Source organism: Streptomyces sp. NPDC094143, from assembly GCF_040303825.1.
In the GTDB taxonomy this organism is placed as follows: domain Bacteria; phylum Actinomycetota; class Actinomycetes; order Streptomycetales; family Streptomycetaceae; genus Streptomyces.
The window spans coordinates 112,460-170,130 of sequence record NZ_JBEOTZ010000015.1; the positions used below are offsets into that span (position 1 = coordinate 112,460).

46 protein-coding genes and 2 tRNA genes (2 of these 48 running past the window's edge) are annotated in these 57,671 nt (G+C 72.3%); 34 read left to right on the forward strand and 14 right to left on the reverse strand.

The window, feature by feature from the left end:
* From ABTZ58_RS20535 to moeZ, 11 genes are all read left to right on the forward strand, one after another.
* Positions 1 to 65, forward strand: the 3' end of a protein-coding gene (locus ABTZ58_RS20535) for a DUF3152 domain-containing protein (RefSeq protein WP_351358372.1). The gene continues 1,297 nt to the left of window position 1, outside the view; 65 of the gene's 1,362 nt are visible here — the last part of the coding sequence; its start codon lies off the left edge, out of view; it ends in the stop codon at positions 63 to 65.
* 68 nt (positions 66 to 133) lie between these two features.
* Positions 134 to 226, forward strand: coding sequence for an Ms4533A family Cys-rich leader peptide (locus ABTZ58_RS20540; RefSeq protein WP_351358375.1), 93 nt, complete (start codon positions 134 to 136; stop codon positions 224 to 226).
* Positions 227 to 388: 162 nt separating this feature from the next.
* Complete coding sequence (locus ABTZ58_RS20545) at positions 389 to 2,107, forward strand: ABC transporter substrate-binding protein (protein WP_351358378.1); 1,719 nt, start codon at positions 389 to 391, stop codon at positions 2,105 to 2,107.
* A 4-nt stretch (positions 2,108 to 2,111) separates the two neighbouring features.
* A complete protein-coding gene (locus ABTZ58_RS20550; RefSeq protein ID WP_351358381.1) occupies positions 2,112 to 3,104 on the forward strand; it encodes an ABC transporter permease in 993 nt (330 codons plus the stop codon).
* A complete protein-coding gene (locus tag ABTZ58_RS20555) occupies positions 3,101 to 4,099 on the forward strand; it encodes an ABC transporter permease (protein WP_351358384.1) in 999 nt (332 codons plus the stop codon). Before ABTZ58_RS20550 ends, ABTZ58_RS20555 begins: the two co-directional genes overlap by 4 nt.
* A complete protein-coding gene (locus tag ABTZ58_RS20560) occupies positions 4,096 to 5,688 on the forward strand; it encodes a dipeptide ABC transporter ATP-binding protein (protein WP_351358387.1) in 1,593 nt (530 codons plus the stop codon). The genes ABTZ58_RS20555 and ABTZ58_RS20560 overlap by 4 nt, the downstream gene beginning before the upstream one ends.
* A gap of 189 nt (positions 5,689 to 5,877) precedes the next feature.
* Positions 5,878 to 7,749 carry a DUF3492 domain-containing protein gene (locus ABTZ58_RS20565; RefSeq protein WP_351358390.1) on the forward strand — a complete coding sequence of 624 codons (1,872 nt, stop codon included), beginning with the start codon at positions 5,878 to 5,880 and terminating at the stop codon, positions 7,747 to 7,749.
* 329 nt (positions 7,750 to 8,078) lie between these two features.
* Positions 8,079 to 9,410 (forward strand): hypothetical protein, encoded by a 1,332-nt coding sequence (locus ABTZ58_RS20570; protein WP_351358393.1) that lies wholly within the window; start codon positions 8,079 to 8,081, stop codon positions 9,408 to 9,410.
* 114 nt (positions 9,411 to 9,524) lie between these two features.
* Positions 9,525 to 10,484 (forward strand): NAD-dependent epimerase/dehydratase family protein, encoded by a 960-nt coding sequence (locus tag ABTZ58_RS20575; RefSeq protein ID WP_309096954.1) that lies wholly within the window; start codon positions 9,525 to 9,527, stop codon positions 10,482 to 10,484.
* On the forward strand, positions 10,472 to 11,221 hold the full coding sequence (locus ABTZ58_RS20580; protein ID WP_351358397.1) for a spherulation-specific family 4 protein: 750 nt from the start codon (positions 10,472 to 10,474) through the stop codon (positions 11,219 to 11,221). Before ABTZ58_RS20575 ends, ABTZ58_RS20580 begins: the two co-directional genes overlap by 13 nt.
* Positions 11,222 to 11,284: 63 nt before the next feature.
* Positions 11,285 to 12,463 (forward strand): adenylyltransferase/sulfurtransferase MoeZ, encoded by a 1,179-nt coding sequence (gene moeZ / locus ABTZ58_RS20585; RefSeq protein ID WP_094057713.1) that lies wholly within the window; start codon positions 11,285 to 11,287, stop codon positions 12,461 to 12,463.
* A 71-nt stretch (positions 12,464 to 12,534) separates the two neighbouring features.
* Here the strand turns inward: moeZ and ABTZ58_RS20590 are convergent, their stop codons facing one another.
* From ABTZ58_RS20590 to ABTZ58_RS20600, 3 genes are all read right to left on the reverse strand, one after another.
* Positions 12,535 to 14,004, reverse strand: coding sequence for an alpha/beta hydrolase (locus ABTZ58_RS20590; RefSeq protein WP_351358401.1), 1,470 nt, complete (start codon positions 14,002 to 14,004; stop codon positions 12,535 to 12,537).
* A 136-nt stretch (positions 14,005 to 14,140) separates the two neighbouring features.
* Entirely contained in the window at positions 14,141 to 15,688 is a 1,548-nt protein-coding gene (locus ABTZ58_RS20595) for an alpha/beta hydrolase (protein WP_351358404.1), read from the reverse strand.
* A gap of 118 nt (positions 15,689 to 15,806) precedes the next feature.
* Positions 15,807 to 18,671, reverse strand: a complete 2,865-nt coding sequence (locus ABTZ58_RS20600) for a lysylphosphatidylglycerol synthase domain-containing protein (protein ID WP_351358407.1) — start codon at positions 18,669 to 18,671, stop codon at positions 15,807 to 15,809.
* A 186-nt stretch (positions 18,672 to 18,857) separates the two neighbouring features.
* On the opposite strand from ABTZ58_RS20600, the gene ABTZ58_RS20605 reads away from it, so the two are divergent.
* The 5 genes from ABTZ58_RS20605 to nudC all read left to right on the forward strand — a co-directional run bounded on the left by ABTZ58_RS20605 (position 18,858) and on the right by nudC (position 29,382).
* Positions 18,858 to 19,280, forward strand: a complete 423-nt coding sequence (locus ABTZ58_RS20605) for an MGMT family protein (RefSeq protein WP_351358410.1) — start codon at positions 18,858 to 18,860, stop codon at positions 19,278 to 19,280.
* A gap of 268 nt (positions 19,281 to 19,548) precedes the next feature.
* Positions 19,549 to 23,115, forward strand: coding sequence for an ATP-dependent helicase (locus ABTZ58_RS20610; RefSeq protein ID WP_351358413.1), 3,567 nt, complete (start codon positions 19,549 to 19,551; stop codon positions 23,113 to 23,115).
* A 150-nt stretch (positions 23,116 to 23,265) separates the two neighbouring features.
* Positions 23,266 to 26,868: an ATP-dependent helicase gene (locus ABTZ58_RS20615; protein WP_351358416.1), complete on the forward strand. Its 3,603-nt coding sequence runs from the start codon at positions 23,266 to 23,268 to the stop codon at positions 26,866 to 26,868.
* A 10-nt stretch (positions 26,869 to 26,878) separates the two neighbouring features.
* Positions 26,879 to 28,282 (forward strand): dipeptidase, encoded by a 1,404-nt coding sequence (locus ABTZ58_RS20620; RefSeq protein ID WP_351358419.1) that lies wholly within the window; start codon positions 26,879 to 26,881, stop codon positions 28,280 to 28,282.
* A gap of 155 nt (positions 28,283 to 28,437) precedes the next feature.
* On the forward strand, positions 28,438 to 29,382 hold the full coding sequence (nudC, locus tag ABTZ58_RS20625) for an NAD(+) diphosphatase (RefSeq protein WP_351358422.1): 945 nt from the start codon (positions 28,438 to 28,440) through the stop codon (positions 29,380 to 29,382).
* A gap of 120 nt (positions 29,383 to 29,502) precedes the next feature.
* Here nudC and ABTZ58_RS20630 read toward each other — a convergent pair whose 3' ends face one another.
* Entirely contained in the window at positions 29,503 to 29,745 is a 243-nt protein-coding gene (locus ABTZ58_RS20630) for a mycoredoxin (RefSeq protein WP_009293545.1), read from the reverse strand.
* Between the two features lie 183 nt (positions 29,746 to 29,928).
* On the opposite strand from ABTZ58_RS20630, the gene ABTZ58_RS20635 reads away from it, so the two are divergent.
* From ABTZ58_RS20635 to ABTZ58_RS20650, 4 genes are all read left to right on the forward strand, one after another.
* Positions 29,929 to 32,124: an ATP-dependent DNA helicase UvrD2 gene (locus ABTZ58_RS20635; RefSeq protein ID WP_351358426.1), complete on the forward strand. Its 2,196-nt coding sequence runs from the start codon at positions 29,929 to 29,931 to the stop codon at positions 32,122 to 32,124.
* Between the two features lie 164 nt (positions 32,125 to 32,288).
* Complete coding sequence (locus tag ABTZ58_RS20640) at positions 32,289 to 32,615, forward strand: hypothetical protein (protein WP_309095395.1); 327 nt, start codon at positions 32,289 to 32,291, stop codon at positions 32,613 to 32,615.
* Between the two features lie 169 nt (positions 32,616 to 32,784).
* Positions 32,785 to 33,153, forward strand: a complete 369-nt coding sequence (locus ABTZ58_RS20645) for a WhiB family transcriptional regulator (protein WP_351358429.1) — start codon at positions 32,785 to 32,787, stop codon at positions 33,151 to 33,153.
* Positions 33,150 to 33,473, forward strand: coding sequence for a putative WhiB-interacting protein (locus ABTZ58_RS20650; protein WP_351358432.1), 324 nt, complete (start codon positions 33,150 to 33,152; stop codon positions 33,471 to 33,473). The genes ABTZ58_RS20645 and ABTZ58_RS20650 overlap by 4 nt, the downstream gene beginning before the upstream one ends.
* Before the next feature lie 417 nt (positions 33,474 to 33,890).
* Here ABTZ58_RS20650 and ABTZ58_RS20655 read toward each other — a convergent pair whose 3' ends face one another.
* Positions 33,891 to 35,261: an ABC1 kinase family protein gene (locus ABTZ58_RS20655; RefSeq protein ID WP_351358435.1), complete on the reverse strand. Its 1,371-nt coding sequence runs from the start codon at positions 35,259 to 35,261 to the stop codon at positions 33,891 to 33,893.
* Positions 35,254 to 36,468, reverse strand: coding sequence for a TOMM precursor leader peptide-binding protein (locus ABTZ58_RS20660; RefSeq protein ID WP_351358438.1), 1,215 nt, complete (start codon positions 36,466 to 36,468; stop codon positions 35,254 to 35,256). Before ABTZ58_RS20660 ends, ABTZ58_RS20655 begins: the two co-directional genes overlap by 8 nt.
* Before the next feature lie 311 nt (positions 36,469 to 36,779).
* Here ABTZ58_RS20660 and ABTZ58_RS20665 point away from each other — a divergent pair, with 311 nt between their 5' ends.
* The 4 genes from ABTZ58_RS20665 to ABTZ58_RS20680 all read left to right on the forward strand — a co-directional run bounded on the left by ABTZ58_RS20665 (position 36,780) and on the right by ABTZ58_RS20680 (position 40,747).
* Positions 36,780 to 37,388, forward strand: a complete 609-nt coding sequence (locus ABTZ58_RS20665) for a M48 metallopeptidase family protein (protein ID WP_351358444.1) — start codon at positions 36,780 to 36,782, stop codon at positions 37,386 to 37,388.
* Between the two features lie 142 nt (positions 37,389 to 37,530).
* On the forward strand, positions 37,531 to 39,282 hold the full coding sequence (locus ABTZ58_RS20670) for a TerD family protein (RefSeq protein WP_351358447.1): 1,752 nt from the start codon (positions 37,531 to 37,533) through the stop codon (positions 39,280 to 39,282).
* Positions 39,283 to 39,293: 11 nt separating this feature from the next.
* Positions 39,294 to 39,974 carry an AIM24 family protein gene (locus tag ABTZ58_RS20675; RefSeq protein ID WP_351358450.1) on the forward strand — a complete coding sequence of 227 codons (681 nt, stop codon included), beginning with the start codon at positions 39,294 to 39,296 and terminating at the stop codon, positions 39,972 to 39,974.
* 17 nt (positions 39,975 to 39,991) lie between these two features.
* Positions 39,992 to 40,747, forward strand: coding sequence for an AIM24 family protein (locus tag ABTZ58_RS20680; RefSeq protein WP_351358453.1), 756 nt, complete (start codon positions 39,992 to 39,994; stop codon positions 40,745 to 40,747).
* Positions 40,748 to 40,952: 205 nt separating this feature from the next.
* Here ABTZ58_RS20680 and ABTZ58_RS20685 read toward each other — a convergent pair whose 3' ends face one another.
* Both ABTZ58_RS20685 and ABTZ58_RS20690 read right to left on the reverse strand, forming a co-directional pair.
* Positions 40,953 to 41,480, reverse strand: a complete 528-nt coding sequence (locus ABTZ58_RS20685) for an NUDIX hydrolase (protein ID WP_351358456.1) — start codon at positions 41,478 to 41,480, stop codon at positions 40,953 to 40,955.
* A complete protein-coding gene (locus ABTZ58_RS20690) occupies positions 41,477 to 42,928 on the reverse strand; it encodes a zinc-dependent metalloprotease (protein ID WP_351358459.1) in 1,452 nt (483 codons plus the stop codon). The genes ABTZ58_RS20685 and ABTZ58_RS20690 overlap by 4 nt, the downstream gene beginning before the upstream one ends.
* A 192-nt stretch (positions 42,929 to 43,120) precedes the next feature.
* Between ABTZ58_RS20690 and ABTZ58_RS20695 the strand changes: the two genes are divergently transcribed.
* From ABTZ58_RS20695 to ABTZ58_RS20710, 4 genes are all read left to right on the forward strand, one after another.
* Positions 43,121 to 44,242: an SDR family oxidoreductase gene (locus ABTZ58_RS20695; RefSeq protein ID WP_351358462.1), complete on the forward strand. Its 1,122-nt coding sequence runs from the start codon at positions 43,121 to 43,123 to the stop codon at positions 44,240 to 44,242.
* Positions 44,243 to 44,375: 133 nt separating this feature from the next.
* Positions 44,376 to 44,837, forward strand: a complete 462-nt coding sequence (locus ABTZ58_RS20700; RefSeq protein WP_094057152.1) for a molybdenum cofactor biosynthesis protein MoaE — start codon at positions 44,376 to 44,378, stop codon at positions 44,835 to 44,837.
* A 116-nt stretch (positions 44,838 to 44,953) separates the two neighbouring features.
* A complete protein-coding gene (locus ABTZ58_RS20705; RefSeq protein ID WP_309095383.1) occupies positions 44,954 to 45,118 on the forward strand; it encodes a hypothetical protein in 165 nt (54 codons plus the stop codon).
* Positions 45,119 to 45,219: 101 nt separating this feature from the next.
* Positions 45,220 to 46,311 carry a YlbL family protein gene (locus ABTZ58_RS20710; protein ID WP_351358466.1) on the forward strand — a complete coding sequence of 364 codons (1,092 nt, stop codon included), beginning with the start codon at positions 45,220 to 45,222 and terminating at the stop codon, positions 46,309 to 46,311.
* A gap of 53 nt (positions 46,312 to 46,364) precedes the next feature.
* On the opposite strand, the gene ABTZ58_RS20715 is transcribed toward ABTZ58_RS20710, so the two are convergent.
* Positions 46,365 to 46,907, reverse strand: a complete 543-nt coding sequence (locus ABTZ58_RS20715; RefSeq protein WP_351358469.1) for a PPA1309 family protein — start codon at positions 46,905 to 46,907, stop codon at positions 46,365 to 46,367.
* 162 nt (positions 46,908 to 47,069) lie between these two features.
* Between ABTZ58_RS20715 and ABTZ58_RS20720 the strand changes: the two genes are divergently transcribed.
* The 4 genes from ABTZ58_RS20720 (at position 47,070) to ABTZ58_RS20735 (ending at position 52,748) form a co-directional block, all read left to right on the forward strand.
* Entirely contained in the window at positions 47,070 to 49,997 is a 2,928-nt protein-coding gene (locus ABTZ58_RS20720; RefSeq protein WP_351358539.1) for a UPF0182 family membrane protein, read from the forward strand.
* A gap of 56 nt (positions 49,998 to 50,053) precedes the next feature.
* Positions 50,054 to 50,127, forward strand: a tRNA-Met gene (locus tag ABTZ58_RS20725).
* Between the two features lie 234 nt (positions 50,128 to 50,361).
* Positions 50,362 to 52,185, forward strand: a complete 1,824-nt coding sequence (locus tag ABTZ58_RS20730) for a tetratricopeptide repeat protein (RefSeq protein ID WP_351358472.1) — start codon at positions 50,362 to 50,364, stop codon at positions 52,183 to 52,185.
* A gap of 489 nt (positions 52,186 to 52,674) precedes the next feature.
* Positions 52,675 to 52,748, forward strand: a tRNA-Met gene (locus ABTZ58_RS20735).
* 124 nt (positions 52,749 to 52,872) lie between these two features.
* Here ABTZ58_RS20735 and ABTZ58_RS20740 read toward each other — a convergent pair.
* Positions 52,873 to 53,289, reverse strand: a complete 417-nt coding sequence (locus ABTZ58_RS20740; protein WP_309095379.1) for a Fur family transcriptional regulator — start codon at positions 53,287 to 53,289, stop codon at positions 52,873 to 52,875.
* 73 nt (positions 53,290 to 53,362) lie between these two features.
* Between ABTZ58_RS20740 and ABTZ58_RS20745 the strand changes: the two genes are divergently transcribed.
* Positions 53,363 to 54,889 (forward strand): catalase, encoded by a 1,527-nt coding sequence (locus tag ABTZ58_RS20745; protein WP_351358476.1) that lies wholly within the window; start codon positions 53,363 to 53,365, stop codon positions 54,887 to 54,889.
* A gap of 81 nt (positions 54,890 to 54,970) precedes the next feature.
* Here ABTZ58_RS20745 and ABTZ58_RS20750 read toward each other — a convergent pair whose 3' ends face one another.
* Both ABTZ58_RS20750 and hisN read right to left on the reverse strand, forming a co-directional pair.
* On the reverse strand, positions 54,971 to 55,363 hold the full coding sequence (locus ABTZ58_RS20750; RefSeq protein ID WP_309095377.1) for a CBS domain-containing protein: 393 nt from the start codon (positions 55,361 to 55,363) through the stop codon (positions 54,971 to 54,973).
* Positions 55,364 to 55,473: 110 nt separating this feature from the next.
* The gene (hisN, locus tag ABTZ58_RS20755; protein WP_309095376.1) at positions 55,474 to 56,274 is read right to left on the reverse strand and encodes a histidinol-phosphatase; all 801 of its coding nucleotides are present in this window, start codon (positions 56,272 to 56,274) and stop codon (positions 55,474 to 55,476) included.
* Positions 56,275 to 56,530: 256 nt separating this feature from the next.
* On the opposite strand from hisN, the gene ABTZ58_RS20760 reads away from it, so the two are divergent.
* Complete coding sequence (locus ABTZ58_RS20760) at positions 56,531 to 57,136, forward strand: TetR/AcrR family transcriptional regulator (protein WP_351358543.1); 606 nt, start codon at positions 56,531 to 56,533, stop codon at positions 57,134 to 57,136.
* 7 nt (positions 57,137 to 57,143) lie between these two features.
* On the opposite strand, the gene ABTZ58_RS20765 is transcribed toward ABTZ58_RS20760, so the two are convergent.
* Together ABTZ58_RS20765 and rsgA are read right to left on the reverse strand one after the other, a co-directional pair.
* Positions 57,144 to 57,467 (reverse strand): DMT family transporter, encoded by a 324-nt coding sequence (locus tag ABTZ58_RS20765; protein ID WP_309095374.1) that lies wholly within the window; start codon positions 57,465 to 57,467, stop codon positions 57,144 to 57,146.
* Positions 57,468 to 57,587: 120 nt separating this feature from the next.
* A protein-coding gene (gene rsgA / locus ABTZ58_RS20770) for a ribosome small subunit-dependent GTPase A (RefSeq protein WP_351358481.1) crosses the window boundary here: on the reverse strand, positions 57,588 to 57,671 show its end. Its footprint extends 927 nt past the window's final position; the window shows 84 of its 1,011 coding nt (coding positions 928-1,011); its start codon lies off the right edge, out of view; its stop codon occupies positions 57,588 to 57,590.

Consider the following 57,671-nt stretch of genomic DNA (forward strand, 5'->3'; position numbering starts at 1 on the left):
CCAAGTTCCTCGACCACGACGGCATCCACTGCCGCGCCAACCCCTGGCCGTATCCGCGAAGTTGAGAGCCGGGGCGGGCCGTGTGGCACGCCTCGCGTTGACATGTGCAGAGAGTTCGTACATATTTCTGGGCATGTCGTCCCGTCCCGCCTCCGTTCGCGCCGCCATCGAGCTGGCGCTCATCGGCGTGACCCCGCTCTGCGTGGCCGACATCCACTGTTGCTGACGCCCGCCCGAGGCGCGCGTCGCGAATCCTTTCCCTCCTGGCCGTGACCCTGTCGCGGTTTCCTCGACGACCCGGCGCCGGGCAGAAGTCTGCTGTTCTCCGTCTCACCCTTCGTCATTTCGTCTCGCGATCCGAGACGCCTTCCGAGAGGTCGTCCTTCCGATGCGCCAACCGTCCGTCATAGCGCGCCGCGTGGCCGCGGCATCCGTGAGCCTGGTCCTGGCAGCGGGCGTCGCCGCCTGCGGCCCTGAGGACAACGATGCCAAGGGCGCCGGCGGCGACTCCACGCCCCACAAGGGCGGCACCCTGACGGTCCTGAACGCCAACCCCCAGCAGGACTTCGACCCGGCCCGCCTCTACACCTCCGGCGGCGGCAACGTCCCGTCCCTGGTCTTCCGTACGCTCACCACCCGCAACCGCGAGGACGGTGCCGCCGGCACGAAGGTCGTCCCCGACCTCGCCACCGACACCGGGCGTCCCAACAAGGACGCGACCGTGTGGACGTACACCCTGAAAAAGGGCCTGAAGTACGAGGACGGCACGCCCATCACCTCGGCCGACATCAAGTACGGCATCGAGCGCTCCTTCGCCCCCGAGCTGTCCGGCGGCGCCCCCTACCTGCGGGACTGGCTGGTCGGGGCCGCCGACTACCAGGGGCCGTACAAGGACGAGAAGGGCCTGGACGCGATCGAGACGCCGGACGAGCGGACCATCGTCTTCCACCTGAACAAGCCCGAGGGCGAGTTCCCCTACCTGGCCACGCAGACGCAGTTCACGCCCGTTCCGAAGGCCAAGGACACCGGCACCAAGTACGAGCAGCACCCGATCTCGTCCGGGCCGTACAAGGTCGTGAAGAACGAGAACGACGGTGAGCGGCTGATCCTGGAGCGCAACCCGCACTGGTCCGCCGCGACCGACGCCGAGCGCAAGGCCTACCCGGACAAGGTCGACGTACGGTCCGGGCTCGACTCGTCGGTGATCAACCAGCGGCTCTCCGCGTCCCAGGGGGCGGACGCCGCCGCGGTCACCACGGACACCAACCTCGGTCCGGCCGAGCTCGCCAAGGTGAGCGGCGACCGGGACCTCGCCTCCCGCGTCGGCACCGGGCACTTCGGCTACACCAACTACATCGCGTTCAACCCGACGATCAAGCCGTTCGACGACATCAAGGTGCGGCAGGCGATCTCGTACGCCATCGACCGCTCCTCCGTGGTCAACGCCGCGGGCGGGTCCGCGCTGGCCGAGCCCGCCACCACCTTCCTGCCGAACCAGAAGTCCTTCGGGTACACGCCCTACGACCTCTTCCCGGCGGGCAAGGCCGGTGACCCGGCCAAGGCGAAGCAGCTGCTGAAGGAGGCCGGGCACCCGAACGGGCTGACCGTCACGCTCACGCACTCCAACGCCCGGGACTTCGAGACCAGCCCGGAGATCGCGACCGCCATCCAGGACGCGCTCAAGAAGGCCGGCATCACGGTCAAGCTGCAGGGCCTGGAGGAGAACGACTACTCCGACAAGATCCACAACGTGAAGACCGAGCCGGGCTTCTTCCTCGCTCACTGGGGCGCCGACTGGCCCTCCGGCGGTCCCTTCCTCGCCCCGATCTTCGACGGCCGGCAGATCGTCAAGGACGGCGCGAACTTCAACACCGGCCTGCTGAACGACAAGTCGGTCAATGCCGAGATTGACGCGATCAACAAGTTGACGGATCTTGACCAGGCCGCCGAGAGGTGGGGTGCACTGGACAAGAAGATCGGCGAGAAGGCCCTGACCGTCCCGCTGTTCCACCCCGTCTACAAGCGTCTGTACGGCAAGGACGTCAAGAACATCGTGATCAGCGACTGGACCGGTGTGCTGGACGTCTCGCAGGTCGCGGTGAAGTGACGCCGTGAGCGAGGCACTCGTCACCGTCGAGGCGGCCGGGACGGACACCTCCGTACCGGCCGCCTCGGGGGCCCGTCAGTTCTGGCGGCGGCTGCGGACGCAGCGCGCCGCCCTCGTCGCGGCGGTCGTCGTCGCGCTGCTCGTCCTGGTCGCACTCGCCGCACCCCTGCTCACCGCCATCGAGGGCCAGGACCCGACCACCTACCACCCCTCCCTGGTGGACTCCGCGCGCGGAGGCGTGCCCATCGGGCCGTTCGGCGGAGCGAGCGCCGACCACTGGCTCGGCGTCGAACCGCAGACCGGCCGGGACCTGTTCGCGCGGCTGGTGTACGGCGCGCGGGTGTCGCTCGGCGTCGCGCTCGCCGCCACGGTCGTGCAGCTCGCGCTCGGTGTCGTCGTCGGGGTCGCGGCCGGGCTCGGCAACCGCTGGGTGGACCTCGTGCTCACCCGGGTCGCCGACATCTTCGTGGCGATGCCGCTGATGGTCGTCGCGCTCGCCCTGCTCGCCATCGTGCCCACCGCCTTCCCGCGCCCGGTGCTGGTGGCGCTGGTCGTGGGCCTGGTCTCCGGCTGGGGGACGCTCGCCAAGATGGTGCGCGCGCAGACACTGACCCTCAAGCAACTCGACTACGTCGCAGCCGCCCGGCTCAGCGGCTGGGGCACCGTCCGGATCGCCCGGCGCGAACTGCTGCCCGGCCTCGCGGCCCCCGTCATCACCTTCGCGGCGATCCTCGTCCCGACGAACATCACCGTCGAGGCGGCCCTGTCCTTCCTGGGTGTGGGCGTGAAGCCGCCGACGCCCTCCTGGGGGCAGATGCTGACCTCCGCCGACGTCTGGTACCAGGCGGCGCCGCAGTACCTGCTGCTGCCCGCGGGCGCGCTGTTCCTGACCGTCCTCGCCCTCACCGTGCTCGGTGACGGCGTGCGCACCGCCCTCGACCCCCGCGCGTCCTCGCGCCTGCGCGTCGGAACGGGCCGCAGGAGGGAGGCATCATGACCGGCTTCGGAGGTTTCGTGCTGCGCCGCGCCGTCGGCGCCCTGGTCACCCTCCTCGCCCTCTCGGTGATCATCTACGTCGTCTTCTACGTCACCCCCGGCAACGTCGCCCAGCTCACCTGCGGTCCGCGCTGCTCACCCGCCCAGGTCCAGCAGGTCGCCGGGCAACTGCATCTCGACGACCCCCTGTTCACCCGCTACTGGCACTTCCTGCAGGGCCTCGTCGCCGGCCAGGACTACTCCACCGGCACCTCGGTCCAGCACTGCTCGGCGCCCTGCCTCGGGCTGTCCTACCAGAGCGACCAGCAGGTCACCGCGCTGATCCTGGCCAAGCTGCCGGTCACCGCCTCGCTCGCGCTCGGCGCGATGGTGCTGTGGCTGGTCATCGGCGTCGGCACCGGCGTGCTGTCGGTGTGGCGGCGCGGGCGGCTCACCGAGCGGCTGCTGACCACCCTCACCCTGGCGGGCATGTCCACGCCCGTATTCGTCATCGGGCTCGTCCTCATGATCGTCGTCTGCGGGCAGCTGGAGCTGCTGCCCTTCCCGCAGTACGTCGCCTTCACCGACGACCCCGAACAGTGGGCCTGGAACCTGCTGCTGCCCTGGCTGTCCCTCGCGCTCATCGAGTCCGCGACGTACGCCCGGCTGACCCGGGCCGCGATGCTGGAGACCCTCGCCGAGGACCACGTCCGCACCTTCCGGGCCTACGGCGTCGGGGAGCGGGCGATCATCGGGCGGCACGCCCTGCGCGGTGCGGTGGCGCCGCTCATCGCCGTGAACGCCAACAACATCGGCGTCCTGTTCGGCGGTGCCGTGCTCACCGAGACGCTCTTCGGACTGCCCGGCATCGGCCAGGAGATGGTCGAGGCCGTCAAGGTCGTCGACCTGCCGGTGGTCGTCGGCATGGTCCTGGTGACCGGCTTCTTCGTGGTCCTGGCCAACGCCGTCGCGGACGTGCTGTACGCGGTGGCCGACCGACGGGTGGTGCTGACATGAGCCTGGTCGACGTGCGCGACCTGCGCGTGGACTTCGGCGGGCTGCGGGCCGTCGACGGACTCTCCTTCCGCCTGGAGGAGGGCGCCGCCCTGGCCCTGGTCGGCGAGTCCGGCTCCGGCAAGTCGACCGTGGCGTCCGCCCTGCTCGGCCTGCATCGCGGCACCGGGGCCCGGGTCACGGGCACGGTCGAGGTGGCCGGCACCGACGTGCAGCGGGCCTCCGAGGAGGAGCTGCGGCGGCTGCGCGGCGGGAAGGCCGCGATGGTCTTCCAGGACCCGCTGTCCTCCCTCGACCCGTACTACGCCATCGGCGACCAGATCGCCGAGGTGTACCGCCTGCACGCGCGCGTGTCCCGGCGGGCCGCACGCGTGCGTGCCGTCGACGTCCTGGACCGCGTGGGCATACCCGACGCGGCCCGGCGGTCCCGGTCCCGGCCGCACGAGTTCAGCGGCGGCATGCGCCAGCGCGCCCTGATCGCCATGGCGCTCGCGTGCGAGCCCGGTCTGCTGATCGCCGACGAGCCGACCACCGCCCTCGACGTGACCGTGCAGGCCCAGGTCCTGGACCTGCTGCACACCCTGCGCGAGGAGACCGGCATGGGGCTGCTGCTCGTCACGCACGACGTGGGCGTCGCCGCCGAAAGCGTCGACGAGGTGCTGGTGATGCGGCACGGCCGGGCGGTCGAACACGGCCCGGTCGCCACCGTGCTGGGCGCGCCGGCCGAGCCGTACACCCGCGAACTGCTGGCCGCCGTCCCGCGGCTGGACGCGCCCGCGAAGGCCCCGGTGGCGCCCGAGGAGGTCGTCCTGGAGGCGACCGGGCTGCGGCGCGAGTTCGGGCGCGGGAAGCGGGCGGTCACGGCCGTGCGCGACGTGTCGCTGACCCTGCGCCGCGGCGAGACCCTCGGCATCGTCGGCGAGAGCGGCAGCGGCAAGACGACGCTGGGCCGCATGCTCGTCGGGCTGCTGGAGCCGACGGCGGGATCGATCACGTTCGAGGGCCGTCCCCACACCGGCGTCCACCCGGCCGTGCAGATGGTCTTCCAGGACCCGGTCTCCTCCCTCAACCCCCGCCGCAGCGTGGGCGAGTCCATCGCCGACCCGCTGCGCGCGCGGGGCGAGCGGGACGAGGGGCGCATCCGGGAGCGCGTCGGAGAACTGCTGGAGCGCGTGGGGCTCGAAACGGCGCACCACGACCGTTACCCGCACGAGTTCAGCGGGGGCCAGCGCCAGCGCGTCGGCATCGCCCGGGCGCTCGCGGCGGACCCGCGCGTCATCGTCTGCGACGAGCCGGTCTCCGCCCTCGACGTCACCACCCAGGCCCATGTGGTGGCGCTACTGGCGGAGTTGCAGCGTGAGCTCGGGCTCGCGCTGGTCTTCGTCGCGCACGACCTGGCCGTCGTGCGCCAGGTCAGCGACCGGGTCGCGGTGATGCGGCACGGCAGCGTGGTCGAGGAGGGGCCGGTCGGCGAGGTGTACGCGTCGCCGCGGGACTCGTACACCCGGCAGCTGCTGGCCGCCGTACCGGCGCTCGACCCCCGGGCCGCCGCGCGACGGCGAGCGGAACGACGGGAGTTGGCCGCAGCGTGACGTTCCGTGTCCGCTCGATCTCCTAGCGCGACGAAACGCGAACCGCACGGGAAAGTTACGACCGTTCACCCCTTTTGGTGGTGCGACGGACAACCGTCCGTCGTACCACCGCCTTGTCCGCATACGTTCGTCCCGCTGCGAGCCGCCGGACAACGGTGGCTCCTCATACGGGAGATCGGGGGTGCACTCGTGCGCATCGGACTGCTGACGGAGGCGGGCTATCCGTACGTGAGCGGGGACGCCAGGCTCTGGTGCGACCGGCTGGTGCACGGGCTCGCACAGCACGAGTTCGACGTCTACGCGCTCAGCCGCAGCCAGCGTCAGGAGGACGAGGGCTGGGTCCCGCTGCCGCCGAACGTGCGCCGGGTACGGACCGCGCCGCTGTGGATGGCCGAGGACGACGAGGTGGTGCTCGGGCGCCGGGCCCGTCGGCGGTTCGGCGAGTGCTTCGCGGAACTGGCGGCGGTGCTGTGCGGGGCGGCGGGCCCCGCGGCGTTGTCGGCGGGCACTGCGGCGTTGTCGGCAAGCACCGTGGCGGGAGCGGCAGGAGCCAGGGTGGAGGCGGCGGGCGCCGTGGCGGGAGCGGTAGGAGCCAGGGTGGGCATGGCGGGCGCCGTGGCGGGAGCGGCAGGCGTCACGGTGGGGGCGGCGGGCGCCGGAAGGGTTCGCGAGGGGGTGTCGGCCTCCGAGGCGGACCGTTTCGCCAACGCCCTGTACGGGCTCGCCGAGCTCGCCCGCGAGACGGGCGGACTGGTGGGCGCGCTCCGCTCGGAGGCCGCCGTGCGCACGCTGGAGCGCGCCTGCCGCGCCCCCGGGGCCCAGCGCGCCGCGCGCGAGGCGCGCGTACCGGACCTGCTCGCCGTCGCCGGCTACCTGGAACGCGCCCTGCGCCCCCTCTCCCTCGACTGGTACGAGGACGAGGGGATCGGCGCGGTCGACCTGTGCCACGCCGCGTCCGGCGGCGCCGCCGTCCTGCCGGGACTGCTGGCCCGCCATTTCACCGGCGTGCCCCTGCTGGTGACCGAGTACGGCGTGCGCCTGCGGACGCACTACCTCACCAACCCGGACGCTCCGCCCGCCGTACGGTCCCTGCTCGCGGCGTTCCAGGGCCGCCTCGCGGCCGAGGCCTACCGGCGGGCCGAGGTCGTCACCGCCGGGAACGCGCACGCCCGCCGCTGGCAGGAGCGCTGCGGTGCCGACCGTGAGAAGCTCCGCACGGTCCACCCCGGCATGGACGCCCGGCCCTTCGCGGAGGCCGGTGAGTCCCCCGAGTGCGCGGACCCGGACACGCTCGTCTGGGTCGGCCGCGTCGAGCCCGCCAAGGACCTGGTCTCGCTGCTGCACGCCTTCGCCGAGATCCGCAAGGAGCGGCCGAAGACCCGTCTGCGCGTCGTCGGCGCCCCCGTCGGCCCCGAGGGTGCGGCCTACCTCCTGCACTGCCGGGCGCTCGCCGCCCAGCTCTTCCCCGACGAGGCCGAGGGCCCGCACATCCCCGGCGACAATCCGGTGTCCTTCGAGGAGATCGGAGGACCCGAACTCCCGCGTCCCGCCGACGCGTACGCCTCGGGCGCAGTGACCGTCCTGTCCAGCGTCGTCGAGGGCTTCCCGATCAGCCTCGTCGAAGCCATGCTGTCCGGGCGGGCGACCGTCTCGACGGACGTCGGCGCGGTCGTGGAGGTCATCGGCGGCACCGGTCTCGTCGTACCGCCGCGCAATCCGCGGGCGCTCGCCGAGGCGTGTGTGGCGTTGCTGCGCGACCCCGAGCGCCGTGTGCGCCTGGGCGCGGCCGCGCGCGCCCGAGCCCTCGAACTGTTCACGGTCGAGCAGAACATCGAGGCATTTCACGGCATTTACCTGGAGATCGTCTCGCGCGCTCCGGTCCGGCGCGTCCTCGACGGGGCGGGGGAGCCGCTGCCCTTCGCGGTTCCCGCCGAGGCCCGGGTCCCGGTTTGCTGGTCCGCCCCGTCGCCCAGCCTGGCCGCCCGCAACGGCCCCGGGTGGGCCACCGCCCGCCCCGTACGAGCCACTCCGCATGTCCCCGCCCCGGAGGGAGCGCGGTGAAGGACCTCGGAGAACTGGACCGACCGGGCACACCGACCAGCCCGGGAGCGTGGGACACGGACACGGACACGGGCTCGGACACGGGCTCGGAGCGGGCGCCGGGGTCTGCAGGCGGGGAGGCCGGGATCGAGGCCGATCGTGGCGCAGCCCTGGGCCAGGGTGCCGGCGTTGATCGTGAGGCCTCCCCGTGGCGGGCGGCCGATGTCGACGGTGGAGCGTCCCCGGGGCGGCAGGCCGATATCGGCCGTAAGCCGTCCACGAGCGGGGGCACCGACGCCGGTGGCAGGGCGTCCGTGAGCCGGGGGGCCGACGCCGGTGGCAGGGCGTCCATGAGCCGGGAGGCCGGATGGGACGGCAAGCCGTCCGTAGGTCGGGAGGCCGGACGGGATGGCAGGGCGTTCGCGAGTCGGGACGCCGACGCCGGTGGCAGGGCGTCCGTGAGCCGGGAGGCCGTACGGGACGGCAAGCCGCTCGCGAATTCGGAGGCCGGACGGGATCGCGGGCCGTCCGCGAGCCGGGGGAGCGGTTCCGACCACAAGCCGCCTTCGCTCCGCCGAGGTGCCGCCGATCCCGTCAAGGCGCTGATGCACCGTCACCGGGACCTCTGCGAGCGTGCCGTCGACCCTCTGGAGATCGCCGCGGGGCTCGAAGCCCACGGCATCACCGACCGCACCGCCGCCCGCTTCCGTCACCGGGACGTCTTCTCCCTGGCGGAGGAGATGTACGCGCGGGCCTCCCGGGACGGGGACGCGCCGCAGCCCACCGCTCCCCCCGTCCCCCGGGTGCGCGCCGCATGGGTCCTCCTGACGCTACTGCCGGGCGCCCTGTGCGCTGCCGCCGTGGCCGCCGGGCAGCTCACCCAGGGCCGGACCCGTCTGATCGCGGCCGGCGTCGGCGTCCTCGCCGTCGTCCTGGCCCTCCGCGCGGCCCTGCGCCGGGGCCCGCTGAGCAGGACCGGCGAGGGCCGACCCGGGCCCCGGCCCGGTGCGGCTCCCGGCCGGACCACCCCGTGGACCCTGTGGCTCGCCGCCTACGCCCTCCTGGGGAACGGCCTGCTGCTCAGTGCCATCGCCGGCGGTCCCGACGCCCTGCCCACCGGGTCGGCCGACGGGCCCTGGCCCGTCACCGTCTCCCCCGTCCTCGCCCTCACCCTGGCCTGCGCGCCGGCGGCCTGGACCGCCCATCTCCTCACCGCGCGCGCCCGCCGCACACTGGCGTCGAGCCGGGGCCTGGAGGACTTCGCCGCGGCCGTACGACCGCTCCTGCTCGGCTCGTTCGCCCTGTTCCTGGGCGCCCTCGCGGTCCTGCTCACCCTCTGCGCGACGGTCCTCGGCGAGCCCGCGGCCTACCTGGAGGCCCTCACCCTGGGCGCCCTCCTCTTCCTGGCCCGCCTCCTCACCGTCCACGGCTTCACCCACGCACCGGCCGTCGTCCTCACCGCGACGGCCACCCTCCAGGCGTCCGCCCTCGCCCTGGTCTTCACCTCCCGCCTCCCCGGCTGCGGCTTCCTGGCCACGCCGGTCGAAACGCTCGTCACCGCCTGGGGCGCCGGCAGCGTGCCGGCCCTCGTCTGCGGAGCGGCGGCCCTCGCCCTCCTGGTCCACGCGACGCGCAAGCTGACCCGGGCCTCGGCCCACGCACCCGCGGAGCCCGAGCGGTGACCGCCCCGACGGTGGTCCCACCGCCGCAGGCACTCGCCACACCGTCCTACCCGCCCTCTAGGAGAACGACATGATCACCCACCCAGGAACCCGGGCCACCCCGGGAGCCGCGCGATGAGAGTCCTGCTGATCGGAGCCAACGGCTACATCGGGCGCTTCGTCGCCGACCGTCTGCTCGCCGACCCGGCCGTCCAGCTCACCGCCCTCGGCCGCGGCGACGACGCCGACGTCCGCTTCGACCTCGCGTCCGGCAGCCCCGGTGCCCTCACCCGCTTCCTCGACGCGGTCCATCCGGGCGTCGTGGTCAACTGCGCCGGTGCCACCCGCGGCGGCGCCCGCGAACTCACCCGCCACAACACCGTCGCCGTGGCCACCGTGTGCGAGGCCCTGCGCCGCAGTGGCTGCGGCGCCCGTCTGGTGCAGATCGGGTGCAGTGCCGAGTACGGCCCCAGCCAGCCCGGCTCCTCCACGGCCGAGGACGCCGTGCCCCGCCCGGGCGGCCCGTACGGCGTCAGCAAACTCGCCGCCACCGAACTCGTCCTCGGCTCCGGCCTGGACGCCGTCGTCCTGCGCGTCTTCTCACCGGCCGGACCCGGCACCCCCGCCGGCTCCCCGCTCGGGCGTCTCGCCGAGGCCATGCGCCGCGCCATGCAGTCCGGCGACGGCGAGCTGAAACTCGGCGGCCTCGGCGCCCAGCGCGACTTCGTCGACGTCCGCGACGTCGCCCGGGCCGTCCACGCCGCCTCGCTCTCCGCCGCGCAGGGCGTCATCAACATCGGCTCCGGCCGCGCCGTGCGCCTGCGCGACGCCGCCGCCGTCCTCGCCCGCGTCGCCGGATACGGCGGTGCCCTCCACGAGCTCGACGGCCCGCCCGGCGCCCTGCGCCCTGCCATCGGGCACCCCCGGCCCGACCCCGACCACGCGCCCCCGCTCGCGTACCCGTACCCGGACGGCTGCGGCAGCTGGCAGCAGGCCGACGTGCGCACCGCGCGCGACCGGCTCGGCTGGCGCCCCCGGATCGGCCTGGAGGAGTCCCTCGCCGACATCTGGATGGAGGCGGCATGCCGCATCTGACCAGCGCCCGGCCCCGCTCGTCCAGCACGGCACTCCGGCCCGGCCTCGGTGTCCCCGGCTATGCGCACCCCCTGCTCGCCCCCACCGAGTGGGGAGAACTCACCCACCCCGGCATCCCGGTGCACTGGGTGGTCCTGAACGTGGCCGACGGCCCCGGCAGCCGCCCCGACCCACACTGCCTGGAGGCGGCCGGACGCCTGCGCAACGCGGGCGTACGGGTCCTCGGCCGCCTCGACACCCGGTACGGCTTCCGGACCTTCGGTGAACTGATCTCGGACGCCCACCGGTACGCCGACTGGTACCAGGTCGACGGCTACCTGCTGGACCGCTGCCCGGCCGACCGGGCCGAGCTGCCCGAGGTCCGCCGCACCGTCGCCACACTCCGCGTGATCCGTGACGATCCCCACATCGTCCTCGGCCACGGCACCCACCCGCACCCCGGCTACGCCGAGCACGCCGACCAGTTGGTCACCTTCGCCGGCCCGTGGAGCGACTACCGCTGGTCGCAGGTCGCCGAGTGGACCGCAGCCCACCCGCCCGAGCGCTTCTGCCACTTCGTCCACGGCGTGCCCCGCCCCCATCTGGAGGAGGCCCTGCGCATCGCCCGCTGGCAGGGCGCGGCGACGGTCTGGTTCACCGACCGCACGGACCGCGGCGGACGCGCCGACCCCTGGGAGGGCATGCCCGGCTACTGGGACGAATTCGTCTCGCGTGTCGGAACGGGTGTCTCGGAATGAAAAAGCGCATGGCAGTGTTACGGGGAGAACAACCGTAGTGATTGACCGACCAACGGAGTCCCCGTGTCGTTGCCACCCCTGGTCGAGCCGGCTGCCGAGCTCACCGTAGACGAGGTTCGCAGGTACTCCCGCCACCTGATCATCCCCGACGTAGGGATGGACGGGCAGAAGCGGCTGAAGAACGCCAAGGTGCTGTGTGTGGGCGCCGGCGGCCTGGGCTCGCCGGCGCTGATGTACCTGGCCGCCGCAGGTGTCGGCACCCTCGGCATCGTGGAGTTCGACGAGGTCGACGAGTCGAACCTGCAGCGTCAGATCATCCACAGCCAGGCCGACATCGGCCGTCCCAAGGCCGAGTCCGCCCGCGACAGCGTCAAGGGCATCAACCCGTACGTGAACGTCGTCCTGCACGAAGAGCGGCTCGAGGCCGACAACGTGATGGACATCTTCAGCCAGTACGACCTGATCGTCGACGGCACGGACAACTTCGCGACCCGCTACCTGGTCAACGACGCCTGCGTGCTGCTGAACAAGCCGTACGTGTGGGGCTCGATCTACCGCTTCGACGGCCAGGCCTCCGTGTTCTGGTCCGAGCACGGTCCCTGCTACCGCTGCCTGTACCCGGAGCCCCCGCCCCCCGGCATGGTCCCCTCCTGCGCCGAGGGCGGCGTGCTGGGCGTGCTGTGCGCGTCCATCGGCTCCATCCAGGTCAACGAGGCCATCAAGCTCCTCGCCGGCATCGGCGAGCCCCTGGTCGGCCGCCTGATGATCTACGACGCCCTGGAGATGCAGTACCGCCAGGTGAAGGTCCGCAAGGACCCGAACTGCGCGGTCTGCGGCGAGAACCCGACCGTCACCGAACTCATCGACTACGAGGCCTTCTGCGGCGTCGTGTCCGAGGAGGCCCAGGCGGCGGCCGCCGACTCCACGATCACTCCCAAGCAGCTCAAGGAGTGGATCGACGACGGCGAGAGCATCGACATCATCGACGTCCGCGAGCCGAACGAGTACGAGATCGTCTCCATCCCGGGCGCCCGGCTCATCCCGAAGAACGAGTTCCTCATGGGCACCGCCCTGGAGAGCCTCCCGCAGGACAAGAAGATCGTCCTGCATTGCAAGACGGGTGTCCGCAGTGCGGAAGTCCTGGCGGTCCTGAAGTCCGCGGGCTTCTCGGACGCCGTCCACGTCGGCGGCGGCGTGATCGGCTGGGTCAACCAGATCGAGCCGAGCAAGCCGGTGTACTGAGCCGTATCCGGCCTGCCTCTGCGAGCGGCGGGGGCTTCGCGCACCACGGGTGCCCGGAGCCCCCGCCGCCGTCATGAACAGACCTTGCCGTCCTTCGGGACCGAGCCGTCCAGCAGATACGCGTCCACGGTGGAATCGACGCAGTCGCTGCCGCTGCCGTACGCACCGTGTCCCTCGCCCCGCCAGGTGAGCAGCACCCCGACGCCCTTGCCCAGCTCGTCGGCCATCCTCCGCGCGCCCTCGTAGGGGGTGGCGGGGTCGCCGGTGTTGCCCACCACCAGGACCGGCGCTGCGCCCGGGGCGCTCACCTCCGGGGTGTCGTGCTGCCCGGGCACCGGCCAGTCGTGGCACCAGCCGGCCGTGTCCCAGCCGAGGAACGTCCCGAAGACCGGGGAGATCCTCTCGAACTCCGGCAGCAGCCTCTTCGTCTCGGCCGCGGTCGGCCGCTGCCGGTCGTCCAGGCACGATATGACCCGCTGTGAGTGGGTCGTCGTGCCGTAGCGGCCCGAGGGGTCGCGTTCGTTGTAGCCGTCGGCGAGGGCGAGCAACTCCGAGCCGTCGCCGCGCTCGGCCGCGTCCAGGGCGCTGGTGAGCGTCGGCCAGCTGTCCTTGCTGTACAGCGGCAGGATGATGCCGGTGGCCGCGAGCGTCTGGGTGAGCTTCCGCCCTGGTGTGCCGGTGGGCAGGGGACGGGCGTCGAGCCGCCGCAGCAGGGCCGTGATCTTCCGTGAGCCCTCCTGCGGATCTTGGCCCGTGGACTTCAGGTAGCCGTTCAGCGCGCGCTGGAAGCCCCTGGCCTGGTTCTTCGCGTGGCCCACGGTGTCGGCGCCGGGGTCGACGACCGCGTCCAGCGTCATCCGCCCGACCCGCTTCGGGAACAGATGGGCGTAGGTGCCGCCCAGTTCCGTGCCGTAGGAGATGCCGAAGTAGTTCATCCGGTCGTCGCCGACGGCCTGGCGGATGCGGTCCATGTCGCGGGCCGAGTCGGCGGTCGAGACGTGCGCCATCAGCTCGCCGGCGTCCTTCCGGCAGCCCTGGCCGAAGTCGGCCGCGTCCGCGAAGTACGCCTTCTCCTCCGCGGGTGTGTCCGGGGTGACGTCCACCGACTCGGCCGCCTGGATCTCCTTGTCGTCGCGGCAGCGCACGCCCTCGCTGGCTCCCACTCCGCGCGGGTCCCAGCTCACCAGGTCGTACCGCTCACGGAGCCGGGAGACGGTCGGGGCGTACGACGGCATCATGGACACGCCCGAGGCACCCGGACCACCGAAGTTGAACAGGAGCGAGCCGGCACGGTCGCCACCGCGGGCCTTGGCGCGGATCAGTGCCAGCCCGATCGTCTCCCCGTCCGGCTTCGACCAGTCCAGCGGCACCCTGAGCGTGGCGCACCGCCATTCGCTGCTCGGCGCCGGGGCGTCCGCGGTGGCCTTGCAACGGCCCCAGGAGAGCCCGCCCTTGCCGTCGCCGGACGAGCCGCCGCTGCACCCGGCCGCCAGCAGTGCCGAGGCGGCCGCCAGAGCGGTCCACCGCAGGAAACGCGACATGAGCCCATCCCCCCTCGCAAGCCGTCCGCGCCGTGCCGCGGATGGCGGTCGAGCCATGGTAGGCAGATCCCCGCGCCGGCCGTTCCGTCCTGTGGATAACCTTGTGACCTGCGCGTTCGCCGGGCCGCAGCGGGACTCAGGTGCAGACGGTCCCCGCCTGCGGCACCTTTCCGTCCAGCAGGTAGCCGTGCACCGCTTCCAGTACGCACCTGTTCTTGCTGGCGTAGGCGCCGTGTCCCTGCCCCCGGTACGTCAGCTCGACGCCGACCCCCTTGCCCAGCGCGTCCACCATCGCCCGCGCCCCCTCGTAGGGGGTGGCGGGGTCGCCGGTGTTGCCGATGACCAGGATCGGCGGGGCGCCCGGCGCGCTCACGTCCGGGTGGTCGGCGGCGCCCGGCACGGCCCAGTCGGTGCAGCCGATCACGCCCCAGGCGAGGGAGTCGCCGAACAGGGGGGACGCCGCCCGGAACTCGGGCAGTTTCCGCTCGACGTAGGCGCTGTCGTAGCGCGCTTTGGTGTCGGCGCAGCTGATGGCGGTGTGGGCGGCGGTCGAGTTGTCGTACTCGCCGTTCTCGCTGCGCCCGTTCATCGAGTCGGACAGCAGCATGAGGATGCTGCCGTCGCCCTCGTAGGCCTGCTGCAGACCCTCGGTGAGGTACTCCCAGAAGTCCTGCGAGTACAGGGCCTGCAGGATGCCGTCGGTCGCCGCGGTCTGGGTCAGTTGCCGGGGGAAGACGCCCGGGATCGGCTTGCGGTCGAGGTCCCTCAGCAATGTGGCGATACGGTCCTTCACGTCCTGCGTGCTGTCTCCGACGGGGCATCCCTCGGTCTTGGACACGCAGTCCTCGGCGAAGTTGTCCAGGGCGAGCTGGAAGCCCTCGGCCTGCCCCAGCGAGCCCTGTTCGGTGTCCTGCGTGGGGTCGACGACGGCGTCGAACACGGCGCGGCCGACCCGCCGGGGGAACAGGTGCGCGTAGACGCCGCCGAGCTCGGTGCCGTAGGAGAAGCCGAAGTAGTGCAGCTTGTCGTCGCCGAGGACCTGGCGCATCAGGTCGAGGTCGCGGGCGGCGTCGGTGGTGCGCACGTTCGGCAGCATCTTCTCGGAGTTCTCCTCGCAGGCGTCGTTGAACTCCTCGATGCGGTCCAGGAGTTGCGTGCGCTCCGCGCTGTCGTCGGGAGTCGCGTCCTGCTGGAAGTACGCGTCGAGCTGCTGATCGCTCCCGCAGATCACGGGCTTGCTGCGGCCGACCCCGCGGGGGTCGAAGCTGACCAGGTCGTAGCGGGTGCGCAGCGTCCCGTAGCCGTCCGCGAAGGCGGGCAGCGACTTGACGCCCGAGCCGCCGGGGCCGCCGAAGTTGAAGACGAGCGAGCCGATGCGCTCAGTGGCGCTGCCGGTGGTCCTGACCCGGATCAGTGCGAGGCCGATCGTGTCGCCCTCGGGCTCGTCCCAGTCGAGGGGCGCCTTCATGGTGGCGCACTGCCACTCGCCGCCGTCTGGCAGCGGGGACGGCGCGGCCCCTCCGCCCTGCGCCTCGTCCGGGGCCGGACAGGCCTGCCACTCCAGCTCCTGCCGTGTGAGGTCCTCGTCCTCGGTGTCGTCACCGCCGCAGCCGGCCAGCGCGGTCGACAGCAGCACGGCGGTGACGGTCAGGGCGGCGGCGCGCAGCCGGAGGAGGGTTGGCATGGCTCCATCCTGCGGCGGCACCAAGCGGGGCGCGCGGGACGCGTGCCGTACGAGGTAAGAGGGCAGGCGGGTCGCGGAGCCGGCCGCCGGCCCTGGCACAGGGCGCGGGCGGACGGCGTCAGAGGGCCTGCTTGCGGGTCAGGTGGTTGAAGGCCAGCCAGCCCGGCAGGACCGGCAGCCACAGGGTCAGCAGCCGGAACAGCAGGACCGCCGGTGCCGCGACCTCCTTCGGGAGTCCGACGGCGATCAGACCGACCGTCAGGGTCGCCTCGACCGCGCCGACACCGCCCGGGGTCGGCGCGGCGGACCCGAGGGCGTTGCCCGCGAGGAAGACGACGGCGACGCTGGCGATGCTGATCGAGGTCGACTCGTCGCCGAACGCGCGGATCGAGGCGTCCAGGCACATCACGAAGCAGGCGGTCAGCAGCAGCATGCCGCCGATGCCCGTGACCAGCTTCTGCGGCCGCTGGAGCACGTCCAGCATGCGCGGCACGACCCCCGCGAACAGCGACCGCACGCGCGTGACGACGAATTTCCGCAGGAACGGCACCGACGTGACCACGAGCACGAGCACCGCCACGGTCAGCAGACCGGCGATGACCGTCCGGGACGGTGACAGCGACGGGGTCTTCTCGGTACCGGTCAGATAGCCGAAGGACAGCAGCATCAGGATGTGGCACCCGAGCCCGAACAGCTGCGAGGCGCCCACGCTCGCCACCGCCAGCCCCGGCCGCACCCCCGCGCGCTGCAGGAAGCGCGTGTTCAGCGCCACACCGCCCACGGCCGCCGGGGCGACGATCTTCACGAAGGACCCGGCGACCTGTGCCGCCACCGTCCGCAGGAACGGCACCCGCTCGGGCACGAACCCCAGCAGCGCCATCGCCGCCGCGAAGTAACTCGCCATCGAGAACAGCACGGCCGCGGCGACCCAGCCCCACTCGGCGTGGGCGATGAGCGGCCCGAACTCGATGTGCGTGAGCTGTGTCAGCAGGAAGTAGGCGCCGATCGCGCCGGCGATGAAACTGATCAGCGTGCGCGGCCGCACCCGCTCCAGCCGGGCCGGTTCGACCGGTGCCTGGGGCCTGATCCGCAGCACCTCGTGGCGGATCTGGGTGAGCAGGTCCTCCTCGCGCGCCTCCTCCAGGGCCTCGTCGATCGCCCGCTTCTCGGCCCGCTGCTCCGCCCGCACGGCCCTTTTGTCGGGCTTCTCCAGGACGGGCACGGTCGCGTCGGACTGCTCCTCCAGGCGCGCCTGCTTGGCCTGCTGGGACGCCTCCAGGACCGCCTCGCGCTCGCGCTGCGCCCGTTCCCGGGCCAGTCTGCGCAGCGTCGCGCGCGTGGAGCGGCTGAGCGCGATGGGCTGAAGCATCGGCAGGCAGTCCGCCACGGCGTCCGGGCCGAGCACGCTCACCGCCGAGGAGACCGCCCGCTCGCCGCCCACGCGTAGCCCGAGGGTCACCAGCAGTTGGGAGATGTCCATCCGCAGCAGCAGGTCGCCGGCAGCGATCTCGCCGACGCGCAGGTCGGTGAGGATCACCGTGCCGGAAGGATCCACCAGGATCGCGTCGCCCACCAGCCTGCGGTGCGCGATGCGCCGGGACTGCAGCGCCTTCACCTGGTGCCAGGTGTCGCGCAGCAGGTCGTCGGTGATCTCCTCGTCCTCCAGGGAGTCCAGGGTGCGGCCGCCGCTGTGCTCGTAGACGAGCATCACCGCGTCGGGGCCGAGCTCGGAGGTGGCGATCAGCTTGGGCGCGTTGGCGCCCGCCGCGATCGCCGCGTACGCCAGCAGCGCCTCCTGCTCCAGGGCCTGGCGCAGCGACTGGAGGCTGCTGCGGGTGGCGAAGCCGCGCAGGGTGAGGTTGCGCCAGGCACGGTAGAAGAAGCCCTGCGCCTGCTGCTCGCGGTCGACCACCGTGACGTCCAGCGGTGGGCCGTCCTCCAGGGTCACGAAGTAGCGCCGGCCGCGGTCACCGGCGTCCGGGTTGTCCGATTGGTCATCGCGGGACGCGCTGACCGGACGGAACCCGACGGTCCGTAGACCCGCCATCAGGGTCTGCCCGGTGGGCCGGACGTTGGGCGAGCCGACCGCGTACAGCGTGCCGTAGGCGACGGTCCAGCCGATCAGCACGGTCAGGATGATCGAGAACGGGGTCGTGTACCCGGTGACGAGCATCGAGAAGGCGTCGAGGAGCAGGACGACCCAGAGCACCGCGCGCCATCTCGGCCTGCGGGACATGCCGACGGCCGTCATGTAGGCGATGACCGGCGCCAGATAGCCGTGCACGGGGTCGGTCAAGGCGTGGATGTCGCCGGGGGAGGGCTGGGTGAGCGCCTCCTGGATCGAGTCGGGGGCGGCCCGGGCGACCCACAGGTCCGTGGCGAGGGTCACGCCGTGGGCGAGGACGGCCGCGAGGACGCCGTCGGCGATCCGGAGCCCGTCCCGCTTGATCAGCCGCTCGATCGCGAAGGCGACCGGCACCAGCAGGATCGCGATGCTGGAGGCCAGACCGGCGATCTTGATGAGCAGGTCGGGCGCCTGCCCGGTGCCCTTGTTGATGTCCTGTTCGAGGCCCGAGGTGGTGCCGTGCGCGAACGCGGCGATGCCGATCAGCAGCGCCACGGCGAGCACGCCCACCAGCAGCCGCATCAGGTCGGACGGGCGGTGCACGCGCGCGGGGAGCAGCGGTTCGTCGCCCTCCACCTCGTCGATGTGCGCGAGGTCGGGCTCCTCGGCGGGCGTCCGGGCCTTCTTGCCGGGGCCCTTTGCGTCGCCGTCGTCGGTGCCGGGGCCCTTTGCGTCGCCTTCGTCCGTGCCGGAGTCCCTCACGGCGTCCTCGGGAGTGCCCTTCGCGGCGTCCTCGGGAGTGCCCTGCACATCGGCGTCCTCGGGAGCGCCCTGCACGTCGCCGTCCTCGGTGCCCGGGCGCGACGAAGCGTCAGAGGTGCCCGCCGTGTCCTCGGGGTGCGCACCCTGCTGCTTCATCGTCTCTTCTTGGTCTCGTATCACCGGTCACCGCCCGCACGATGGTGGCATGCCACACCGACACACGGGGGCATCAGGGTGCACATGCGGGGGCGGACAGTCTGCCCGACGCGCTGCCGCGGGGCGAAGGAAACGCTCGGGAGCGCGGCCGTCCCGTTGTCGGTGGGGTGGGGCAGGATGGGACGGATGAGTGAGCAGAGCCTTCCGGAGGACACCCGTCCGCACCATGCCCGAGCGGGGTCCGACGGTGTCCCCGACGAGCCGGGAGAAGCCCTGCCCGCCTACGCCGAGCGGGTCCTCGACGTCGCGGAACTGATTCCGCCGGGCCGGGTCATGACCTACGGGGACGTGGCCGAGTGGCTGGAGGAGGGCGGTCCGCGGCAGGTGGGCCGGGTGATGGCGCTCTACGGGGGAGCCGTCCCGTGGTGGCGTGTCGTCCGCGCCGACGGCGTGCTGCTCCCGGGACACGAGCAGCGGGCGCTCGGCCACTACCGCGCGGAGGGCACACCCCTGAAGGAGGCGAGCCGCGCCGCCGAGGGCCACCTGCCACGCCTCGACATGAGACGGGCGCGGTGGGACGGCGGCGAACGCGCGGAGGGTCACACCTGACAGCTTCCGGCATCGCGCGCCCTCCCGTGTGGCCCGTGATCCGGACGGGGGAATCGGGGCACACCGGGGGCATGACGTACGTTCGTGAGGTGAGGGACATGTGCGACGAGAGTGCCGCGAGTGACCGGCGGGAAGAAGGGGAGGTCCTGCTTCCGCCTCACCCGTCGGCGTAGCGTCGGCTGCACGCGTCCCCCTCACCCCGCGGTCACCGCCCGCCTCGCGCGCGGTGGCCCGCCCACCAGCACATCCACCAGGACCGGCGAACCACGTGAGCTCCTCTTCCTCCACCAGCGGCCTGTCGCACCCCCGGGTACGGCGGGGGAGCCGTGGCGCTTACCGACTGGTACGTACCCCCCCTGCCCGGGTGGACCCCCCTCTTTTGGACGCCTCGCAGCGCTCCGTGGTTGACCACGCGGCCGGCCCGCTGCTCGTCCTCGCCGGTCCGGGCACCGGAAAGACCACCACGCTCGTCGAGTCCGTGGCCGAGCGGATCGCCCGGGGCGGCGACCCCGCGCGCGTCCTGGTGCTGACGTTCAGCCGCAGGGCCGCCGTCGAACTGCGCGACCGCATGGCCCTGCGCAGCGGCGCGGCCCGCGCCCCGCAGGCCACCACGTTCCACTCCTTCTGCTACGCCCTCGTCCGCGCCCACCAGGACAGCGACCTCTTCGTGGAACCGCTGCGGCTGCTGTCCGGACCCGAGCAGGACGTCGCCGTACGGGAACTGCTGGCGGGCCAGGTGGACCTGGAGCGGCTCGGGCTCGCGCACGTGCGCTGGCCGGACGAGCTGCGCGCCTGCCTCACCACGCGCGGCTTCGCCGACGAGGTCCGCGCGGTCCTCGCCCGCAGCCGCGAACTGGGCCTCGGGCCGGACGCCCTGGACGCGTTCGCGCGCCGCACCGGCCGCCCCGACTGGCGCGCGGCGGCCGCCTTCCTCGCCGAGTACCTCGACGTGCTCGACCTGCAGGGCGTGATCGACTACGCCGAACTCGTCCACCGTGCGGTGCTCCTCGCCCACCGCCCCGACGTCGCCGGGTGGCTCGCCGAGCGGTACGACGCCGTCTACGTCGACGAGTACCAGGACACGGATCCCGCCCAGGTGCGGCTGCTGCGCGCGCTGGCCGGGGGCGGACGCACACTCGTCGCGTTCGGCGACCCCGACCAGTCGATCTACGCGTTCCGCGGGGCGGACGTGAACGGCATCCTGGACTTCCCGCACGCCTTCCCGCGCGCGGACGGCCGCCCGGCCCCGGTCGCGGTGCTGCGCACGTCCCGCCGTTCCGGTGCGGGTCTGCTGGCCGCGACCCGGCTGCTGACCCAGCGCATGCCGTTGACCCGCCTGCCCGCCGAGAAGGTACGCGCCCATCGCGAACTCGCCCCGGTACGCGACGGCGGCCGCGTCGAGGCCTACACGTACCCGACGTCCGGTACGGAGCTGGACAACATCGCCGACATCCTCCGCAGGGCCCACCTGGAGGACGGCGTTCCGTGGAGCGAGATGGCCGTCCTGGTGCGCGCCGGCTCCCGCACCATCCCGACGGTCCGCCGTGCCCTGACGGCGGCGGGCGTGCCTGTGGACGTCGACGGTGACGACGTGCCGCTGCGGCACGAACCGGCGGTGGCACCGCTGTTGACGGCGCTGCGCGCGGTGGCGGTGGCGGAGGCGGGGCCCTTCGGGGGTGACGCCGTGGAGGACGTGGACGCCGTGGGCGCTGTGGACGCCGTGGGACTTTCCGCGGCTGCGGCGGCGCGGGAGGACACCGGATCCGGATCCGGCGACGGCGCGGACCCGGCTGAGGGGGAGACCGAGGCGGCGTCTGGCTCCGAGGTGGCCTCTGGTTCCGAGGCGGGCTCCGCCTCCGACGCGGCCTCCGCATTCGAAGCCGTATCCGAGGCTGCCTCCGAAACCGCCTCCGAAGCCGCCTCCGAAACCGGCGTCAGCGCTGTCGGCGCGCCCGGTACCCGCTGGCTCGACACCGAGACCGCCCTCACCCTCCTCACCTCACCCCTCGCGGGCATGGACGCCGCCGACCTGCGCCGTCTCGGCCGCGCCCTGCGCGACGAGGAGCGAGCCGCCGGCAACCCGCTGCCGCCGCCCTCCGACGTCCTGCTCGCGCAGGCGCTCGCCGAGCCGGAGCGGCTCGCCGTGCACGATCCCACATACGCGCGCGGCGCCCAGCGCCTCGGCGCGCTGCTGCGCAAGGCCCGGGAGCGGCTGGCCGGCGGCGGCACGGCCGAGGAGGCGCTGTGGGACCTGTGGGAGGGCACGCCGTGGCCCGGGCGCCTGGAGCGCGCCGCCCGGCGGGGCGGCGCGGCCGGACGCAACGCGGACCGCGACCTGGACGCGGTCTGCGCCCTGTTCGCCACCGCGGCCCGCGCCGAGGAACGCACCGGCGGCCGGGGCGCGCTGAACTTCCTGGAGGAGATCGACGCCGAGGACATCGCCGCCGACACCCTCACGCGGCGTGCCGTGCGTCCCGACGCCGTCCGTCTGATGACCGCCCACCGTTCCAAGGGCCTGGAATGGCACCTCGTGGTCGTCGCGGGCGTCCAGGAGGGCCTGTGGCCGGACCTGCGCCGCCGCGGCTCCCTCCTGGAGGCCGACCGCATCGGCCGCGACGGTCTCGCCGAACCCCTCACCCCCGGCGCGCTGCTCGCCGAGGAACGCCGCCTGTTCTACGTGGCCGCCACGCGTGCGCGTGAACGGCTCGTCGTCACCGCCGTCAAGGCACCCGCGGACGACGGCGACCAGCCCTCCCGGTTCCTGACCGAACTCGGCGTCGAACCCAAGGACGTCACGGGACGGCCGCGCCGGCCGCTGTCCGTGGCCGCCCTCGTGGCCGAACTGCGTGCCACGACGGTCGACCCGCGCGTCTCCGACGCCCTGCGGGAGGCCGCCGCCCGCCGCCTGGCCCGGCTCGCCGCCCTCGCCGACGAGGACGGCCGCCCGCTGGTGCCGTCCGCCCACCCCTACCGCTGGTGGGGCATGTTCGAGCCGACCGAGTCCAAGGTGCCGCTGCGCGACCGCGACCAGCCCGTCGTGCTCTCCGGCAGCGCCCTGGACCAGCTGGCCAACACCTGCGCCCTGCAATGGTTCCTGGGCCGTGAAGTGAAGGCCGACGCGCCCGCGACCGCCGCACAGGGCTTCGGCAACGTGGTGCACGTCCTCGCCGACGAGGTCGCCTCCGGGCACACCCCGGCCGACCTCTCCGTCCTCATGGAACGCCTCGACTCCGTGTGGAACGCCCTCGCCTTCGACGCGCCCTGGAAGTCGGAGCAGGAGAAGGACAACGCGCGCGTGGCGCTCGAACGCTTCCTCCAGTGGCACGTCATGGACCGCGCCGGGCGCACCCCGGCCGCCAGCGAGCACGACTTCGACGTCACGCTCGAAGCGGGCGACTACGAGGTGCGCATCCGCGGCCAGATGGACCGCGTGGAGGCGGACGGCGACGGCCGCGCCTACGTGGTCGACTTCAAGACCGGCAAGCAGGCGCCCACCTCCAAGGAGGTGGAGCGTCACCCGCAGCTCGCCGTCTACCAGCTCGCCGTCCGTGAGGGCGCTGTCGACGAGGTCTTCGACGGGGCACGCCCCGAGCCGGGCGGAGCCGAACTCGTCCACCTGCGCCAGGGCGCCGCCCGGCGTGACGGCGGCGAGGCCCTGCCCAAGGTGCAGGCCCAGGAGCCGCTGCAGGGGGAGTGGGTCGGCGACCTGCTGGCCACAGCCGCCGGCAAGGTCCTCGACGAGCGATTCACGCCGACGGCCGGGCAGCACTGCACCCACTGCGCGTTCCGCTCCTCGTGCAGCGCGCGCCAGGAGGGCCGCCACGTGGTGGAGTGACCAGGGTGCCCAGGGTGCCCCCCGCGGAGCTCCAGAGGGCCGCCGCGGTGGCGAGTGACCCATCGCACCACCTGAGCTGACCTGCGGTTCCACCGTCCCGAAGGGCTGATCGGGCCGCTGGTGTCAGTGCGCGCCGCTAGCCTCTCCGATGTGCCAGCCCGACTCACCGACCCCGAACAGCTCAAAGAGCTGCTCGGCATCCCGTTCACCCCGGAGCAGACGGCCTGCATCACCGCGCCGCCCGCTCCTCAGGTGATCGTGGCCGGAGCCGGCTCGGGCAAGACGACGGTGATGGCGGCACGCGTGGTGTGGCTGGTCGGCACCGGTCAGGTCGCCCCCGAGCAGGTACTCGGCCTCACCTTCACGAACAAGGCCGCCGCCGAACTCGCCGAGCGCGTCCGCAAGGCGCTGATCAAGGCCGGCGTCACCGACCCGGACGTCATCGACCCGGACAACCCGCCGGGCGAGCCGGTGATCTCCACGTACCACGCCTTCGCGGGGCGCCTGCTGACCGACCACGGCCTGCGCATCGGCCTGGAGCCCACGTCCCGGCTGCTCGCCGACGCCACGCGCTTCCAGCTCGCCGCGCGCGTGCTGCGTGAGTCACCCGGCCCCTACCCGGCCCTCACCCGCTCCTTCCCGGACCTCGTCGGCGACCTCCTCGCCCTGGACGCCGAGCTCGCCGAGCACCTCGTACGTCCCGAGGCGCTGCGCGCGTACGACGCCGAGCTGCTGCTGTCGCTGCGCGGCGCCAAGCTCACCAACGCCGATCTGCGCAAGGTGCCCGAGGCGGCCGCCGCCCGCCGGGAGCTGGCCGAGCTGGTGACCCGTTACCGGGCCGCCAAGCGCGAGCGGGACCTGCTCGACTTCGGCGACCAGATCGCCCTGTCGGCCCGCCTCGCGCAGATCCCCGAGGTGGGCCGCCTCCTGCGCGACGAGTTCCGCGTGGTCCTGCTCGACGAGTACCAGGACACCTCGGTCGCCCAGCGCGTCCTCCTCGCGGGCCTGTTCGGCGGGGGCACCGGCCACCCCGTCACCGCCGTCGGCGACCCCTGCCAGGCCATCTACGGCTGGCGCGGCGCCTCCGTCGCCAACCTCGACGACTTCCCCGAGCACTTCGCCCACGCCGACGGCCGCCCCGCGACCCGGCAGGCGCTCAGCGAGAACCGCCGCAGCGGCGGCCGCCTCCTCGACCTCGCCAACGGCCTCGCCGAGCCCCTGCGCGCCCTGCACGCGGGCGTGGAGGCGCTGCGCCCGGCTCCCGGTGCCGAACGCGACGGCATGGTCCGCTGCGCCCTGCTGCGCACCCACGCCGAGGAGATCGACTGGGCGGCCGACTCCGTCGCCCACCTCGTCCGGACCGGGACGGCACCCGGCGAGATCGCCGTCCTGTGCCGCACCGCGACCGACTTCGCCGAGATCCAGGGCGCCCTGGTGGCCCGCGACATCCCGGTCGAGGTCGTCGGCCTCTCCGGACTGCTGCACCTGCCCGAGATCGCCGACCTCGTCGCCGTCTGCGAGGTCCTCCAGGACCCCGGCGCCAACGCCTCCCTGGTGCGCCTGCTGACCGGGCCGCGCTGGCGCATCGGCCCCCGCGACCTCGCCCTGCTGGGGCGGCGCGCCCGGTTGCTCGTGTCCCACGCGCGCGTGGCGGACGACGACCCGGACCGGCGCCTCGCCGAGGCCGTCGAGGGAATCGACCCCTCCGAGGTGATCTCGCTCGCGGACGCCCTCGACACGTTCCTGGAGACGCCCTTCGACGGCCACGGGGACGACGACGGACTGCCCTTCTCGCCCGACGCGCGCGTGCGCTTCGCCCGGCTCGCCACGGAACTGCGCGAACTGCGCCGCTCCCTGGCCGACCCGCTGATGGACGTCCTGCACCGGGTCCTCGCCGTCACCGGCCTGGAGGTGGAGCTGTCGGCGTCCCCGCACGCCCTGGCCGCCCGCCGCCGCGAGACCCTGTCCAACTTCCTGGACGTCGCCGCCTCCTTCGCCGCCGGCGACAACGAGGCCACCCTGCTCGCCTTCCTCGGCTTCCTGCGCACCGCAGCCCAGTACGAGAAGGGCCTCGACAACGCCCTCCCCGGCGGCGAGAACACCGTCAAGGTGCTCACCGCCCACAAGAGCAAGGGCCTGGAGTGGGACGTCGTGGTCGTCCCCGGCCTGGTCACCGGCACCTTCCCCAGCAGCCAGGGCCGCGAGAAGTGGACCTCCCAGGGCAAGGTTCTGCCGCACGACCTGCGCGGCGACGCCGACACCCTGCCCGACGTGCCCTCCTGGGACGCCCGGGGTCTCAGGGCCTTCCACGAGGCCATGAAGGACCACCAGCACACCGAGGAGCTCCGCCTCGGCTACGTCACCTTCACCCGCCCCCGGTCCCTCCTCCTGGGCTCCGGCCACTGGTGGGGCCCCACCCAGAAGAAGCGCCGCGGACCGTCCACGTTCCTCCAGGCCCTCTACCAGCACTGCGAGGCCGGTTACGGCGAGATCGAGGTCTGGGCGGACGAACCCGCCGAGGACGAGGAGAACCCGGCCCTGCACCGGGCCACCGCCGACCAGATGTGGCCCCTGCCCCTGGACGAGGCGGCCCTGGCCCGGCGCCGCGCCGCCGCCGAGACCGTCCTGGCTCACCTGGAAGACCTCGCCGCCCAGGAGGACGCCCGCCTCGCCGCCGTGCACGACCCGGACGCCGTCGACGACCCGGAGTGGCCTCCGCCGCCCGAGGACGACGAGCCCCTGTTCGACGAACCGGACCCGTACGTCGAACCGGACCGGTACGTCGAACCCGATCCGTACGCCGAACCGAATCGGTACGGCGAACCCGATCCGTACGGCGAACCGGACCCGTTCGCCGAGTCGGATCCGTTCGCCGAACGCCCTTCGCACGATTCCGAGGAGGCCTCCGGCAAGCCCCCGGCGACCGGTGACGCCCGGCCCGCGGACCGCCGCCCCATCGTCCCCCACCAGGCGGCCCCACCACAGGGCCCGCCCCCCGGCGGCCGCCGCCTCACTCCCGAGGAGGCCCGCACCGTCGCCTCCTGGGACCGTGACCTCGACGCCCTCACCGGCGAGCTGCTGCGTGCCCGCGACAGCGTCACCGAAGTGCCCCTCCCCGCGTCGCTCACGGCGTCCCAGCTGCTGCACCTGGCCGCCGACCCGGACGGCTTCGCACGGGAGCTGGCCCGCCCCATGCCCCGCCCGCCCCAGCCCGCCGCACGCCGCGGCACCCGCTTCCACGCCTGGGTCGAGGCCCGCTTCGAGGAACTCACCCTGCCGCTGCTGGAACCGGAGGAACTGCCCGGCAGCGAGGCCGAGATCGCCGACGAACGGGACCTCCAGCTCCTCAAGGACGCCTTCGAACGCACCGAGTACGCGCACCGCACGCCCTACCGCGTGGAGGCCCCCTTCCAGCTCTCGCTCGCCGGCCGCGTCGTACGGGGCCGCATCGACGCCGTCTACAGGGAGGGCGACGGCGACGAGACGACGTACGAGATCGTCGACTGGAAGACCAGCCGCTCCCGCACCGCCGACCCGCTCCAGCTCGCCGTCTACCGACTCGCCTGGGCCGAGCAGCAGGGCGTGCCCCCGGAGTCGGTCACGGCGGCGTTCCTGTACGTGCGCACCGGGGAGGTCGTGCGCCCGCAGGCGCTGCCCGACCGGGCGGCCCTCGAGCGGCTGCTGCTGGAGGAGCCGTCGGGGGACCGGTTCGGTGAGGAACCGCACTCCGAGGACATCGCTGCGGGCCGATAGGCTCGTGACCATGAGCCAGACCCCGGACAGCGTCGTCCGTACGTACATCCAGCAGCACCGCGCCGCCTTCCTCGACGACCTCGCCGAGTGGCTGCGCATCCCGTCGGTGTCGGCCCAGCCCGACCACGCGCCCGACGTACGACGCAGCGCCGACTGGCTCGCCGCCAAGCTGACCGAGACCGGCTTCCCGACGGCCGAGGTCTGGCAGACCCCGGGCGCGCCCGCCGTCTACGCCGAGTGGCCCTGCGACGACCCGCAGGCACCCACCGTGCTGGTCTACGGCCACCACGACGTGCAGCCCGCCGCCCGGGAGGACGGCTGGGACAGCGAGCCGTTCGAGCCCGAGGTCCGCGGCAACCGCCTCTACGCGCGCGGGGCCGCCGACGACAAGGGCCAGGTCTTCTTCCACACCCTCGGGCTCCGCGCCCACCTCGCGGCCACCGGCCGCACCACTCCCGCCGTGCACCTCAAGCTGCTGATCGAGGGCGAGGAGGAGTCCGGCTCGCCGCACTTCCGGGCCCTGGTCGAGCAGCACGCCGAGCGGCTCGCCGCCGACGCAGTGATCGTCTCCGACACCGGCATGTGGTCGGAGGACACCCCCACGGTGTGCACCGGCATGCGCGGCCTCGCCGAGTGCGAGATACGGCTGTACGGCCCCGACCAGGACATCCACTCCGGTTCCTTCGGCGGCGCGGTGCCCAACCCGGCGACGGCCGCCGCCCGCCTGGTCGCCGCGCTGCACGACGAGCACGCACGCGTGGCGATCCCCGGCTTCTACGACGGCGTCGTCGAGCTGACCGACCGCGAGCGCGCCCTCTTCGCCGAACTGCCCTTCGACGAGCGGCAGTGGCTGCGCGCGGCCAAGTCGCACGCCACGCGGGGCGAGGCCGGCTACACGACCCTGGAGCGCGTCTGGGCCCGTCCGACCGCCGAGGTCAACGGCATCGGCGGCGGCTACCAGGGCCCCGGCAGCAAGACCATCGTCCCGGCCTCCGCCATGGTGAAGCTCTCCTTCCGGCTGGTGGCGGGCCAGGACCCCGATCACGTCGAGAAGGCGGTCCGCGCCTGGGTTGAGCAGCAGGTGCCCGCCGGGATCCGCTGCGAGACCACGTTCAGCGGGGCCACGCGCCCGTGCCTGACGCCGCTGGACCACCCGGCGCTGCAGTCGGTCGTCCGCGCCATGGAGCGGGCCTTCGGCAAGCCCGTGCGCTTCACCCGCGAGGGCGGCTCCGGACCCGCGGCCGACCTCCAGGACGTCCTCGGCGCCCCGGTGCTCTTCCTCGGCATCTCCGTCCCCTCCGACGGCTGGCACGCACCGAACGAGAAAGTCGAACTCGACCTGCTCCTCAAGGGCGTCGAGACCACCGCGTACCTGTGGGGTGACCTCGCCGAGCACTGGCGTCACGCACCCTGACCGCAGGCCGCCGTCCGGACCGGCCACGCGCGCGGGGCACACTGGAAGGGCCGCCCCGTACCGCACGAAGTCGCCGGAACCGGTCGTCTCCCGCCGCACGTCCCGCCGAACAGCCGCCGAACCCAACCGTTCCACCGGGGGAGTTGGAAGCACCCGTGACCACCTGGACCGACCACAACGCCGACCGGCCCATCTCGCTCACCGCTCCGAGCGGCATCGACCGGGCCGCGCACCACCGGCTCGACGAGGCCTGGCTCGCGGCGGCGTGGAGTCACCCCTCCACGCGCTGCTTCGTGGTCTCCGGCGGCCAGGTCCTCATCGACGAGACGGCGGACGGGCGCACCGAGATCGTCATGACTCCCTCCTTCGAGGCCCCCCTCACCGAGGCGCACCGCTACTTCCTCGGCATCGACGAGGACGGCGTCAGCTACTTCGCCCTCCAGAAGGACGCGCTGCCCGGACGCATGGACCAGTCCGCGCGCCCGGCGGGCCTGCGCGAGGCGGGCCTGCTGCTGTCGGCGCGCGACGTGGGTCTGATGGTGCACGCGGTCGGCCTGGAGAACTGGCAGCGCACCCACCGCTTCTGCTCCCGCTGCGGCGAGCGCACCGTGATCGCCGCGGCCGGCCACATCCGCCGCTGCCCCGCCTGCGGCGCCGAGCACTACCCGCGCACCGACCCGGCCGTGATCATGGCTGTGACCGACGAGGAGGACCGTCTCCTGCTCGGCCGCCAGATGCACTGGCCCGAGGGCCGCTTCTCGACGCTGGCCGGATTCGTCGAGCCCGGCGAGTCCATCGAGCAGTCGGTGCGCCGCGAGGTCCACGAGGAGGTCGGCATCACCGTCGGGCAGGTCGAGTACGTCGCTAGCCAGCCCTGGCCGTTCCCGTCCAGCCTGATGCTGGGCTTCCTGGCCCGCGCAACCACGACCGAGATCGACGTCGACGGCGACGAGATCCACGAGGCCCGCTGGTTCTCCCGCGACGAACTGCGCGCCGCCTTCGAGTCCGGCGAGGTGCTCCCGCCCTACGGCATCTCGATCGCGGCCCGCCTGATCGAACTCTGGTACGGCAAGCCCCTCCCGACCCGCACCGCCGCCTGACGAGGCGCCTGGCGGGTTCGTCCGGCCCAGCCGGGCCGTACGGCCGACCCGTACACCACAAGAAGGCGGCCCCTGAGCACACACGCTCAGGAACCGCCTTCCCGCACACTCAACCGGCGACTAGGCGCCGATCTTCTGCTTCACCTGAGCCAGCGACGGGTTGGTGAGGGTGGAGCCGTCCGGGAAGAGAACGGTGGGCACCGTCTGGTTGCCACCGTTCGCCTTCTCCACGAACGCGGCGGACTCCGGGTCCTGCTCGATGTTGATCTCGTTGTACGCGATGCCCTCGCGGTCCATCTGGCTCTTCAGCCGGCGGCAGTAGCCGCACCACGTGGTGCTGTACATCGTCACAGTGCCCGGCATGTCTCTCGTGCTCCTTCGGTGGCTCGGGGACGGGTTCGCAGTCGGTGGAACGCATGTGAAACGTCCACCATTCCCGGGTCCCCGGTCCCGCCGGACGTGACGCCTGCCGCATTGGTACGACTATCGGCGCCTGCCTGTGGACAACCGGCACAGCCGTCTCGCCCGACCTGGCAGCATGGCTGTGTGACAGCAGCAACGCACTCCACCCTGTTCCCGCGGGTACCGGACTCGGCCGACGCGGTGCTCGACGGGCTCGACCCCGAGCAGCGCGAAGTGGCCACCGCCCTGCACGGTCCGGTGTGCGTCCTGGCGGGCGCGGGCACGGGCAAGACCCGGGCGATCACCCACCGCATCGCCTACGGAGTCCGCGCCGGCATCCTCCAGCCGTCCAGTGTGCTCGCCGTCACCTTCACCAACCGCGCCGCCGGGGAGATGCGCGGCCGACTCCGCCAGCTCGGCGCCGGGGGCGTCCAGGCGCGCACGTTCCACTCGGCCGCCCTGCGCCAGCTCCAGTACTTCTGGCCGAAGGCCATCGGCGGCTCCATGCCCCGGCTCGTCGACCGCAAGATCCAGCTCGTCGCCGACGCGGCCGCCGCCTGCCGCGTCCGGCTCGACCGCGGCGAGCTGCGGGACGTCACCGCCGAGATCGAATGGTCCAAGGTCACCCAGACCGTCCCCGCCGACTACGCGCCCGCCGCGGCCAAGGCCGGCCGCGAGGCCCCCCGGGACCCGGCCGAGATCGCCCAGCTCTACGCCGCCTACGAGGACATCAAGCGCGAGCGCTCGGTCATCGACTTCGAGGACGTGCTCCTGCTGACCGTCGCCGTCCTCCAGGACCGGCACGACATCGCCGAACAGGTCCGCGCCCAGTACCAGCACTTCGTGGTCGACGAGTACCAGGACGTCAGCCCGCTCCAGCAGCGCCTGCTGGAGCTGTGGCTGGGCGAGCGGGACGACCTGTGCGTCGTCGGCGACGCCAGCCAGACGATCTACTCGTTCACCGGAGCGACCCCCGACCACCTGCTGGACTTCCGCACGCGCCACCCGGGAGCCACCGTCGTCAAGCTGGTCCGCGACTACCGCTCCACCCCTCAGGTCGTCCACCTCGCCAACGGCCTGCTCGCCCAGGCGAAGGGCCGCGCCGCCGATCACCGCCTGGAGCTCGTCTCCCAGCGCCCCGCGGGCCCCGAGCCGGTCTACACCGAGTACACCGACGAGCCCGCCGAGGCGGAGGGCGCGGCCCGCCGCATCCGCGAGCTCATGGACGCGGGCGTCCCGGCCGCCGAGATCGCCGTCCTGTTCCGCACGAACGCCCAGTCCGAGACCTACGAGCAGGCCCTCGCCGACGCCGGGGTGCCCTACCAGCTGCGCGGCGCCGAGCGGTTCTTCGACCGCCCCGAGGTGCGCAAGGCGGGCGTCGCCCTGCGCGGCGCGGCCCGCTTCGGCGGTAACGACTCCCTCCTGGACGACGCCGTCGACCTGCCCTCCCAGGTGCGGGCCGTGCTGTCGGGGGAGGGCTGGACGCCGCAGCCCCCGGCCGGCTCCGGCGCCGTGCGGGAGCGCTGGGAGTCCCTGGCCGCCCTGGTGAACCTCGCCCAGGACTTCGCCGCCGCCAAGCCGGGCGCCACCCTCGCGGACCTCGTCGCCGAACTCGACGAGCGGGCGAGCGCCCAGCACGCCCCCACCGTGCAGGGCGTCACCCTCGCGTCCCTGCACTCGGCCAAGGGCCTGGAGTGGGACGTCGTGTTCCTCGTCGGCGTGGCCGAGGGAATGATGCCGATCACCTACGCGAAGACCGACGAGCAGATCGAGGAGGAACGCCGCCTGCTGTACGTCGGCGTCACCCGCGCGCGGGAACGCCTCCATCTCTCCTGGGCCCTCTCCCGCTCACCCGGTGGCCGTCCCAGCCGCCGCCCCAGCCGTTTCCTCGACGGTCTGCGTCCCGGCTCGACGGCCACCGCCGGCCGCGCGGCCGCGGGCGGCGCGGGCGGAATCGAGCGCGGCATCCCCGGAACCAGGGGCTCCGCCCCGAGACGGGTCCAGCGCATCCCGGCGCGCTGCCGCGTCTGCGGCCGCACGCTGACCGACGCGGGCGAGATGAAGCTGATGCGCTGTGACGACTGCCCCTCCGACATGAACGAGGCCCTCTACGAGCGGCTCCGCGAGTGGCGCGCGGACCAGGCACGCAAGAGCGGCCAGCCGGCCTTTTGCGTGTTCACCGACCGGACGCTGATGGCGATCGCCGAGACCGCCCCCGACGACGAACACCAGCTGGCGCGCATCCCGGGCGTCGGCATGCGCAAGCTCACCCGCTACGGAGCCGACGTTCTGGCCATCTGCGCAGGCCAGTACCCCGCGGCGGGCACAGATCAGGGCTGAAACGAACTCGTCGAAAAAATAGTTTGCGCATGCCCCAGCAATCCCCATAGGTTCTTAGGCACGAGAGCAGCGGCCTTCTCGGAGGCCCTGATTCCGTGTTGTACTTGCATATCCGTAGGACTGGTTCACCCAGTCCCCCGAGACGCCGAGAGGAGGCGAGCCCAGTGATCAGCATCAACAGCAGCTTCATCAGCACCGTGAAAATGACCGATCGCTCGGCCGTCTCCACGTGCATGCTCGGCGTTTCGAACCTGGGCACCGGTCTGTCCGGCATTCGTGCCGTCCGTCCGGCGTCCTCCTCCGTTGCTCCCGCGGGCCTTCCCGTCCGTGAGCGCAATGAGCGACCGACCAAGGCACTGGAAGCAGCAGTAGCGGCACAGGCGCAGGCCTATGCCTTTACGGCGACCGGTGCCGGATTCCGGAAGCAGACGACGCAGCACCACCTGATGTGGGCCTTCCGTGGGCCAGAACCCTGGAGTGATCCAGCCTGATTCGATCAGGCCGGCGCCTTCAGGGCCGCGGAACCCCATCCGGGATCCGCGGCCCTTCTGTTTGTCCCCGATCAGGGACGACGGACCGAAGGACCTCGGGACAACAGAAGAACCCGGTACCAGCCGCCCCCGGCCAACAGGCCGGAACGACCAGACGAGGAAGACGACCGTGCAACTCGAAGCGCACGCACCGTCCGTTCCGCCTTCGGAAACGATCCCCAAGCCCGGCTCCACGGAGGACTCCACCTTGACCCCGCTCACCGCGCTCACCGCGCTCGACGACGCCATCGAGAACCTCGGCGTACCCGTCCCGTGCCGCTCCTACGACCCGGAGGTCTTCTTCGCCGAGTCGCCCGCGGACGTCGAGTACGCCAAGTCCCTCTGCCGCACCTGCCCGCTGATCGAGGCCTGCCTCGCCGGCGCCAAGGAGCGGCGTGAGCCCTGGGGCGTCTGGGGTGGCGAGCTGTTCGTCCAGGGTGTCGTCGTCGCCCGGAAGCGGCCGCGTGGCCGCCCGCGCAAGAACCCGGTCACAGCATGAACACCGCAGGAACGATCGACCGTCCCCTCACGCACGACCCCCAGAAGCAGGCCCCGATGAAGCCGTCCCCCGACGAGCCCGCAGGCTCCGCGACCCAAGACTTCACCACGAACGGCGCGATGGACTCGCGTCAGAACAGGACCCGACAGATGCAACTCATCCCAGAAGCCATGGCTCGTGCGCATATGCGCGAGCGACTGGACGAGGCGGAGCGGGATCGCCAGGCCGTGCGCCTGGTGGCCGCCCGCCGGATGCAGCGCAGGGCGGAGCGCGCCTCGCGGCGCGCCCGCCGGGCGCTCGCCATGGCGGTCATGCAGTAACCGACCGCACCTGAAGCGATGGCCTCCCACAGCGGAGGCCGTGCTTTCCCGCGGGGGCCGGTCCGTGCCGAACGGACCGGCCCCCGCGGCGCGTTGCAGCCGAGGGCGACGCAGGCCGCCGGCGCGGTGATGCGTGGTGGCGGTGACGCGGCCGGGAACGGAGCTGTCGTCGGCGGGTGACCAGTCGGACGAGCCATCCCGGAGGCGGTGACGACGAGTCCGCCGCGGAGCCCCGGCAGGCGTGCGCCCGCTGCGGCACGTCGGCCGACGCCCCGGGGCACGACTCCGCCACCCACCTGGACCTTCTCCGTCGAGCACGGCGTGGGCCGCTGTTCCTGCGCGACCTGCTCCCGGGAGTACCTCAGGTCGGTCGGGAGGCGTCTGGACTCCGGCTGGTGGTGAGACGCGGGGCCGGGATCACGCCTCCGCGACCGCCTCCCCGTCGTCCGCCGGATCCTCCGGCACGAACCCTGGGAGCCACTCCTCCAGCTCCTCGCGCAGCCGCACCGTGGCACCCAGCTGGCACAGCACGCCGATGGTGCTCAGCGTCACCCGGTGGATCAGCAGATACGACGGGGGCAGATTGAGCCGCTTGCCCAGCTGGTAGGCGGGGGAGCGGGGATCGGCGACGCGGGCCGCCTGGCTGCGCATCCAGCCGCGCGTGAACGTGAACTCCTCGACCCGGGCCGGTTCGATGATCGGCAGGAGGTAGTCCATGACGGCGTCGGGGTCCAGCTCTATGGTCTCCTTGACGAAGCCCTCCGCGCACAGGAGCTCGTAGACCGCCTCGGCCTCGCCGTCGAGGGTCATGCGCAGGGACTCGCCGATGGTGGCCGGCAGCCCGCCCGGAAGGCGGTCGACCGTGCCGAAGTCCAGGACGCCCAGGCGCCATTCGTCCTCTCCGTCCGGACCACCGGGGAGCAGACGGAAGTTGCCCGGGTGCGGATCGGCGTGGAGCAGGCCGGTGCGGGCGGGGCCGGAGAACAGGAAGCGGGCCAGGAGCTGGCCGGCGCGGTCGCGCTGTTCCTGGGTGCCGTCCGAGATGACCTCCGACAGGGGGATGCCGTCGATCCACTCGGTGATCAGGACCTGCTCGGACTGGTGGACCACGTGCGGCACGAGGACGTCCGGGTCGTCCGTGAACTCCTCCGCGTGAGCCTGCTGGGCCTGGGCCTCCAGGCCGTAGTCGAGCTCCTCCGAGACGCGGTCCTTCAGCTCGGCGATCAGCGGCTTGATGTCCATGCCGGGGATCAGCGGGCCGAGCAGACGGGAGAAGCGGCTCAGCTGGTTCAGGTCGGACAGCAGCGCCTCGCCCGCGCCGGGGTACTGCACCTTGACGGCCACCTCACGGCCGTCGTGCCACACCGCCCGGTGGACCTGGCCGATCGAGGCGGCCGCGGAGGGCTTGTCCTCGAACTCCGAGAACAGCTCCTGCCAGCCCTCGCCGAGCCGCTCCTGCAGCACCCCGTGCACCGTGCGCGTGGGCATCGGCGGCGCGGCCTCCTGGAGCTTCGTCAGCGCGGCCCGGTAGGGGCCGGCCACCTCCTCGGGCAGTGCGGATTCGAAGACGGACAGCGCCTGGCCGAACTTCATGGCGCCGCCCTTGAGCTCGCCGAGCACCTTGAACAGCTGCTCGGCGGTGCGCTGCTGGAGCTCGCGGCCGACGAGCTCAGCCGACTCGCCGACGATCCGCTTGCCGAATCCCCACGTCGCGCGCCCGGCGATGCCGAGCGGGAGCGCGGCGAGTTTGGCGGTCCGGGTGACCGCTTTCCGGGGAAGATCAGACATGCGCCCTCCAAGTCCCAGCCGGCCGCTCCGCCGCTGCCTCACGGCACTGCGCCGACGGCCGTTGCACCGCCATTGTCTCGTGTGATGCCTCGTCCTCCGAGGGGTGCTCCCCATTTCCTCTCTCCGCGGCGCCGCAGGGGCATGCGGAATGGGCCCATACCGGCCGGGCGTGCCAGTGGAGCGTGGGGAGCGAGACCTCCCAGCGCGCGCCGGTGCTCGACGGGGCCCGGCCGTCCAGGAAGGCTAGCCCGTGCGCGGCGGCCAGCCCGGCCACCGTCGTGGCCAGCGCCAGGTCGCAGGGCCGGACATGGCGCTGTCTGCCCGAGCGCCACTGAGCGATCAGACGCGGCCAGGTCGGGTCCCGGTCGGTGCGGTCCTCGTGCAGACAACCCGCACAGCCCGTCTCCCCGGGCAGCACGAGGGGGCCGACCACGCCGGTCCCCTCCACGACACCGGCGTACAGATGGGGCGTCCCGGAGACCATCAGGGGTTCGGCGCAGGAGGGGTCGGGCGCGTGCACCGCGACATCGTCCCGCGGGGCGAGGATCACCAGGGAGAAACCCGGGTCGCCTCCGTCCGGGGGCGGTGGGAGCTCGGCGCGGCGGGGCGGCCGGTCCGGGGCGGCCTGCCGTACGGCCCGGCGGGCCGACTCGTCCCTGCGGTCGCCGACGGCCTGGGCCGGATGCCCGCCCGGGGCGACGTCCCACGGCTCCACCCGGCCGCCGTCACGCACCTCGACCTCGCCCACGCCGGCCCCGGCCAGCAGCGAGGCCAGGAGGGCACCCACCCGGCCCGCGCCTCTGACCTGCACACGCTGCGAGCGGCGGGCGGCCAGCCGTCCGAGCGCCTCGCCCGGCTCCGAGGTGGTGAGGGACAGCGAGGCCAGGTCGGGCCGGAGCCGGTCGAGGGCGTCCTTCTTCTTCCGCAGCGTGTCGGCGGCGGGTCCGCCGCCCCGGGCGTCGTCGAGGAGCCCGGCCCGCGAAAGCCGCCGCACCAGCCCGTCGACATGGCCGTCCGGCAGGTCCATCCGGCGTCCCTCCTCGCGCAGCAGCTCCATCCCCCGCGTGCCGTTCAGCAGGTCGAGGAAGCTGCCCGTCGCCGTGTCCATCGGCCCGAGCGTCAGGGCGTGCGCCGGGGTCATGCCGAACTGCACGGTGTTGAGGTCGCGCCAGCCGCGCCGTAGCGCGGGTTTCACCATCGGATGCATGACAGGTCCCCCGTATGTCATAGAACGTCCCCGTGTGCCGGAAGGGAGTGCGGGTGTGGGTCGAGCCGGGCCCGGTCGCAGGACACCGCGCTCGCGGCGAACCCTGGTGCCGGGCGGCCGTTCCGGTCCTGAAGCGGGCCCGCCCCCGCTTCGCCGACGGGATCCAGCATGCCCAAACCCGTCGCCCGCCGCCGAAAGTTGTCCACAGGCGCGGGGATTCGTCGTACAAATCCGGCGGCCGGAGAGGGCGGCGTCATCGAACCGTCCCGGGAGTCGGGACTTCTCCCGTGTGCAGCGGGTAACGTCGGGGCGTGCCCGCCGACCCACTGCACCGCGCCGGAAAGCCACAGCGCAGCACGACGAGCCAGCCGCCGAGCGGCTCGGGGGCGAGCGCGATCGAGGTCCGCAGGAGTCCCCGCCGACGCAGGACGGTCTCCGCGTACCGCGAGGGCGATCGCACCATAGTGCTCATCCCCGCCCGCATGTCCGCGGCGGAGGAGCAGCGCTGGGTGAACGTCATGCTCGACAAGCTGGCCGCCCAGGAGAGCAAGCGGTCCCTCGGGGACGCCGAGCTGTTTGAGCGGGCGCGGCGGCTCTCGGAGCAGTACTTCGACGGCCGGGCCCGGCCCGCCTCGGTGCGCTGGGTGACCAACCAGAACACCCGCTGGGGGTCGTGCACCCCGTCCGACGGCAGCATCCGCCTGTCGCACCGCCTGCAGGGCATGCCCGAGTACGTCGTCGACTACGTCCTCCTCCACGAACTGGCCCATCTGCTCGTCCCCGGACACGGGCCCGGCTTCTGGCGGCTGCTGGAGGCCTACCCGAGGACGGAGCGGGCCCGGGGCTATCTCGAAGGCGTGGTCGCCGCCGAGCGGTTGCCCCACGTGCCCGGGGCCCGCGGGGAGAGCCCCGCGGGGTGAGTGACCGCTTTGCGCGAGCGAGCAGCCGATACGGCTGGGCGGGGGTTCTGTACCGGCTCTGTACCGACGACTTCCGATGTCCGGATTTGCCGTTAGCCTGGCGCGACGCACTCACGTTCTGGATGGGGGACGGTCGTTACGCATGGCCAGGGAATTCCAACGCGGCCACAAGGCCAGGATCAGTGACCTCACCGCGGGCACGGATCTGTACGTAGGCGTGCAGATCTCCGGCCCCGGTCTGGGCTTCGACATCAGCTGCTTCGGTCTCGACGCCGACGAACGGCTCTCCGACGATCGGTACTTCGTCTTCTTCAACCAGCCGAAGTCCCCCGAGGAGGCCATCCAGCTCCTGGGTGCCCAGGCGGGCGACACGGAGTCCTTCCGGGTCACGCTCGACCGGATCCCCCCGCAGATCCAGAAGCTGTCCTTCACGGCGACGATCGACGGTGCCGGGCAGATGTCGCAGATCGGCGCCGGGTACATCCGGATCGTCGCGGGCGGCGAGGAGGTGGCCCGCTACTCCTTCACCGGCTCGGAGTTCTCCACCGAGCGGGCCGTGATGCTGGGCGACTTCTACCTGAAGGACGTGTGGCGGTTCGCCGCCGTAGGGCAGGGCTTCGACGGCGGTCTGGACGCGTTGCTGAAGAACTTCGGCGGCGAGGTGGCCGAAGAGGAGGCGCCGGCGCCCGCTCCGCAGCAGGCTCAGGGCGGCGCCGCCCCGGGCTTCGCCCCGCCGGCCTTCGCAGCACCCGCCGCCCCGGCGCCCGCCCCGGCCCCCGCGCCCGCCGCGCAGGGCTTCGCGCCCCCGCCCGGTGCCACTCCGCCCAGCGCCACCCCTCCACCGGCTCCGGCCCCGGCGCCCGCGCCCCAGGTGCACACCGCGCCGACCATCGTCGCGCCCGTGAACACCCCGCCCGCGGGCTCCCCGATCCCGCCCCCGGCTCCCGCGCCGTACGGCCAGCCGGGCCAGCAGCCGCCCCAGCCGCCGCAGTACGGCCAGGCCCCCGGCCAGACGGCCCCGCCGCCGCCCGGTTACGGCCAGCCCCAGGCACCCCAGGCTCCCACCCCGCCGCCCGGTTACGGCCAGCCCACCCCGCCCCCCGGCTACGGCCAGCAGCCGCCGTTCGGCGGCCAGGCCCCCTATGCTGCCCCGCAGCACGGCGTCCCCCAGCACGGCGTCCCCCAGCACGGAGTCCCGCCGCAGGGCGTCCCGCAGCCCGGTGCGGTCCAGGGCCCGGGCGTGGCCGCCGCGCTCCAGCAGTTCAAGGAGACCCCCACCGGACAGCGCTGGACGCAGCAGAACAAGAAGCTCGTCCGGGTCGACCTCGGCATCGGCGGGCAGCCCGTGCTGGCGCGGCAGGGCAGCATGGTGCTCTACCAGGGCAAGGTCGACTTCAGCTACAAGGGCGCGGGCTTCGCCGGCCGGATCGTGGGCAACGCGACCGGCCAGGAGATGCAGTTGATGCGCTGTACCGGCCAGGGACAGGTGTTCCTCGCCGAGAACTCGACCATGCTGCACCCCATCGAGCTCCAGGGCGACGCCGTCTGCGTCTCCGCCGAGAACGTGCTCGCGTTCGACGAGGGCCTCCAGTACGAGGTCCGCCGCATCGAGGGGCACGGCATCCCCGGCGGCGCGCTGTTCACCATGCAGTTCCAGGGCACCGGCACGATCGTCGTGAAGACGCACGGCACGCCCGTGGTGCTGCCCGTCACGCCCACCACGTTCGCCGACTGCAACGCCGTGGTCGCCTGGTCGGCCGCCGCCCAGGTCGTCGTCTCCAGCCAGGTGCGGATGCGCCGCAACGCCTACCCCGGCGACACCGGGGAGAGCGTCAACCTCCAGTTCCGGGGCGCACCCGGCAACTTCATCGTCGTCCAGCCGTACGAGGTCTGAGGGAGCCCGTCATGACACAGCAGCTCGCGGGCCACGCCCCCGCGCCCGTCACCGCCCGCATGGAGAACCACGGCAACCACATGCTGAAGGTCGCCATGCAGACCGGCAACGACCTCCTCGCGCGCGTGGGGTCGATGGTCGCCTACGAAGGGTTCGTCCAGTACGAGCCCAACCCGCCGGCCGTGCGCCAGATCGCCAAGGACTGGCTGACCGGCGAGGGCGCGCCCCTGATGAAGTGTTCCGGCGACGGCCTGCTCTACCTCGCCGACTACGGGGCGAACGTCGTCGTGATCAACCTCAACGGCGGCGGCATCTCCGTCAACGCCACCAACCTGCTCGCCTTCGACGCCCACCTCACCTGGGGCGTGGAGCGGGTCAAGGGCCTGGCCAAGTTCGCCGGCCAGGGCCTGTGGAACACCAAGATCTCCGGACAGGGCTGGGTCGCGCTGACCTCCCGGGGCAAGCCGATCGTCGTCGACTGCGGAGGCGGCGAGGACGAGACGTACGTCGACCCCGACGCGCTCGTCGCCTGGTCCCCGAACCTCAAGGTGAAGGGCAAGCGCAGCTTCCGGGCGCAGTCACTGATCGGCCGCGGCAGCGGCGAGGCCTACCAGATGGCCTTCTCCGGTCAGGGCATCGTCGTCGTCCAGCCCAGCGAGGACAGCACCGACCGCCTCCGGGCCCGGGGCTGAGGGGGAGCCAGAACGCCATGCAGAGCCCGATTTTCGCCTACAACGAGCAGCAGACTCAGGAACGCTGGAGCCTGCAGAACAAGCAGATGCTGCGCGTCGCCCTGGAGGGCCATGACGACATCCTGGCCCGCAAGGGCACCATGGTCGCCTACCAGGGGCTCGTCGAGTTCGACGCCGAGTACCAGAGCAACGGCCAGGCACGCGCGCGTGCGCACACGGGTGAGGGCCTCGACCTGATGCGCTGCCACGGGCAGGGCACGGTCTACCTCGCCAACCTCAAGCAGCACGTCCACGTCATGGACGTGGACCAGGACGGCCTCACCGTCGACAGCAGCTACGTGCTGGCGATGGACTCCTCCCTGCACCACGAGGTCATCGCCGTGGACAGCCTCTACGGCATCTCCGGCTCGGGGAAGTACCAGCTCAACATCTCCGGCCGGGGAAAGGTCGCGCTGATGACTTCGGGCATGCCGCTGCTGCTGCAGGTGACGCCCGACAAGTACGTCAACTGTGACGCCGACGCGATCGTCGCCTGGTCGACCAGCCTGCGCGTGCAGATGCAGGCCCAGACGCACTCCTCGGGGGTGTGGCGGCGCCGCGGCAACACCGGCGAGGGCTGGGAGCTGAGCTTCATGGGCTCCGGCTTCGCGCTGGTCCAGCCCAGCGAGCTGCTGCCGCCGCAGAACGCCCAGGTCGGCTCGGGCCTCGCCGCGCAGTACGGCATGGGCCAGCAGGGGGCGCGGGGGCAGAACCAGGGGAACGTCTGGAGCTGAGCGCTGCGTGCTCCGCGGTTCGGCCGATCGGGTTCGGCTCTTGTGCGGCGGGGTCTCGGCCACGGGCCGGCCGTGGGCGGCCGCGCAGTCGTCCACGCCCCTGACGGGGCGCGCACCCCGCGGTCAGGAACACATGTAAGGAGCGGCCACAAGGGCGGCCGCTCCTTACATCGCCGCTCCTTACATCACCGCTCCTTACACGTTCTCAGGGCGCGAGTCTCGCGCGTGTCGCCTGCAGCAGGCGTACGACCGAGTCGTCCGCCACCTCCGGCACCTCCGCGTAGCCGAACCAGCGCACGTCGAGCGACTCGTCACTGACCGCGTGCGCGGCATCGGGCGGTGCCACGACGGCGTACTGGACGTCCAGGTGCCAGTGGCACGGCGCCGGGATCGGATGCCGGTCCAGGCGTACCGGGCCGCCCGGCAGCAGGGTCAGCCCCGAGACGCCGGACTCCTCCGTCGCCTCGCGCAGGGCCGCTGCCGCCAGGGTGGCGTCACCGGGCTCGCAGTGGCCGCCCATCTGCAGCCACATCCTCAGCTTCCTGTGCAGCGTGAGCAGCACCCGGCCGCCCACGGGGTCGATCACCAGGGCGCTCGCCGTGATGTGGCCCGCCTGGCAGGCCTTCCAGAGGCCGTCCGGGTGACCGGCCAGGTGGTCGAGGTAGGTCTGGCGCAGCTCGGGCTGGTCCTCGTAGTCCTTCAGTACGAGGACCGCGTCGTCGTACAGGCTCACCCGGCCTCGTCGCCCTTGTCCTTGTCCCCGCCCTCGTCCTTCTTGCGCAGGTCGGGCTTGTCCGCCGCCTCGCCGAGCATCTTGTCCAGCTCGGAGAAGTCGATCTGCTCGCGGTGCACGAAGCCGTCCGGATCGTCCAGGTCGGTCGCCGTCGGCAGCATGTCCGGGTGGTGCCACAGGGCGTCCCGGCCGTCGACACCGCGCGCATCGGTGAGCGAGGCCCACAGACGGGAGGCGTCCCGCAGGCGGCGCGGGCGCAGCTCGAGCCCGATCAGCGTGGCGAACGTCTGCTCGGCCGGACCACCCGAGGCGCGGCGGCGGCGCAGCGTCTCGCGCAGCGCGTCCGCCGACCCCAGCCGGGGCTTCGCCGCCGCGTGGACCACCGCGTCCACCCAGCCCTCGACGAGCGCCAGAGCGGTCTCAAGACGGGCCAGGGCGGCCTTCTGCTCGGGCGTGTCCTCGGGCTGGAACATGCCCTGCTGGAGCGCTTCCTGCAGCTGCTCGGGGTTCTGCGGGTCGAACTGGCCGACCACGTCCTCCAGCTTGGCCGTGTCGACCTTGATGCCGCGGGCGTAGCCGTCGACCGCGCCGAACAGGTGCGAGCGCAGCCACGGCACGTGCGCGAAGAGGCGCTGGTGGGCCGCCTCGCGCAGGGCGAGGTACAGCCGTACCTCCTCCTGGGGGACGCTCAGGTCCTTGCCGAACGTCTCGACGTTCACCGGCAGCAGCGCGGCCTTGCCGGCCGGACCGAGCGGCAGGCCGATGTCGGACGAGCCGACGACCTCGCCCGCGAGCACGCCGACGGCCTGCCCGATCTGCGTGCCGAACATGGCGCCGCCCATCGAGCGCATCATGCCGATCAGCGGGCCGGCCATGGCCTGCATCTCCTCCGGCAGGACGTCGCCCATGGCGGTGCCGACGCGCTCGGCGACCGGGTCGACGAGCTCCTTCCAGGCGGGCAGGGTCGCCTCCACCCACTCCGCGCGGCTCCAGGCCACGGCGGAGCCGGCGCCCGACGGCAGGGACGTGGCGTCGTCGAGCCACAGGTCCGCCAGGCGGACGGCCTCCTCGACGGCCCGGCGCTCGGCGGGGCCGACGCTGGCGTCCTTGGTGCCGTCAGGGGAGCCCTGGGAGACCGTCTGGCGGGCGATCTGCTTGGCCATGTCCCAGTTCACCGGGCCGCCCTCGTAGGAGAGCATCTGGCCCAGCTGCTGGAACGCGGCGCCCAGGTCGTTGGGGTTGAGAGAGCCGAACATGGCTGCGAACGGATTGTCCGCACCGGGGCCACCGGGGCCGCCGCCGAAGCCTCCGGCTCCGGGCAGGCCGCCGAAGCCGAACGGGTTGGCCGGTCCCTGACCACCACCGCTCTGCTGGTCCTTCTTCTTGCCCTCGTCGCCGTCGTCCGGCTCCTCCGGCGGAAGGCCGAATCCGAATGGGGTGTCACTCACGGGATTCCTCGGCTGGTAGGGCCGCCGGTTCTTTCCGGCGGCACGGCTGCCCGACAACACCACCCAGCGTAGACACCCGGGGCGGATCGGGCCTCGGTGCTTCGCCGACTGACGGCCTGCGGCAGGATGGATGCCACCTGGTACGCACGCGTCGCTCGCGCTCGTACTGAAGACAACCGCTGGAGACGCCCGGTGAGTTCCCCAGATCCGCAGGTTCGCGCAGCGCGAAACCAGTCAACCAGTTCCGCGAGTCCCGCGGGGCGCGGCCCCGTCGTCGCGGTCACCGGCGCCGCGTACGGCGTCGGCGCGCTGCTCACCGAGCAGCTCGCGGCGTCCGACGAGGTCAGACAGGTGCTGGCCATCGACGAGCGGCGTGGTGAGTGCGCCGCCGCGCAGTGGCACATCCTCGACGTACGGGATCCGGCCATCGCGGACAAGCTGCGCGGCGCCGACGTCGTGGTCCACCTGGCGCTCGACCTCGACCTGGAGACCGACGCCGCCGCCCGAACGGCCTACAACGTCCGGGGGACGCAGACCGTACTGACCGCCGCCGCGGCCGCCGGAGTGCACCGGGTCGTGCTGTGCACCTCGTCGATGGTCTACGGGGCGCTGCCCGACAACGAACTGCCGCTGTCGGAGGACGCGGAGCTGCGCGCCACGGCGGAGGCCACGGGCGTCGGCGACCTGCTGGAGATCGAGCGGCTGGCACGGCGGGCACCCCGGGCCCACCCCGGACTGAACGTCACCGTGGTGCGGCCGGCCGTCCTGGTCGGCGGCACCGACACGGCTCTGACCAGGTATTTCGAGTCGCCCCGGCTGCTGGTCGTCGCCGGGTCGCGGCCCGCGTGGCAGTTCTGCCACGTCGAGGACCTGTGCAGCGCGCTGGAGTACGCCGTCCTGGAGAAGGTCGAGGGGGAACTCGCCGTCGGGTGCGACGGGTGGCTGGAGCAGGAGGAGGTCGAGGAGCTCAGCGGGATCCGCCGGATGGAGCTGCCGTCGGCGGTCGCCCTGGGCGCGGCGGCACGGCTGCACCGGATCGGCCTCACGCCCTCCCCCGCGGGGGACCTGGCCTACACGATGTACCCCTGGGTGGTGAGCGGCAGCCGGCTGCACGACGCCGGGTGGCGGCCGCGGTACACCAACGAGGAGGTCCTCGCGGAACTCCTGGAGGAGGTCTCCGGGCGGCACACCGTCGCCGGGCGGCGCCTGGGCCGCAAGGACGCGACGGCCGCGGGCGCCGCGGGCGCGACGGTGGCGCTGCTGGGCGCGGCGGCGGTGGTGCGGCGGGCCCGGAAGGCGCGGCGGCGGATCTGAGGGACGCCCCTGCAGCGATCCGCGGGACGCCCGCGTGGCAGCGGAACGCTGTAGGAGACTCCAAACCTCCACGCGCGCGTGCCGGTCGATGGCTCTATTTCGTGCTGTCGGTCCCGTGCGGCACGATGGGGCCATGGCATCCACGAGCGATCACCCCGGTGAGCGGGCCGCGCAGGACCCCGTCAAGCTGATCGGGATCCGGGACACGCCCCTGTCCGTGGACGAGGTGTTCCGCGCCGTCGGGGACGACGCGTCCGGCGGCACCGCGCTCTTCGTCGGCACCGTGCGCAACCACGACGGCGGTGCCGACGTGGCGGAGCTGGGGTATTCCTGCCACCCCAGCGCGGAGGCCGAGATGCGTCGGATCGCCGAGAAGGTGGCCGCCGAGTTCCCCGTGCGGGCGCTGGCGGCCGTGCACCGCGTGGGCGACCTGCGGATCGGGGACCTCGCCGTGGTCGTCGCCGTCTCCTGCCCGCATCGCGGAGAGGCCTTCGAGGCGTGCCGCAAGCTCATCGACGACCTCAAGCACGAGGTCCCCATCTGGAAGCACCAGCGGTTCTCCGACGGCACCGAGGAGTGGGTCGGCGCCTGCTGATCCGGCAAGGCGAATTCCGGTTGCGTAACCGCACCCCCGGCGTGAGCGTTGTCACTGCGGATGGTTAATCTGCTGATCAGTCAGTTCGCGGACGCTCGATGGGGTTGGAGGTCGGCATGGCGGCGCTCGCCTGGTTGCTGATTCCGCTTGTGGCTGCGATCGGCGCGGGGCTGTGGGGAAGTTGGGCCAACCGGACCCGCAAGGTCCGTGGCGACGGCCCGGAACTCATCGGATACGCCCGCTTCCGCGAGGCCATGGAGAAGCCCCGGCCGGGTGCCTGACGGTCGGAAAACAGCAGGTCACAAGCGTCTTGGCGCGTAGGGCCGCCCCGTACGGGCGGCCCTGACGGTGCGCTGACAGGACCGTCCCGTACTGTCGAGTCATGCCACGCCGCACTGCGACGATGCTCGCCTCCACCCTGATGCTGATCGCGCTGTTGTGCGCGGGAGTGTTCATCCCCGTGCCGTACTCGGAGATGTCCCCGGGGCCGACGGTGAACACGCTCGGCGATCACGACGGCGAGCCGGTGCTGCAGATCGCGGGGCGGAAGACGTATGCGACGACCGGCCATCTGAACATGACCACGGTCCGGGTCACGAGCGCCGACTACCGGATGAACCTGGTCGAGGCCGTCTACGGCTGGCTCGCGCACGACAACAAGGTCGTGCCGCACGAGACGCTCTACCCGGACGGCAAGACCGAGGAGCAGTCCACCCAGGAGAACGCCGAGGAGTTCAGCCAGTCCCAGGAGAGCGCCAAGGTCGCCGCCCTGAAGGAGCTCGACGTCCCGGTGAAGTCGTGGGTGATCGTCTCCACGGTCGTCAAGGGGTCCCCGGCCGAGAACAAGCTGCACGCCGGGGACGTGATCAAGGCCGTCGACGGTACGGCGGTCAAGCAGCCGGCCGACGTCGCGAAGCTGGTCACGAAGCACAAGCCCGGCCAGGACGTCCGCTTCACCATCGTGCCCGCCAAGGAACAGGCCGCCGCCGAGAAGGAGAAGCGGACGCCGACCAGGACCGAGGACATCACGATCACCAGCACGACGTCCGACGACGCGGGTGAGAAGCGCGCCATCGTCGGCATCTCCGCCGGAACCGATCACACGTTCCCGTTCACCATCGACATCAAGCTGGCCGACGTCGGCGGACCGAGCGCCGGTCTGATGTTCGCGCTCGGCATCTACGACAAGCTCACGCCGGGCAGCCTGACCGGCGGCACGTTCGTGGCCGGCACCGGCACGATCGACGACGCGGGCAAGGTCGGCCCGATCGGCGGCATCGAGATGAAGACCGTCGGCGCGCGGGCGAAGGGCGCCCAGTACTTCCTGACGCCCGCCGACAACTGCGCGGCCGCCGCCAAGGACACCCCGGAAGGCCTCACCCTCGTCAAGGTGGACACCATCCGGGACGCCCTCGGTGCCCTGAAGGACATCCGCGGCGGCGACACCGCGGACCTTCCGCGGTGCGGTAAGTAGGTGCGGTAAGCAGCCGAAAGGGGCCCGGCGGTCCGGGCCCCGAAGCCCGCGGGCTAGTCCTCGAAGGTCGCGGACAGCGCCTCCGCCAGGCCCGGCACCAGGTCGGAGCCGGTCAGCACCTCGGTCGGCGAGTCCTTCTCGCGCAGCCTCAGGGCCGAGTCGCGGGTGCCGTCGCGCAGCACCCCGACCGTCATCCGGACCTCCTGACGGTCCGGGTGCTCCGCCACCCACTTCGTCAGCGCCGCCCCGCTCAGATCCTTCGGGACCTGGGCCTCGGCGGACGGGGGCAGCATCAGGCGCTCCACGGCGAGGGCGCAGCCGGAAACCGCGTCGGGCCAGGCGATGGTGGCGAGGAACTCGTCGAGCGGCTTGCCCGTTGGAACCTCGTCCTGCTCGATCGGGGTGAGGCCGGAGTTCTCCGGCTCCTCGCCCAGACCGAGCCGGTCCGCGAGCGAGGGCTGTTCGGCTCGCAGCCGTGCGGTGTCGACGAGGGCGAAAAGGCGGGCCGGCTGGTCCCAGCCGAGGCCGGAGACGTACTCGTCGATCTCGAGCACGGCCCGGGTGAGCGGGTTCGCAGCCATGGGAGTGTTGGACATGGTCACAATCCTCTCTCGTTCCTGGCCGGAATCGGGAACCGAGTAAACGGTGAGTAAGTTGCATAGGTGGGGGCCCACGATCACGGGGGCCACGGACGGCCCGTGAGACGCGGGCCCGACGAATCGACAGCGAACTTCGAGGTGCGCACCTTGGCTTTCCAGATGCCGGACCGCGGCGGAGGCCCGACAGGGCCGCGGATGAGAGTGGGCCGCCCGTCCCGGCGCGTCCGGACCCTGCTCATGACGCTGGGCGTCCTGGCCGTCCTCGGCATGGCGTTCACCATGTTCGCGGGGTTTTGGACGGACTGGCTCTGGTACCGGTCGGTGAACTACTCCTCGGTCTTCACCACCACCCTGTGGACCAAGATCGGACTCTTCTTCGTCTTCGGCCTGCTCATGGCCGTCGCGGTCGGCGTCAACATCTGGCTGGCGCACCGGCTGCGGCCGCCGCTGAGTGCCATGTCGATGGAGCAGCAGAACCTCGACCGGTACCGCATGAGCATCGCGCCCTACAAGAAGTGGCTGCTCCTCGGGATCACCTCCCTGGTGGGCCTGATCGCCGGCGCCTCCGCGTCCGGCCAGTGGCGCACATGGCTGATGTGGGTCAACGGCGTGTCCTTCGGACAGAAGGACCCCCAGTTCAAGCTGGACGTCTCCTTCTACGCCTTCGACCTGCCCTGGTACCGGTTCCTGCTCGGCTTCGGCTTCGCCGCCGCGATCCTCTCCGTGATCGCCGCCGCGCTCACCCACTACCTCTACGGCGGGCTGCGCGTCACCAGCCCCGGTGCGCGCGCCACGGCCGCGGCCACCGGGCACCTGTCCGTGCTCATCGGGATCTTCGTGGCCCTGAAGGCGGTCGCCTACTGGCTCGACCGGTACGGGCTCGCGGTGAAGTCCAGCGACTTCCGGGCGACCGACAACTGGACCGGCCTGCGGTACGTCGACGCCAACGCCTACCTGCCGGCCAAGACGATCCTGTTCTGCATCGCCGTCATCTGCGCGCTGCTGTTCTTCGCCACCCTGTGGCGGCGCACCTGGCAGCTGCCCGTGATCGGCTTCGGCCTGATGGTGCTCTCCGCCATCCTCATCGGCGGGCTCTACCCGGCGATCGTGCAGAAGTTCCAGGTCCAGCCGAACGAGCAGGCCAAGGAGGCGCCGTACGTCGAGAAGAACCTCGAGGCGACGCGCAAGGCCTACGGCATCGACGGCACCAAGGTCACCGACTACACGGGTACGAGCACGACCGAGGACAAGACCAGGCTCCGCGACGACGTCGACGCCACGGCGAGCATCCGGATCATGGACCCGAACATCGTCTCGCCGACGTTCCAGCAGCTCCAGCAGATCAGGAACTACTACGCGTTCCCGAACAACCTGGACGTCGACCGCTACGCCAAGGACGGCAAGGAGCAGGACACGGTCATCGGCCTGCGTGAGCTGAACCTCGCGGGCATCCCGAAGAAGAACTGGATCAACAACCACTTCCGGTACACCCACGGGTTCGGAGTGGTCGCCGCCGAGGGCACCAGCGCCGACGCCCAGGGCCGTCCGAACTTCACGGAGTCCGACCTGCCCTCCGAGGGCGACCTCGGTACCTACGAGCAGCGGATCTACTACGGCGAGAAGACCGACACGTACTCGATCGTCGGCGGTCCCCAGAAGGAGATCGACTACTCCGACGACAACGGCGAGAAGACCACCAGCTACAAGGGCGACAGCGGGGTCAACCTCTCCAACCCGGTCAACCGGGCCGCGTACGCGGTGGCGTTCGGCGAGCCGCAGATCCTCTACTCCGGCGCCATCGGCGAGGGTTCGCGGATCCTGTACAACCGCACGCCCAAGGAGCGCGTCGAGGCGGTCGCCCCGTGGCTGACCATCGACGGCGACGCCTACCCGGCGGTCGTGGACGGCCGGATCCAGTGGATCGTCGACGCCTACACGACGACGAACGGCTACCCGTACTCCTCGCGCACGACCCTCGGTGACACGACCGCCGACTCGCTGACCGCCACCAACGACAACCGTGCGGTGGTGGCCCAGCAGAACCAGGTCAACTACATCCGCAACTCGGTGAAGGCGACCGTCGACGCGTACACCGGCGAGGTCAAGCTCTTCCAGTGGGACACGAAGGACCCGGTCCTCAAGACCTGGATGAAGGCCTTCCCGGACACGGTGGAGCCCAAGAGCGACATCTCCAAGTCGCTGATGGACCACCTGCGCTACCCCCAGGACCTGTTCAAGGTCCAGCGGGAGCTGCTCACGCGCTACCACGTGAAGGACGCGACGACGTTCCTCAGCGGCAGCGAGGTCTGGCAGGTGCCGGACGACCCGACGAACCGGTCGGGCAACGCGGTGCCGCCGTACTACCTGAGCATGAAGATGCCCGACCAGAAGGCGCAGGCGTTCTCCCTGACGACGACCTTCACGCCCAACGGCCGGGACAACCTCAGCGCGTTCATGGCGGTCGACGCGGAGGCGGGCACGTCCGACTACGGCAAGATCAGAATCCTGAAACTGCCGACGAACACCACGGTGAACGGGCCCAAGCAGGTCCAGAGCCAGTTCAACTCCCAAGAGGACATCGCCGAGTCCATCAGGCTCTTGAGAGGCGGCGACTCCGAAGTCGAGTACGGCAACCTGCTGACGGTGCCGCTGGACGGCGGACTGCTGTACGTGGAGCCGGTCTACGTCCGCGGTGGCGGACTGAAGTACCCGCTGCTGCGCAAGGTGCTGGTCACCTACGGAGGCCAGACCGCCTTCGAGAACACGCTCGACGAGGCCCTCAACAAGGTCTTCGGAGCGGAGGGCGCGACTCCCGAGCCGCCGGAGGAGGGGGACACGCCGCCTCCGCCGACGTCCGAGAACCCGACGGTCCAACAGGCCTTGGAGGACGCCCAGAAGGCGTTCGACGCCGGCCAGGAGGCCCTGAAGGAGAACGACTGGGAGGCGTACGGCCGGGCGCAGGAGGACCTGGAGGACGCGCTGCAGCGGGCCGAGGACGCCCAGGCCGAGGCGAGCCGCGGAGGCGGAGGCGCCGGGGGCGGCGAGAGCAAGCCCAGCGGCAGCCCGAGCCCCAAGCCGAGCAGTTAGGCCCTGGCCTGGTGAAATGCCCGTCCCGCGCCGTGATACGGTTGTGAACACAACGGCGCGGGGTGGAGCAGCTCGGTAGCTCGCTGGGCTCATAACCCAGAGGTCGCAGGTTCAAATCCTGTCCCCGCTACTGAAGTCGCGATGTCCGAGTGACGGCGCGGCCACGAAGGCCCGGATTCCACAGTGGAATCCGGGCCTTCGTGATGTGTGAACGCATGTATGGGTGCGCGCTGCGGCCGCGCCGCCGGGGGGAGTTGGGCGTTCTGTGTTTGACTTGTCGTTCTGTGGGCATGTCGACAAAACGCTGTAGTGACCTCACTGGCTGCGGTATACCAGGTGTACCCAGGTTGCAGGTGGTGCGACGATGGACGTTATGGGGGACAAGGCAACTCTGTTCGAGACAGGGCGTTTTGTGCAACCTTCCACCCGGGAGGACACCGAGACCCCGGACGAGACCGGGGAACTCGCCGACGAGGCGGCCGAAGAGCTGCGTCAGCGGCTCGCCGCGGAGGCCGGCGACATCGAGGCGATGAGTGTCCTCGGGGCCATGCTGCTGCGCCGCGGTGATCTCGACGGTGCCGAACCTCATCTGCGTGCCGCCACCGCCGCGGGCGACCGGGCCGCGGCCAACAACCTGGGCGTCCTGCTCCACCAGCGCGGCTACGCCGACGAGGCCGCCGGCTGGTGGCGGATCGCCGCCGTCGCGGGATCGGCCGCGGCCGCGCACGCCCTCGGCCGGCACCACCGCGAGCGCGGCGACGAGCCCGCCGCCGAGTACTGGCTGCGCCAGTCCGCCGAACAGGGCCACACCCTGGGCGCGTACGCCCTCGCCGACCTGCTGGAGCACCGTGGGGACGCCGCGGCCGAGCAGTGGATGCGCGTGGCGGCCGAGCGCGGGCATCGCGAGGCCGCGTACCGGCTGGCCCGGGCCCTGGACCGCAGGACGGCGCGGGAGACCGACGGCGACAGCGGCGTCCAGGCGCCCGAGGAGGCCGAGCAGTGGTACCGGCAGGCCGCCGCGCGCGGGCACCGGCGGGCCGCCCTGCACCTGGGGTCGATCCTGGAGCGGCGCGGCGAGCTCAAGGAGGCCGGGCGCTGGTACCTGACGTCCGCCAAGGACGGCGAGGCGCGGGCCGCCTGCGCGCTCGGGTTCCTGCTGCGCGACGCGGGCGACACGGAGAACGCCGCCGTGTGGTGGTTGCGGGCCGCGCAGGACGGCGACGGCAACGCGGCGAACGCGCTGGGCGCGCTGCACGCCGAGCGGGGCGAGACCCAGACCGCCGAGCGGTGGTACCGGGCCGCGATGGACGCGGGCGACGTGAACGGCGCGTACAACCTCGGGCTGCTCTGCGCCGAGCAGGGGCGCACCGCGCAGGCCGAGCAGTGGTACCGGCGCGCGGCCTACGCCGGGCACCGGGAGGCCGCCAACGCGCTGGCGATCCTGCTGCTGCGGGGCGGGGACGAGACGGGTGCGGAGCCGTGGTTCTCCAAGGCCGCGGAGGCCGGGAGCGTGGACGCCGCGTTCAACCTGGGCATCCTGCACGCCGGGCGGGGTGAGGAGGAGGCCGCGCTGCGCTGGTACGAGCGGGCCGCCGCCGCCGGGCACACCGAGGCGGCGCTGCAGGTCGGCATCGCGCGGCTGCGGGACGGCGACGAGCAGGAGGCCGAGCGGTACCTGCGGTGTGCGGCCGGGGGCGGGAGCGCCGAGGCCGCGTACCGGCTGGCGACCGTGCTCGACGCGCGGCGGCCGCCGGAGCCGGCGCACGAGCTCGGCGAGCCGGTGCACCTGCGCAGCGAGTGCGAGGAGTGGTACGAGCGGGCGGCGTCCCAGGGGCATCGGCGGGCCCAGGTGCGGGTCGGCATGCTGGCGGCGGCCCGGGGGGACGTCGTCGAGGCGGCCCGGTGGTACCGGGAGGCGGCCGAGGCCGGGTCCCGCAACGGCGCGTTCAATCTCGGGCTGCTGCTGGCCCGGGAGGGGAGCGAGCCCGAGGCGGTCGTGTGGTGGACACGGGCGGCCGACGCCGGGCACGGGCGGGCCGCGTTGCGGCTGGCCCTGGTCTACGCGCGTCGGGGCGAGCTGGCGGAGGGGCAGCGGTGGGCCGACCGGGCCGTGTCCCTGGGCCCGGGGTCGGTGGCGGAACGAGCGGCTCGGCTGCGCGACGCACTCCGGCAGGAACTGTCGGCGTGAAGCGGGGCGGCGGCTTGCGGGGCGCTCGGCGTTCGTCCCGGGGCTGAGGCCGCCTGGAGCGGCGGCCGCTTTGGCAGGGCCGCGGGGCGGCTGGGCTGGTAGGCGTGCTCCGGTGGGAGCGGTCGGCGTGGGGTCGGGTGGCTTGCGGGCCGGTTGGGGCTGGTCCTGGGGTGAGTGGTGGTTCTGGCCGGTCGTCGCTGAGGGCGGCAGGCGTTCGTCCCGGGGCTGAGGGCCGCCTGACGCGGCGGTTTCGTCTCGGCACGGCCGCGGGGTGGCTCGGCGGGGAGGCGTGCTCCGGCGAGGGCCGTCGGCGTGGGGTCGGGCGGCTTGCGGGCTGGTCGGGGTTCGTCCCAGGGCGTCCCAGGGTCGAGCGGGGGTCCGGACGGCCCCTGGAGGCTCCCTTCCTCGTGATCGGCAGTGTCACTGGCGGCGCCGGCGTTAAGCGATTTGCATCTGCCCTCGTCATTGACGTAACGTTGCATTCACCGACGCGGGGTGGAGCAGCTCGGTAGCTCGCTGGGCTCATAACCCAGAGGTCGCAGGTTCAAATCCTGTCCCCGCTACTGAAGGCCGAGGGCCGGAATCCGAAAGGGTTCCGGCCCTCGGTGTTTCCCAGGGCTCCAGCGGACCGCGTGCGCAGCGGAAAGCCCCGGCACCATCGGTGCCGGGGCTTTCGCGTGGGCCGGGCTAGGCGGCCGCGCAGTTCGGACAGACGCCGCGGTACGTCACCTCGACGTCCGAGACCGTGAAGCCGAAGCGCTCGGAGTCGGGAAGATCCGCCAGGGGGTTGCCGACGGGGTGCACGTCGCGGATCGCGCCGCACTGGGCGCAGACCAGGTGGTGGTGCGGCCGGTGAGCGTTCGGGTCGTACCGCTTGGCGCGCTGATCGGTCGAGACCTCCAGCACCTCGCCCAGGGTCACGAGCTCACCGAGCGTGTTGTAGACGGTCGCCCGGGAGATCTCGGGCAGCTTGGCGACGGCCCGGGCGTGGACCTCGTCGGCCGTCAGATGGACGTGTTCGCCGTCGAGGACCTCGGCCACGACGCGCCGCTGCGCGGTCATCCGCCATCCGCGCCCGCGCAGGCGTTCCAGAAGGTCACTCATGGCCACCAGCCTAACAGCTAAGGGGACCAGGTCCCGAACAGGTGTGAGATTAGAGTCTCACTTGCTTTAGACAATGTCTATTGTAGGATCGAGAACGGCTTTGGCCAAGGGACAGGTTTGGCCAGGAACGGTGCAGGAGGCGCACGTGACGACGCAGGGACCGCTTACGACGGAGGCCGGGGCTCCGGTCGCCGCGAATCAGAACAGCGAGACCGCGGGCGTCGGTGGCCCGGTGCTCGTTCAGGACCAGCTCCTGCTGGAGAAGCTCGCCCACTTCAACCGCGAGCGGATCCCGGAGCGCGTGGTGCACGCGCGCGGTGCCGGCGCCTACGGCACCTTCACGGTGACCGCCGACGTCACGCCGTACACGCGTGCCGCGTTCCTCTCCGAGATCGGCAAGCAGACCGAGGTCTTCCTGCGCTTCTCGACGGTGGCCGGCAACCTGGGCGCGGCGGACGCCGTCCGCGACCCGCGCGGCTTCGCGCTGAAGTTCTACACCGAGGAGGGCAACTACGACCTCGTCGGCAACAACACCCCGGTGTTCTTCATCAAGGACGCCATCAAGTTCCCCGACTTCATCCACACCCAGAAGCGCGACCCGTACACCGGCTCGACCGAGGCGGACAACGTCTGGGACTTCTGGAGCCTGTCGCCCGAATCCACGCACCAGGTGACCTGGCTGTTCGGCGACCGGGGCATCCCGGCCTCCTACCGCCACATGGACGGCTTCGGCTCGCACACCTTCCAGTGGAGCAACGCGGCCGGCGAGGCCTTCTGGGTGAAGTACCACTTCAAGACCGACCAGGGCATCAAGAACCTGACCAGCGCGGAGGCCGCCCGGCTCGCCGGTGAGGACCCCGACTCCCACCAGCGTGACCTGCGCGAGGCCATCGAGCGCGGCGAGTACCCGAGCTGGACCGTCGGCGTGCAGATCATGCCCGTCGCCGAGGCGGCGACGTACCGCTTCAACCCGTTCGACCTGACCAAGGTGTGGCCGCACGCGGACTACCCGGTCGTCGAGATCGGCAGGCTGGAGCTCAACCGCAACCCGGAGAACATCTTCGCCGAGGTCGAGCAGTCGATCTTCAGCCCCGCCCACTTCGTGCCGGGCATCGGCCCGTCCCCGGACAAGATGCTCCAGGGCCGCCTCTTCGCGTACGGCGACGCCCACCGCTACCGCGTCGGCATCAACGCCGACCACCTGCCGGTGAACCGCCCGCACGCCACCGTGGCGCGCACCAACTCGCGGGACGGGTACCTCTACGACGGCCGTCACGGGGGAGCGAAGAACTACGAGCCGAACAGCTTCGGCGGACCGTTCCAGACGGACCGTCCGCTGTGGTCCGCCACGGCCGTGAGCGGCGCCACGGGCAACCACCCGGCTCCCGTCCACGCCGAGGACGACGACTTCGTCCAGGCGGGCAACCTCTACCGGCTGATGTCGGAGGACGAGAAGGAGCGCCTGATCGCCAACCTGGCGGGCTTCATCGCCAAGGTCTCGCGCGACGACATCGTCGAGCGGGCGATCGACAACTTCCGTCGGGCCGACGGAGACTACGGCAAGCGGCTGGAGGTCGCGGTCCAGGCCCTGCGCGGCTGAACTCCAGCACTGGACCGCTTGCGGTAGTGGACGGGCCGGGTCCCCCGAGGGGGCCCGGCCCGTTCGTGTGCTCCCGTGCCGTCAGGCGGGCACCTGCTGACGTGCCGGTGCCCAGCAGCGGATGATGTCGCGGACCGAGACGACGCCGGCGGGCTCGTCGCGGTCCAGCACGATGAGATGACGGAAGCCACCGTGCGCCATCGCGCCGGCCGCCTCCTCCAGGGTCCAGGTCGGGGTCGCGAACACGACGTCGTTGGTGGTGTGGGCGTGGGCGCGCTCGGTGTCCGGGTCCTGGCCGCGGCCCACGGAGTTGAGGATGTCGCGTTCGGTGAGGATGCCGATGCCGCCGGCGTCAGGGTCGAGGACGATGGCCGCGCCGACCTTCCGGGCGGACATCAGCGCGGCGGCCTGGCGCAGGGTGTGGGCCGGGCCGATGGTGAGGACGACGGTGCTCATGGCGTCACGGACGAGCATGGATGGAGCCACCTCCTGGGAGTGTCCCCGCCTTTGTTCCACTTTTCACAAGTTCACAAGTGGGGGGACTCCCAGAGTGGCAGGCAAAGGGAGGGTCAACAAGAGGGCGGTCAGTAACGCTGGTTGAGGTATCCGAGCAACTCGTCGTGGAGCAGGCCGTTCGACGCGGCCGCGTTGCCGCTGTGCGGGCCCGGGCGGGCGTCCAGGCCCGTGAAGGTGCCGCCGGCCTCGGTGACGATGATCGCGTTCGCGGCCATGTCCCACAGTGAGAGCTCCGGCTCGGCGCACATGTCGATCGAGCCCTCGGCGACCATCATGTACGGCCAGAAGTCGCCGTACGCGCGCGTGCGCCACACCTCGCGGGTCAGGTCCAGGAAGCCGTCCAGGCGGCCCTGCTCCTCCCAGCCGCTGAGCGAGGAGTACGCGAAGGAGGCGTCGGAGAGCTTGGAGACGCGGGAGACGTGCAGCCGGGAGGCCTTGGTGAGGGAGCGCCCGCTGAAGGCGCCGTGGCCCTTCGCGGCCCACCAGCGGCGGCCCAGCGCGGGGGCGGAGACGACCCCGACGACCGGCTGGAAGCCGCCCTCGCCGGCCTCCATGAGGGAGATGAGCGTGGCCCAGACGGGGACGCCGCGGACGTAGTTCTTGGTGCCGTCGATCGGGTCGATCACCCAGCGGCGCGGGCCGGTGCCCTCCACGCCGTACTCCTCGCCGAGGATCGCGTCCCGGGGCCGGGCGCGCTGGAGCTGGCCGCGGATGAGCTCTTCCGCGGCCTTGTCCGCCTCGCTCACCGGTGTCATGTCCGGTTTGGTCTCCACCTTGAGGTCGAGGGCCTTGAACCGGTCCGTCGTCGCGGCGTCCGCGGCGTCCGCCAGGACGTGAGCGAGGCGCAGGTCGTCGAGGTAGTCGGGCATGTGACGAACCTATCTGCCGAGGTGGGGATGGGGCCACCGGGGGTTTGTGGCCGGGGAGTCATCGGGTGACGTGCCGGTGGGATGCGCGGCGCGGGGCGGGTGAGCGCGCTCGGCGGCAAGGCCCGGGCCCGGGGTGTCTCAACACCCCGCGCGAGACGGCCGAAACGCGCCCCCGTGCGCGCTCGCGAACCCTTGACAGTGCTTCCACGCGCGTCAAACCTGGGCGCAGAGCCGCTCGCCCCAAGGGGAGGCGATGATGCCTGCAGCGCGGGAATCTCTGCTGGACGCCGCTTTCGCGGCGCTGGCGCGCCGGCCGTGGTCCGCCGTGCGGATGGTGGACGTGGCCGCGGCGGCCGGAGTGTCCCGGCAGACGCTGTACAACGAGTTCGGCAGCAAGGACGGCCTCGCCCGGGCGCTCGTGCGCAGGGAGGCCGACGGCTATCTCGCCGGGGTGGACCGCGCGCTCGCCGGCCCCGGCGACCCGCGCGACCGGCTCACCGCCACCGCCGAGTGGGTCACCTCCGCGGCCCGGGACAACGCCCTCGTGCGCGCCATGCTCACCGGCTGCTGGAGCGAACGCCTGCCGTCGCCGACCCTGTCGGCCGTCCCGTCCACCTCCGCCGTGCCGGCCCAGCGCCGGGCCGACGGACCCCTGCCCTCGCCCGGCGACTTCGTCGCCCTCGTCCGCGACCGCGCCGTGACCGTCCTGGCCGGACCCGGCACGCCCAAGTCCGACACGGCCGACCTGGCCCGCTCCTGCGAACTCGCCGTCCGGCTGGCCCTGTCCTGCGTGGCCGCACCGCCCGGCGAGGGCGGCGTCGCCGACCTCGTCCGCAGCGCCCTGCCCCGGCAGGCCGGCTGACAGGGCGTCAGTGCGCCGAGCCCGACAACTGCAGCCCGATCACGCCGATGACGACGAGGCTGATCGACACGATCTTCAGCGTCGACACCAGGTCACCCAGGAACACCATGCCGTAGATGGCCGTCCCCGCCGCCCCGATGCCCGTCCACACGGCGTAGGCGGGGCCCACGTCGAGCTTCTTCAGCGACAGGGTGAGCAGACCGAAACTGCCGAGCGCGAAGACGCAGAACGCGATCGTCGGCCAGAGCCGTGTGAAGCCGTGCGACAGCTTCAGGCAGACGGCGAAACCGGTCTCGAGCAACCCGGCCACGATGACCAGCAGCCACGCCATGTGTCGTCCTCCCGTAACCCCACGTTCAGTGACCGCTTCGTCTCGTTTTGTCGAGGCTTGCATCCGGCTTGGTGCGATTATGCACTTACCGTCCGCACGGCAGGACAAACAACGCGGAGGTCAGTCGCCTTCCGTGCGCTCCCGTGCGGCCAGCAGCCGGCGCAGCGAGTACAGCCGCGCCGGATCCGCGTGCCCCGCGGCGAC

Coding starts and splice junctions, on each gene's coding strand:
- ABTZ58_RS20540 (WP_351358375.1), top strand. CDS start 134: ATGTCGTCCCGTCCCGCCTCCGTTCGCGCCGCCATCGAGCTGGCGCTC.
- ABTZ58_RS20545 (WP_351358378.1), top strand. CDS start 389: ATGCGCCAACCGTCCGTCATAGCGCGCCGCGTGGCCGCGGCATCCGTG.
- ABTZ58_RS20555 (WP_351358384.1), top strand. CDS start 3,101: ATGACCGGCTTCGGAGGTTTCGTGCTGCGCCGCGCCGTCGGCGCCCTG.
- ABTZ58_RS20560 (WP_351358387.1), top strand. CDS start 4,096: ATGAGCCTGGTCGACGTGCGCGACCTGCGCGTGGACTTCGGCGGGCTG.
- ABTZ58_RS20570 (WP_351358393.1), top strand. CDS start 8,079: ATGAGCCGGGAGGCCGGATGGGACGGCAAGCCGTCCGTAGGTCGGGAG.
- ABTZ58_RS20575 (WP_309096954.1), top strand. CDS start 9,525: ATGAGAGTCCTGCTGATCGGAGCCAACGGCTACATCGGGCGCTTCGTC.
- ABTZ58_RS20580 (WP_351358397.1), top strand. CDS start 10,472: ATGCCGCATCTGACCAGCGCCCGGCCCCGCTCGTCCAGCACGGCACTC.
- ABTZ58_RS20590 (WP_351358401.1), bottom strand. CDS start 14,004: ATGTCGCGTTTCCTGCGGTGGACCGCTCTGGCGGCCGCCTCGGCACTG.
- ABTZ58_RS20595 (WP_351358404.1), bottom strand. CDS start 15,688: ATGCCAACCCTCCTCCGGCTGCGCGCCGCCGCCCTGACCGTCACCGCC.
- ABTZ58_RS20600 (WP_351358407.1), bottom strand. CDS start 18,671: ATGAAGCAGCAGGGTGCGCACCCCGAGGACACGGCGGGCACCTCTGAC.
- ABTZ58_RS20605 (WP_351358410.1), top strand. CDS start 18,858: ATGAGTGAGCAGAGCCTTCCGGAGGACACCCGTCCGCACCATGCCCGA.
- ABTZ58_RS20620 (WP_351358419.1), top strand. CDS start 26,879: ATGAGCCAGACCCCGGACAGCGTCGTCCGTACGTACATCCAGCAGCAC.
- ABTZ58_RS20630 (WP_009293545.1), bottom strand. CDS start 29,745: ATGCCGGGCACTGTGACGATGTACAGCACCACGTGGTGCGGCTACTGC.
- ABTZ58_RS20650 (WP_351358432.1), top strand. CDS start 33,150: ATGAACACCGCAGGAACGATCGACCGTCCCCTCACGCACGACCCCCAG.
- ABTZ58_RS20655 (WP_351358435.1), bottom strand. CDS start 35,261: ATGTCTGATCTTCCCCGGAAAGCGGTCACCCGGACCGCCAAACTCGCC.
- ABTZ58_RS20660 (WP_351358438.1), bottom strand. CDS start 36,468: ATGCATCCGATGGTGAAACCCGCGCTACGGCGCGGCTGGCGCGACCTC.
- ABTZ58_RS20670 (WP_351358447.1), top strand. CDS start 37,531: ATGGCCAGGGAATTCCAACGCGGCCACAAGGCCAGGATCAGTGACCTC.
- ABTZ58_RS20675 (WP_351358450.1), top strand. CDS start 39,294: ATGACACAGCAGCTCGCGGGCCACGCCCCCGCGCCCGTCACCGCCCGC.
- ABTZ58_RS20680 (WP_351358453.1), top strand. CDS start 39,992: ATGCAGAGCCCGATTTTCGCCTACAACGAGCAGCAGACTCAGGAACGC.
- ABTZ58_RS20700 (WP_094057152.1), top strand. CDS start 44,376: ATGGCATCCACGAGCGATCACCCCGGTGAGCGGGCCGCGCAGGACCCC.
- ABTZ58_RS20705 (WP_309095383.1), top strand. CDS start 44,954: ATGGCGGCGCTCGCCTGGTTGCTGATTCCGCTTGTGGCTGCGATCGGC.
- ABTZ58_RS20710 (WP_351358466.1), top strand. CDS start 45,220: ATGCCACGCCGCACTGCGACGATGCTCGCCTCCACCCTGATGCTGATC.
- ABTZ58_RS20715 (WP_351358469.1), bottom strand. CDS start 46,907: ATGTCCAACACTCCCATGGCTGCGAACCCGCTCACCCGGGCCGTGCTC.
- ABTZ58_RS20720 (WP_351358539.1), top strand. CDS start 47,070: ATGCCGGACCGCGGCGGAGGCCCGACAGGGCCGCGGATGAGAGTGGGC.
- ABTZ58_RS20730 (WP_351358472.1), top strand. CDS start 50,362: ATGGACGTTATGGGGGACAAGGCAACTCTGTTCGAGACAGGGCGTTTT.
- ABTZ58_RS20740 (WP_309095379.1), bottom strand. CDS start 53,289: ATGAGTGACCTTCTGGAACGCCTGCGCGGGCGCGGATGGCGGATGACC.
- ABTZ58_RS20745 (WP_351358476.1), top strand. CDS start 53,363: ATGTCTATTGTAGGATCGAGAACGGCTTTGGCCAAGGGACAGGTTTGG.
- ABTZ58_RS20750 (WP_309095377.1), bottom strand. CDS start 55,363: ATGCTCGTCCGTGACGCCATGAGCACCGTCGTCCTCACCATCGGCCCG.
- hisN (WP_309095376.1), bottom strand. CDS start 56,274: ATGCCCGACTACCTCGACGACCTGCGCCTCGCTCACGTCCTGGCGGAC.
- ABTZ58_RS20760 (WP_351358543.1), top strand. CDS start 56,531: ATGCCTGCAGCGCGGGAATCTCTGCTGGACGCCGCTTTCGCGGCGCTG.
- ABTZ58_RS20765 (WP_309095374.1), bottom strand. CDS start 57,467: ATGGCGTGGCTGCTGGTCATCGTGGCCGGGTTGCTCGAGACCGGTTTC.